This window comes from Mucilaginibacter straminoryzae (genome assembly GCF_022953055.1).
GTDB classification, from domain to species: domain Bacteria; phylum Bacteroidota; class Bacteroidia; order Sphingobacteriales; family Sphingobacteriaceae; genus Mucilaginibacter; species Mucilaginibacter straminoryzae.
In genome coordinates this window covers 115,344-171,774 of record NZ_JALJEJ010000004.1, presented here as the reverse complement: position 1 = coordinate 171,774, position 56,431 = coordinate 115,344, and the positions used below count along the sequence as shown (strand labels likewise).

At 44.8% G+C, this 56,431-nt stretch carries 60 protein-coding genes and 2 tRNA genes (1 of these 62 running past the window's edge); 34 read left to right on the top strand and 28 right to left on the bottom strand.

The features are described from left to right. Positions 1–2,384, top strand: the 3' portion of a protein-coding gene (locus tag MUY27_RS10250) for a valine--tRNA ligase (protein ID WP_245129927.1). The gene continues 286 nt to the left of window position 1, outside the view; only the last 2,384 of its 2,670 coding nucleotides appear in the window; the start codon falls outside the window, past its left edge; it ends in the stop codon at positions 2,382–2,384. A gap of 92 nt (positions 2,385–2,476) precedes the next feature. Further along, positions 2,477–4,318 (top strand): response regulator, encoded by a 1,842-nt coding sequence (locus MUY27_RS10245; RefSeq protein WP_245129926.1) that lies wholly within the window; start codon positions 2,477–2,479, stop codon positions 4,316–4,318. Here MUY27_RS10245 and MUY27_RS10240 read toward each other — a convergent pair whose 3' ends face one another. Next, positions 4,319–4,771, bottom strand: coding sequence for a type I restriction enzyme HsdR N-terminal domain-containing protein (locus MUY27_RS10240; protein ID WP_245129925.1), 453 nt, complete (start codon positions 4,769–4,771; stop codon positions 4,319–4,321). It abuts the gene before it with no gap. Between the two features lie 102 nt (positions 4,772–4,873). Here MUY27_RS10240 and holA point away from each other — a divergent pair, with 102 nt between their 5' ends. After that, a complete protein-coding gene (gene holA / locus MUY27_RS10235; RefSeq protein ID WP_245130242.1) occupies positions 4,874–5,896 on the top strand; it encodes a DNA polymerase III subunit delta in 1,023 nt (340 codons plus the stop codon). Here holA and MUY27_RS10230 read toward each other — a convergent pair whose 3' ends face one another. Next, positions 5,897–6,088, bottom strand: coding sequence for a hypothetical protein (locus MUY27_RS10230; RefSeq protein ID WP_245129924.1), 192 nt, complete (start codon positions 6,086–6,088; stop codon positions 5,897–5,899). A 54-nt stretch (positions 6,089–6,142) separates the two neighbouring features. Next, positions 6,143–7,237 carry a signal peptidase I gene (lepB, locus tag MUY27_RS10225; protein WP_245129923.1) on the bottom strand — a complete coding sequence of 365 codons (1,095 nt, stop codon included), beginning with the start codon at positions 7,235–7,237 and terminating at the stop codon, positions 6,143–6,145. A 212-nt stretch (positions 7,238–7,449) separates the two neighbouring features. On the opposite strand from lepB, the gene MUY27_RS10220 reads away from it, so the two are divergent. The 3 genes from MUY27_RS10220 to MUY27_RS10210 all read left to right on the top strand — a co-directional run bounded on the left by MUY27_RS10220 (position 7,450) and on the right by MUY27_RS10210 (position 12,041). Then, positions 7,450–8,211: an SGNH/GDSL hydrolase family protein gene (locus MUY27_RS10220; RefSeq protein WP_245129922.1), complete on the top strand. Its 762-nt coding sequence runs from the start codon at positions 7,450–7,452 to the stop codon at positions 8,209–8,211. A gap of 205 nt (positions 8,212–8,416) precedes the next feature. Continuing rightward, positions 8,417–10,333 carry an ABC-F family ATP-binding cassette domain-containing protein gene (locus MUY27_RS10215; RefSeq protein WP_245129921.1) on the top strand — a complete coding sequence of 639 codons (1,917 nt, stop codon included), beginning with the start codon at positions 8,417–8,419 and terminating at the stop codon, positions 10,331–10,333. Between the two features lie 397 nt (positions 10,334–10,730). Continuing rightward, positions 10,731–12,041, top strand: a complete 1,311-nt coding sequence (locus MUY27_RS10210; RefSeq protein WP_245129920.1) for a type IX secretion system plug protein — start codon at positions 10,731–10,733, stop codon at positions 12,039–12,041. 143 nt (positions 12,042–12,184) lie between these two features. Here the strand turns inward: MUY27_RS10210 and MUY27_RS10205 are convergent, their stop codons facing one another. The 3 genes from MUY27_RS10205 to MUY27_RS10195 are packed head-to-tail and all read right to left on the bottom strand — an operon-like array spanning position 12,185 to position 13,711. Next, a complete protein-coding gene (locus MUY27_RS10205; protein WP_245129919.1) occupies positions 12,185–12,880 on the bottom strand; it encodes a ClpP family protease in 696 nt (231 codons plus the stop codon). Between the two features lie 44 nt (positions 12,881–12,924). Beyond that, positions 12,925–13,194, bottom strand: coding sequence for a hypothetical protein (locus MUY27_RS10200; RefSeq protein WP_245129918.1), 270 nt, complete (start codon positions 13,192–13,194; stop codon positions 12,925–12,927). Continuing rightward, positions 13,175–13,711: an RNA polymerase sigma factor gene (locus MUY27_RS10195; protein ID WP_245129917.1), complete on the bottom strand. Its 537-nt coding sequence runs from the start codon at positions 13,709–13,711 to the stop codon at positions 13,175–13,177. The genes MUY27_RS10200 and MUY27_RS10195 overlap by 20 nt, the downstream gene beginning before the upstream one ends. A 136-nt stretch (positions 13,712–13,847) precedes the next feature. Between MUY27_RS10195 and MUY27_RS10190 the strand changes: the two genes are divergently transcribed. Both MUY27_RS10190 and MUY27_RS10185 read left to right on the top strand, forming a co-directional pair. Beyond that, positions 13,848–14,366: an acyl-CoA thioesterase gene (locus MUY27_RS10190; RefSeq protein ID WP_245129916.1), complete on the top strand. Its 519-nt coding sequence runs from the start codon at positions 13,848–13,850 to the stop codon at positions 14,364–14,366. Between the two features lie 46 nt (positions 14,367–14,412). Beyond that, positions 14,413–14,937 carry an O-acetyl-ADP-ribose deacetylase gene (locus MUY27_RS10185; RefSeq protein ID WP_245129915.1) on the top strand — a complete coding sequence of 175 codons (525 nt, stop codon included), beginning with the start codon at positions 14,413–14,415 and terminating at the stop codon, positions 14,935–14,937. Between the two features lie 17 nt (positions 14,938–14,954). On the opposite strand, the gene MUY27_RS10180 is transcribed toward MUY27_RS10185, so the two are convergent. The 4 genes from MUY27_RS10180 to MUY27_RS10165 form a co-directional block, all read right to left on the bottom strand. Beyond that, entirely contained in the window at positions 14,955–15,938 is a 984-nt protein-coding gene (locus MUY27_RS10180; protein WP_245129914.1) for an aldo/keto reductase, read from the bottom strand. A gap of 43 nt (positions 15,939–15,981) precedes the next feature. Further along, a complete protein-coding gene (locus MUY27_RS10175) occupies positions 15,982–17,106 on the bottom strand; it encodes a carbohydrate-binding family 9-like protein (RefSeq protein WP_245129913.1) in 1,125 nt (374 codons plus the stop codon). A gap of 109 nt (positions 17,107–17,215) precedes the next feature. After that, complete coding sequence (locus MUY27_RS10170; protein ID WP_245129912.1) at positions 17,216–17,383, bottom strand: hypothetical protein; 168 nt, start codon at positions 17,381–17,383, stop codon at positions 17,216–17,218. Between the two features lie 80 nt (positions 17,384–17,463). After that, a complete protein-coding gene (locus MUY27_RS10165) occupies positions 17,464–17,868 on the bottom strand; it encodes an EVE domain-containing protein (RefSeq protein ID WP_245129911.1) in 405 nt (134 codons plus the stop codon). 167 nt (positions 17,869–18,035) lie between these two features. Between MUY27_RS10165 and MUY27_RS10160 the strand changes: the two genes are divergently transcribed. Both MUY27_RS10160 and MUY27_RS10155 read left to right on the top strand, forming a co-directional pair. Then, positions 18,036–18,728 carry a DUF4844 domain-containing protein gene (locus tag MUY27_RS10160; RefSeq protein WP_245129910.1) on the top strand — a complete coding sequence of 231 codons (693 nt, stop codon included), beginning with the start codon at positions 18,036–18,038 and terminating at the stop codon, positions 18,726–18,728. A gap of 205 nt (positions 18,729–18,933) precedes the next feature. Continuing rightward, positions 18,934–19,983 carry a quinone-dependent dihydroorotate dehydrogenase gene (locus MUY27_RS10155; protein ID WP_245129909.1) on the top strand — a complete coding sequence of 350 codons (1,050 nt, stop codon included), beginning with the start codon at positions 18,934–18,936 and terminating at the stop codon, positions 19,981–19,983. A gap of 52 nt (positions 19,984–20,035) precedes the next feature. On the opposite strand, the gene MUY27_RS10150 is transcribed toward MUY27_RS10155, so the two are convergent. From MUY27_RS10150 to MUY27_RS10135, 4 genes are all read right to left on the bottom strand, one after another. Beyond that, positions 20,036–20,926: an IS1595 family transposase gene (locus tag MUY27_RS10150; protein ID WP_245129908.1), complete on the bottom strand. Its 891-nt coding sequence runs from the start codon at positions 20,924–20,926 to the stop codon at positions 20,036–20,038. 163 nt (positions 20,927–21,089) lie between these two features. Then, on the bottom strand, positions 21,090–21,263 hold the full coding sequence (locus MUY27_RS10145) for a spore protein (protein ID WP_245129907.1): 174 nt from the start codon (positions 21,261–21,263) through the stop codon (positions 21,090–21,092). A 38-nt stretch (positions 21,264–21,301) separates the two neighbouring features. Further along, positions 21,302–21,375: transfer RNA gene (locus MUY27_RS10140), tRNA-Cys, on the bottom strand. 45 nt (positions 21,376–21,420) lie between these two features. Further along, positions 21,421–22,170 (bottom strand): TrmH family RNA methyltransferase, encoded by a 750-nt coding sequence (locus MUY27_RS10135; protein WP_245129906.1) that lies wholly within the window; start codon positions 22,168–22,170, stop codon positions 21,421–21,423. Between MUY27_RS10135 and tamL the strand changes: the two genes are divergently transcribed. Further along, entirely contained in the window at positions 22,161–24,527 is a 2,367-nt protein-coding gene (tamL, locus tag MUY27_RS10130; protein ID WP_245129905.1) for a translocation and assembly module lipoprotein TamL, read from the top strand. The two genes, MUY27_RS10135 and tamL, sit on opposite strands and share 10 nt — an antisense overlap. On the opposite strand, the gene MUY27_RS10125 is transcribed toward tamL, so the two are convergent. The 4 genes from MUY27_RS10125 to MUY27_RS10110 all read right to left on the bottom strand — a co-directional run bounded on the left by MUY27_RS10125 (position 24,524) and on the right by MUY27_RS10110 (position 27,370). Continuing rightward, positions 24,524–24,976: a hypothetical protein gene (locus MUY27_RS10125; RefSeq protein ID WP_245129904.1), complete on the bottom strand. Its 453-nt coding sequence runs from the start codon at positions 24,974–24,976 to the stop codon at positions 24,524–24,526. The genes tamL and MUY27_RS10125 overlap by 4 nt on opposite strands. Positions 24,977–25,101: 125 nt before the next feature. After that, positions 25,102–25,590, bottom strand: a complete 489-nt coding sequence (locus tag MUY27_RS10120; protein WP_245129903.1) for a TspO/MBR family protein — start codon at positions 25,588–25,590, stop codon at positions 25,102–25,104. Between the two features lie 62 nt (positions 25,591–25,652). Continuing rightward, a complete protein-coding gene (locus tag MUY27_RS10115; protein ID WP_245129902.1) occupies positions 25,653–26,105 on the bottom strand; it encodes a ferritin-like domain-containing protein in 453 nt (150 codons plus the stop codon). Positions 26,106–26,155: 50 nt separating this feature from the next. Next, the gene (locus MUY27_RS10110) at positions 26,156–27,370 is read right to left on the bottom strand and encodes a DEAD/DEAH box helicase (protein WP_245129901.1); all 1,215 of its coding nucleotides are present in this window, start codon (positions 27,368–27,370) and stop codon (positions 26,156–26,158) included. Between the two features lie 323 nt (positions 27,371–27,693). Between MUY27_RS10110 and MUY27_RS10105 the strand changes: the two genes are divergently transcribed. Together MUY27_RS10105 and ligD are read left to right on the top strand one after the other, a co-directional pair. Beyond that, positions 27,694–28,068 carry a response regulator transcription factor gene (locus tag MUY27_RS10105; RefSeq protein WP_245129900.1) on the top strand — a complete coding sequence of 125 codons (375 nt, stop codon included), beginning with the start codon at positions 27,694–27,696 and terminating at the stop codon, positions 28,066–28,068. Positions 28,069–28,168: 100 nt separating this feature from the next. After that, positions 28,169–30,208, top strand: coding sequence for a DNA ligase D (gene ligD / locus MUY27_RS10100; protein WP_245129899.1), 2,040 nt, complete (start codon positions 28,169–28,171; stop codon positions 30,206–30,208). 1 nt (position 30,209) lies between these two features. Here ligD and MUY27_RS10095 read toward each other — a convergent pair whose 3' ends face one another. Further along, complete coding sequence (locus MUY27_RS10095) at positions 30,210–30,995, bottom strand: MerR family transcriptional regulator (protein WP_245129898.1); 786 nt, start codon at positions 30,993–30,995, stop codon at positions 30,210–30,212. Positions 30,996–31,139: 144 nt separating this feature from the next. Here MUY27_RS10095 and MUY27_RS10090 point away from each other — a divergent pair, with 144 nt between their 5' ends. The 13 genes from MUY27_RS10090 (at position 31,140) to MUY27_RS10030 (ending at position 40,820) form a co-directional block, all read left to right on the top strand. Then, positions 31,140–31,619, top strand: a complete 480-nt coding sequence (locus MUY27_RS10090) for a molybdopterin-dependent oxidoreductase (RefSeq protein WP_245129897.1) — start codon at positions 31,140–31,142, stop codon at positions 31,617–31,619. A gap of 2 nt (positions 31,620–31,621) precedes the next feature. Continuing rightward, complete coding sequence (modA, locus tag MUY27_RS10085; RefSeq protein WP_245129896.1) at positions 31,622–32,365, top strand: molybdate ABC transporter substrate-binding protein; 744 nt, start codon at positions 31,622–31,624, stop codon at positions 32,363–32,365. Next, the gene (gene modB / locus MUY27_RS10080) at positions 32,366–33,046 is read left to right on the top strand and encodes a molybdate ABC transporter permease subunit (protein WP_245129895.1); all 681 of its coding nucleotides are present in this window, start codon (positions 32,366–32,368) and stop codon (positions 33,044–33,046) included. Further along, on the top strand, positions 33,043–33,882 hold the full coding sequence (locus MUY27_RS10075; protein ID WP_245129894.1) for an ATP-binding cassette domain-containing protein: 840 nt from the start codon (positions 33,043–33,045) through the stop codon (positions 33,880–33,882). Before modB ends, MUY27_RS10075 begins: the two co-directional genes overlap by 4 nt. 63 nt (positions 33,883–33,945) lie before the next feature. Further along, on the top strand, positions 33,946–34,185 hold the full coding sequence (gene moaD / locus MUY27_RS10070; protein ID WP_245129893.1) for a molybdopterin converting factor subunit 1: 240 nt from the start codon (positions 33,946–33,948) through the stop codon (positions 34,183–34,185). A gap of 1 nt (position 34,186) precedes the next feature. Then, positions 34,187–34,597: a molybdenum cofactor biosynthesis protein MoaE gene (locus MUY27_RS10065; RefSeq protein WP_245129892.1), complete on the top strand. Its 411-nt coding sequence runs from the start codon at positions 34,187–34,189 to the stop codon at positions 34,595–34,597. Then, complete coding sequence (gene moaA, locus MUY27_RS10060; protein ID WP_245129891.1) at positions 34,594–35,586, top strand: GTP 3',8-cyclase MoaA; 993 nt, start codon at positions 34,594–34,596, stop codon at positions 35,584–35,586. Before MUY27_RS10065 ends, moaA begins: the two co-directional genes overlap by 4 nt. A 2-nt stretch (positions 35,587–35,588) precedes the next feature. Next, positions 35,589–36,701, top strand: coding sequence for a HesA/MoeB/ThiF family protein (locus MUY27_RS10055; RefSeq protein WP_245129890.1), 1,113 nt, complete (start codon positions 35,589–35,591; stop codon positions 36,699–36,701). Next, positions 36,698–37,885 (top strand): molybdopterin molybdotransferase MoeA, encoded by a 1,188-nt coding sequence (locus tag MUY27_RS10050; RefSeq protein ID WP_245129889.1) that lies wholly within the window; start codon positions 36,698–36,700, stop codon positions 37,883–37,885. The genes MUY27_RS10055 and MUY27_RS10050 overlap by 4 nt, the downstream gene beginning before the upstream one ends. Positions 37,886–37,943: 58 nt before the next feature. Beyond that, positions 37,944–38,738: a HipA family kinase gene (locus MUY27_RS10045; RefSeq protein WP_245129888.1), complete on the top strand. Its 795-nt coding sequence runs from the start codon at positions 37,944–37,946 to the stop codon at positions 38,736–38,738. After that, entirely contained in the window at positions 38,716–39,099 is a 384-nt protein-coding gene (locus tag MUY27_RS10040) for a DUF3037 domain-containing protein (protein ID WP_245129887.1), read from the top strand. Before MUY27_RS10045 ends, MUY27_RS10040 begins: the two co-directional genes overlap by 23 nt. Before the next feature lie 9 nt (positions 39,100–39,108). Next, positions 39,109–39,963 (top strand): class I SAM-dependent methyltransferase, encoded by an 855-nt coding sequence (locus MUY27_RS10035; RefSeq protein WP_245129886.1) that lies wholly within the window; start codon positions 39,109–39,111, stop codon positions 39,961–39,963. Between the two features lie 113 nt (positions 39,964–40,076). Further along, positions 40,077–40,820 carry a hypothetical protein gene (locus MUY27_RS10030; RefSeq protein WP_245129885.1) on the top strand — a complete coding sequence of 248 codons (744 nt, stop codon included), beginning with the start codon at positions 40,077–40,079 and terminating at the stop codon, positions 40,818–40,820. A gap of 3 nt (positions 40,821–40,823) precedes the next feature. On the opposite strand, the gene MUY27_RS10025 is transcribed toward MUY27_RS10030, so the two are convergent. Continuing rightward, complete coding sequence (locus MUY27_RS10025) at positions 40,824–41,225, bottom strand: iron chaperone (protein ID WP_245129884.1); 402 nt, start codon at positions 41,223–41,225, stop codon at positions 40,824–40,826. 71 nt (positions 41,226–41,296) lie between these two features. Between MUY27_RS10025 and MUY27_RS10020 the strand changes: the two genes are divergently transcribed. Together MUY27_RS10020 and MUY27_RS10015 are read left to right on the top strand one after the other, a co-directional pair. Then, complete coding sequence (locus MUY27_RS10020) at positions 41,297–41,869, top strand: Crp/Fnr family transcriptional regulator (protein WP_245129882.1); 573 nt, start codon at positions 41,297–41,299, stop codon at positions 41,867–41,869. 69 nt (positions 41,870–41,938) lie between these two features. After that, positions 41,939–42,382 (top strand): carboxymuconolactone decarboxylase family protein, encoded by a 444-nt coding sequence (locus tag MUY27_RS10015; protein WP_245129881.1) that lies wholly within the window; start codon positions 41,939–41,941, stop codon positions 42,380–42,382. A 197-nt stretch (positions 42,383–42,579) separates the two neighbouring features. Here the strand turns inward: MUY27_RS10015 and MUY27_RS10010 are convergent, their stop codons facing one another. From MUY27_RS10010 to MUY27_RS09985, 6 genes are all read right to left on the bottom strand, one after another. Further along, a complete protein-coding gene (locus MUY27_RS10010) occupies positions 42,580–43,374 on the bottom strand; it encodes an NIPSNAP family protein (protein ID WP_245129879.1) in 795 nt (264 codons plus the stop codon). A 142-nt stretch (positions 43,375–43,516) separates the two neighbouring features. Next, positions 43,517–43,978: a hypothetical protein gene (locus MUY27_RS10005; RefSeq protein ID WP_245129878.1), complete on the bottom strand. Its 462-nt coding sequence runs from the start codon at positions 43,976–43,978 to the stop codon at positions 43,517–43,519. Between the two features lie 15 nt (positions 43,979–43,993). Next, positions 43,994–45,151: a SprT family zinc-dependent metalloprotease gene (locus MUY27_RS10000; RefSeq protein ID WP_245129877.1), complete on the bottom strand. Its 1,158-nt coding sequence runs from the start codon at positions 45,149–45,151 to the stop codon at positions 43,994–43,996. Beyond that, positions 45,151–45,627, bottom strand: coding sequence for a hypothetical protein (locus MUY27_RS09995; protein WP_245129876.1), 477 nt, complete (start codon positions 45,625–45,627; stop codon positions 45,151–45,153). Before MUY27_RS09995 ends, MUY27_RS10000 begins: the two co-directional genes overlap by 1 nt. A gap of 249 nt (positions 45,628–45,876) precedes the next feature. Then, a tRNA-Arg gene (locus tag MUY27_RS09990) sits at positions 45,877–45,948 on the bottom strand. A 71-nt stretch (positions 45,949–46,019) separates the two neighbouring features. Beyond that, positions 46,020–46,781: a PI-PLC domain-containing protein gene (locus MUY27_RS09985; RefSeq protein ID WP_245129874.1), complete on the bottom strand. Its 762-nt coding sequence runs from the start codon at positions 46,779–46,781 to the stop codon at positions 46,020–46,022. A gap of 522 nt (positions 46,782–47,303) precedes the next feature. Here MUY27_RS09985 and MUY27_RS09980 point away from each other — a divergent pair. Both MUY27_RS09980 and MUY27_RS09975 read left to right on the top strand, forming a co-directional pair. Next, positions 47,304–48,032: a 3'-5' exonuclease gene (locus MUY27_RS09980; RefSeq protein ID WP_245129872.1), complete on the top strand. Its 729-nt coding sequence runs from the start codon at positions 47,304–47,306 to the stop codon at positions 48,030–48,032. Further along, complete coding sequence (locus MUY27_RS09975; RefSeq protein ID WP_245129871.1) at positions 48,029–49,933, top strand: DUF294 nucleotidyltransferase-like domain-containing protein; 1,905 nt, start codon at positions 48,029–48,031, stop codon at positions 49,931–49,933. Before MUY27_RS09980 ends, MUY27_RS09975 begins: the two co-directional genes overlap by 4 nt. Positions 49,934–50,026: 93 nt before the next feature. Here MUY27_RS09975 and MUY27_RS09970 read toward each other — a convergent pair whose 3' ends face one another. Beyond that, the gene (locus MUY27_RS09970) at positions 50,027–51,667 is read right to left on the bottom strand and encodes a pectate lyase family protein (RefSeq protein WP_245129870.1); all 1,641 of its coding nucleotides are present in this window, start codon (positions 51,665–51,667) and stop codon (positions 50,027–50,029) included. A gap of 211 nt (positions 51,668–51,878) precedes the next feature. Continuing rightward, positions 51,879–52,160, bottom strand: coding sequence for a hypothetical protein (locus tag MUY27_RS09965; protein ID WP_245129869.1), 282 nt, complete (start codon positions 52,158–52,160; stop codon positions 51,879–51,881). Here MUY27_RS09965 and MUY27_RS09960 point away from each other — a divergent pair. The 4 genes from MUY27_RS09960 to MUY27_RS09945 are packed head-to-tail and all read left to right on the top strand — an operon-like array spanning position 52,143 to position 56,404. After that, a complete protein-coding gene (locus tag MUY27_RS09960) occupies positions 52,143–53,288 on the top strand; it encodes an iron-containing alcohol dehydrogenase (RefSeq protein WP_245129867.1) in 1,146 nt (381 codons plus the stop codon). The genes MUY27_RS09965 and MUY27_RS09960 overlap by 18 nt on opposite strands. A gap of 5 nt (positions 53,289–53,293) precedes the next feature. Continuing rightward, the gene (locus tag MUY27_RS09955) at positions 53,294–54,205 is read left to right on the top strand and encodes a dihydrodipicolinate synthase family protein (protein ID WP_245129866.1); all 912 of its coding nucleotides are present in this window, start codon (positions 53,294–53,296) and stop codon (positions 54,203–54,205) included. A 9-nt stretch (positions 54,206–54,214) separates the two neighbouring features. Beyond that, on the top strand, positions 54,215–55,249 hold the full coding sequence (pdxA, locus tag MUY27_RS09950; protein ID WP_245129865.1) for a 4-hydroxythreonine-4-phosphate dehydrogenase PdxA: 1,035 nt from the start codon (positions 54,215–54,217) through the stop codon (positions 55,247–55,249). A 12-nt stretch (positions 55,250–55,261) separates the two neighbouring features. Further along, positions 55,262–56,404, top strand: a complete 1,143-nt coding sequence (locus tag MUY27_RS09945; RefSeq protein WP_245129864.1) for a four-carbon acid sugar kinase family protein — start codon at positions 55,262–55,264, stop codon at positions 56,402–56,404. The last annotated feature ends 27 nt before the right edge of the window (positions 56,405–56,431 follow it).

Below are 56,431 nucleotides of genomic sequence, written 5' to 3'. Positions count from 1 at the left end.
AAGAGCAAGGTATCAGCAAGAAAGACCTTACCCGAGAAGAATTCTTGAAGTATGCCTGGGAGTGGAAAGAGAAGTATGGCGGTATCATCCTTGATCAGCTGAAAAAACTGGGTGCTTCCTGCGATTGGGACCGTACCCGCTTTACCATGGAGGATGATCTGTCTGAAGCGGTAATTGATACCTTTATCCACCTGTATAAAAAAGGATGGATCTACCGTGGTGTGCGGATGGTAAACTGGGACCCGCAGGGGAAAACTGCGGTTTCTGACGAAGAAGTAATCCGCAAAGAGGTAAATCAGAAACTTTATTATATAAGGTATGAGATTGCGGGTGACCAGTTGCCAGCTACCAGTGATGAAAATACTGACAACTCGCAACTTGTAACTCGCAACTACCTCATCATCGCCACCACCCGTCCGGAAACGATCATGGCGGACTCGGCTATTTGTATCAACCCGAACGATCCGCGTTATACGCATTTGAAAGGTAGGAAAGCGATGATCCCGCTGATCAACCGCGAAATACCGATCATTGAAGACGAATACGTAGAGATGGAATTTGGTACCGGTTGTTTGAAAGTTACACCGGCGCACGATCTGAACGATTATCAGCTCGGCCAGAAACATCACCTGGAAGTGATCGATATCCTGAATGATGACGGTACCCTGAATGAGAAGGCGCAGATACTGGTAGGCGAAGACCGCTTTGCGGCGCGTAAGAAAATAGCCGTATTGCTGGAAGAAGCCGGTTCGCTGGAGAAAGTAGAAGATTATAAATCGCAGATCGGTTTTTCTGAACGTACTGACGCTGTTATCGAGCCGCGACTTTCTATGCAGTGGTTTTGTAAAATGGGCGAAATGGCTAAGCCAGCGCTGGGTTATGTGTTAGATGGCGAGGTAAAACTGATCCCCGATAAGTTTGTGAATACCTATCGCCACTGGATGGAAAACGTTCAGGACTGGTGTATCAGCCGCCAGCTATGGTGGGGGCAGCGCATACCGGCCTGGTATAACGAGAAAGGCCAATGGGTGGTAGCCAAAACCGAAGCAGAGGCGAAAACCGAATTTGAGAAAGCAGGTATTGCTTATCAATCCATCAGCCAGGAAGAAGACGTGGTAGATACCTGGTTCTCTTCATGGTTGTGGCCAATATCTGTATTTGATGGCTTTAAAAACCCGGACGGTGCAGACATCAACTATTACTATCCGACAAATGACCTGGTAACCGCGCCGGAGATTTTATTCTTCTGGGTGGCCCGGATGATTATGGCCGGGCACGAATTCCGCGGAAAGAAACCTTTTACAAACGTGTACCTGACCGGTATTGTACGGGATAAGTTGGGCCGTAAAATGTCTAAATCTTTAGGCAACTCGCCCGACCCGCTTGGACTGATAGAAAAGTATGGTGCAGACGGCGTTCGTGTAGGTATCCTACTTTCTTCACCGGCAGGTAACGACCTGATGTTCGACGAAAGCTATTGCGAACAGGGCCGTAACTTCGCTAACAAAGTGTGGAACGCGTTCAGGCTGGTAAAGGGATGGTCTGTAGATGAAAGCCTTCCTTTTGTAAATGATAAAGCGGTGAACTGGTTTAGCAGCCGGTTCAGCGAAGCACTGCAGGAAATTAACGATAACTTCGGCCAGTACCGCCTATCAGAAGCGCTGATGGCCACTTATAAACTTGTATGGGACGATTTTTGCGCATGGTACCTGGAGATGGTGAAGCCGGGTTACCAGCAGCCCATCGATCAGCAAACGTATAAAGCTACCGTATCCTTTTTTGAAGATATTTTAAAGCTGTTGCATCCATTTATGCCTTTCCTTACCGAGGAGCTATGGCACGACGAGATCTTCGGAACCCGTGCGGAAATGGACTGTTGTATTGTGGCGAAAATGCCCGTTTTTGTAGAAATTAATCCACAGGTTTTACAAGAGGTTGAAGCAATTAAGCAGGTAATCTCGGGTATCAGAAATATCAGGAACACCAAACAGATCTCTCCGAAAGATGCGCTGGAATTAAATATCCGTCATAATTCGGTTGTCGACTATCCGGCTTATAAAGAAATGATCTGCAAGCTCGGAAACATCAGCGAGGTAAGCATGGTGTCAGAACAGGTTGCCGGGGCGGCAGGCTTTATGGTACTTACAGACGAGTTCTACGTGCCGCTGAACGAAAATATAGATGTAGATGCCGAACGTGAACGTTTGCAAAAAGAACTGGAATACCTGCATGGCTTCCTTAAATCTGTAAACGCCAAGTTAAGCAACGAGCGTTTTGTGCAGAATGCCAAACCAGAGATTGTAGAGAATGAGCAGCGCAAACGCGCCGATGCAGAAGCCAAAATAAAAGCCATCGAAGAAAATCTGAACGTTTTGGCAGGCTAATTGCAAATAGTTAATGCTTAAAAATAGTGGACCTTGTTATCGTAACATTATTCCGCTATTTTTAAGGTTAGCTCCCTTTTGCATCGGCCAATATGTCGCATAAACCAGGTTTTTTAAATTTATCGTTAAAGCAGATCATACGCAAGGATCATTCGATTCTCGACGTTGCCCGTATTCGCCTGCTTTATTATGGCTTATGGCTGGCTTTTATTGCGGTAATTGCGTTGATGATTACTTTCGGTGCACAGGGAAGCAATCTTTCTTTATATATGGCACAGGGGGCTTCACTTATCCTGTTAGCCCTTTTTAAATACTTAACCTGGCGTGCAGATTGGCGGCGTATTGCGCATGTACTGCTCATCCTGATCACCGTTGCTAACCTGGCAAATGTGTACGTGGTGTTGCAGACCGTAAACCTGGTTACCCTACAGCTCATCCTGATCATCGTACTGTTTAGCTTTTACATGTTGGGCCAAAGTTTCGGCTTGTTTTACTCACTGGTAAATATCATCCCGGTGCTGGCCTTTATGGTGCTGGAATACCACAGCGGTTACATCATCAACTTCAAGCCAGAAAAGGTAGATGATTCTGTGACCATCATTGCCGTATTGGCCAATTTCATCCTGATCATTTTCATCCACAGCCATTTTTACGGCGCTTTTTTAAAGAACATCAGGCAGCTGAAGCAAACCAGCGAGAAGCAATCGCAATTGAACGCGCAGATGGAAAGTGCGATCAATAAAGCAGAGAAATCATCGCAGGCGAAGTCTGAATTCCTGTCGACCATGTCGCACGAGATTCGTACCCCGCTGAACGCAGTGATTGGTATGTCCAACTTGCTGATGATGAACAACCCACGCCATGATCAGAAAGAGAACCTGGAAATATTGAAGTTTTCTGCCAGCAACTTGTTGGCTATTGTGAATGACGTGCTCGACTTTAACAAGATCGAGTCGGGTAAGTTAGAGTTCGAGAATATCCGTTTTAACCTGGCCGAATTGCTGCACAACATCTGCGGAAGCCAGAATATCAAAGCAAATGAGAAAGGCTTGAATTTTCATTTGCAGATAGACGAATCGCTAAAACATAGGACCATCATTGGTGACCCTACGCGGTTAACGCAGGTAATCTTTAACCTGGTGAGCAATGCCATTAAGTTTACCGATAAGGGTAACATTTGGGTGAAGGCAGCCTGTATAGAAGATCGTCACAATACCATCACCATTAGTTTTTCGATTAAGGATACCGGTATTGGTATTAAGAAAGAAAACCTGGCGAACATCTTCCAGCCTTTTGCGCAGGAATCCATGACCATTACCCGGCAGTATGGCGGCACCGGTTTAGGACTGGCTATTGTAAAACAATTGCTGGAACTGCAGGGCGTAAATATGTATGTGGATACCAAGGTGAACGTGGGGTCTGAATTCTCATTCAATATGCAATTCCCGGTGCCCACAGATCAGGAGGTTAAAAAGCCGGTGGTACAGCAAATACAAGCAAAGCAGCAGGTGGAACCCGCTCCTGTACCTACGGCAGAACAGTCAGCAGGTGTGTTAAGTGAAATTAAGGTGCTTATTGCAGAGGATAACCCGGTGAACGTGATGCTGATGAAGAAGCTGCTTTCTAAGTGGGATATTACGCCTACGTTTGCAGAGAACGGTGCACGGGCAGTTGAACTGGTGCAATATGGTAATTTCGATATTATACTGATGGACCTTCAAATGCCGGTAATGAATGGCTTTGATGCTTCAAAAGAAATAAGGAAGCTGCCGGACAGCCGCAAATCTAACGTGCCAATAGTCGCGCTTACCGCATCTGCGCTGGTAGACATCCGCGAACAGATTTTTAGCGCGGGTATGAATGATTATATCTCTAAACCATTTAAGCCGGAAGACCTGCGCGATAAGATGCTGGAACTAACCACCGTAGCCTAATTACCGGTAAGCGGGCAGTTCGGGCAAAAAAGCATAGCGTTCTTCACTAAAATCAATCCGGCAATAATAATGACTGAGGCCATTGGTTACGGCAAGCAGCGGCAACCGGTGTACCATGTTATATCTTGCCGCCTGGTCGAAAACCTGCTGGTCTATCTTCACCCCAGGGGCTTTGCATTCTACCAGTAGAATTTTCTCACCAAGCGAATTGTAAACCACAATGTCCGACCGTTTGGCCAGTCCGTTCAGTTTCAATCCGCCTTCTAATTTGATCAGCGTTTTGGGGTAGCCTTTTTGATTGATCAGGTACTGTACGAAATGTTGACGTACCCATTCTTCTGGTGTTAAAACCAGTTCTTTCTTCCTGATCTCGTCAAACAGCAGCAGACGGCTTCCGTCATCCCTTATTTTAAAAGGATAGGGTGGTAAATTAAGGGGCTGCAATACGCTCACGAAGGCAAAGTTAAGCTAAAAACCAGCACCCGGACGGGGATGTTAAAATTTAGGAAAGCTGCACAACCTACCTGCATTATTTGTAATTTGCACCAGATTGGTATGACTGCTGCAGATATCCTTAAAGATCTTAAAAACCGTAAATATAAGCCCGTTTACCTGTTACACGGCGAGGAGCCGTATTTCATTGACGTGGTAAGCGATTACATAGAGCACCAGCTGCTGCCCGAACATGAAAAGGGCTTTAACCAAACGGTGCTGTATGGTAAGGATACCGAGATGATGACGGTGCTGAACGCGGCCAAACGCTACCCCATGATGGCCGACTACCAGGTGGTATTGGTTAAGGAAGCGCAGGATTTGAAATGGGGTAAGGATGATGACGATAAGAAAAGCATTAATCCTTTACAGAGCTATCTGGAAAGCCCACTGCCAAGTACCATCCTTGTTTTCTGCTACAAGTACGGCAAATTCGATAAACGTAAGAAGGCTTATAAAGCGATTGAAAAGACGGGACTGATCTTTGAATCGGCAACGTTGTATGATAATAAGATTCCCGGCTGGATAGAAGGTTACGTGGTTGATAAGAAATACAAGATAAGTTCGCAGGCCGCAAATATGCTTGCCGAGTATCTGGGGAACGATCTTTCTAAAATTGCCAACGAACTGGATAAACTGATGCTGAACATTGCAGAAGGGCAGGAGATCACCCTTAAGCAGATTCAGGATAATATCGGCATCAGCAAAGAGTACAACGTTTTTGAGTTGCAAGCGGCGCTTGCACGTAAAGACGTGGTGAAGGCAAACCAGATCATCAATTACTTCGAGGCTAATCCAAAATCAAACCCCATTGTAGTGATACTGGCCAACCTGTACAGCTACTTCAGTAAAATTTTACAGTGGCACTATCTTAAAGACCGCTCGCAGCAGAATGTGGCGCGCGAGTTGGGTGTTAGCCCGTACTTTGTAAAGGATTATGAACAAGCCGCCCGCAGCTACGATTACGGGAAAAGCATGCAGGTGATCAGTTTACTGCGTGAGTACGATCTGAAAACAAAAGGTCTCGATTCAGCTGCTACGCATGGCGAGCTAATGAAAGAGCTGCTTTTCAAGATTCTGCACTGATCATTCGCCGGTATCGGGCTGATAATCCAGGTCGAACTCCAGATCGTCTGTATTAAACTGCTGTATCACGCCAGATTGCAGTTTTACTTCTACCGCATCATCGTCGTTAAACTGTTGTGCGTTCACAATTCCCTTTTCATCTGTAGCGGTTATAATTACCGCATCGCCATATTCAAATAAGCCGTTCTTCATCTTCTCGGGTTTATTTAGCTGTAACACCAAGAAGATGAAGAATGTTTATGCCAATTAATGTATCGGCCTTAATATGCGGTTCCAGCGAATTTTATCGAGGAAGCTTCCTGTGCTATCGATACTCATCCAGGTGATCATCGCTTTACCTACGATGTGATCTTCGGGCACAAAACCCCATACGCGGGAGTCTTCTGAATTATGGCGGTTATCGCCCATCATCCAGTAATAGTTTTGCGAGAAAGTATAATCTGTAGCCGGTTTTTGGTCTACAAAATATTGGCTTCCTTTCTTTGTAATATGATGATGTTCGTACGCGCTGATGGTAGTTGCGTAAAGCGTAGCGGTAGAATCCGTCAGGCGGATTTTCCAGCCTTTTTTAGGAACAGTAAGCGGACCGAAGTTATCCTGGTTCCATTTGTAAAGCGCCTGGTGTGGGAATATTCCCGGATCATACAAGCCTTTTGGTTCCACCACGGCTTCCATCGATTTAACGTTAGATATCTTTTTCACCGCCTGTAAGGACTCATTAGGGATGATCATCTCGTAACTATCTTCTGTTGGCTGGCGAAATATTTCTACGTGCAGTTGCTGCAATAATTCGGGATTAAGCGGTCGGCCGTCGGTTACCACCAGGTAAGAGGTTTGTGCTTTTGGCGCATTTTTAACGGCAACGCCGTTGGCATATACCTGGGAGTTGACAATGGTGAGCACGTCGCCGGGCAAGGCCTGGCAACGCTTAATATAATGCACGCGCATATCAACCGGTTTAGCCGTATCTGGCGGGTAGTTGAATACCACTACATCGCCCCGTTTTACTTCTGAAAGGCCCGGTAAACGGTAGTAGGGGAGCTGCAGCTTGTCCCAATAAGTTTTTATGCTGTTGTTGAAAACGGTTGACTCGGTAAAAGGAATAGCTATTGGCGTAATAGGCATCCTGGGGCCGTAGTTAAGTTTGCTAACAAACAGGTAATCGCCGGTAAGCAGCGAACTTTCCATAGAGCCGGAGGGAATAGCATACGCAGAAAATAATAATCCGCGAATGATAGAAGAGGCCACCACGGCGAATAAAAGGGCATCGGCCCATTCACGTGCTTTACTCTTTTTAGGCTTGCTAACTACTGTCTGCTTCTTAAAAAAGTTCCATTTCATCAGTCCGGTTGTTTATTAGGTTTAAAAATTAGAGTGTGCGAAAGCTGCTTTGTTACAGTAAATGAAAGTTTTAGCATCAGGGTATGTAGTATGAACAAGGGAGGCTGTAACAATAAGGCGAGATTATTCACTTTTTGCTTTTAGCGCCTACGTGTTCACAAACAATATTTATATTAGACGCTCTTAAAAACCATGTTAAATCTACAATTATCATGAAACTGGATAGTCGCCGCGATTTCCTTACCAAAGCTGTTACTGCGGGCTTAGCGGCAGTTACCGTGCCTGCCATTATTACCTCTGCTTTTGCAGAAAGCAGCCTGAAAAAGAAGGTAGAACTGAACGAAAAGGATGTGATCCTGCTGCAGGGAGATTCTATTACCGATTGGGGCCGCGACAAAAAGCAGACAGTGCCTAACAGTTCCGGCGCTTTAGGTAATGGTTATGCTGCTGTAGTAGGCGGTGGGTTGCTTTACAAATATCCGACTAAAGCCTTACAGGTTTATAACAAAGGCATCAGCGGGAACAAGGTTTACCAGTTGGCAGATCGCTGGAATGACGACTGCCTGGCGCTGAAGCCAAACGTGCTGAGTATTTTAATTGGTGTTAATGATTTCTGGCATACCTTAACCGGCGGCTACAAAGGCACCATAGATACTTATCGAAAAGATTATGCGGCCTTGCTTGACAGAACCAAACAAGCGCTGCCGGACGTTAAACTGATTATTGGCGAACCGTTCGCGTTAAAAGACGTAAAAGCCGTTGACGATAAATGGTACCCCACTTTTGACGAATACCGGGTAGCAGCAAAGGAAATTGCACAACAATATAATGCCGTGTTTATTCCTTATCAATCTATCTTTAATAAGGCTCTTGAACTGGCCCCCGGCAGTTACTGGACTACAGACGGCGTACACCCAAGCGTGGCAGGTGCTAACCTGATGGGCCACGCCTGGCTGGAAACAATTAAGGGTTAGTTTTTAGAAGCAAGATATTAGAGACAAGAAGCAGGACCTTGTTTCCTTTGTCTTATTTTATCGCGTTAGAAAATAGAGAGCCAGGGAGCGAGAAATTTGCTTACTGGCTTTTTTAGTTGCCATTAACTCTATGTAAATCTTGTCTCTTGTTTCTTGATTCCTGTCTCTTGCCTCTTGACGCTCAAAAGGGTATCTTTGTATGTAAATGATTGCTATAAATAACCTTACGTTCGAGATTGGTGCGAGAGCTCTTTATGACGAAGCCAACTGGCATATTAAACCCGGGGAAAAAATAGGCCTGATCGGTGCTAACGGTACCGGTAAAACTACCTTACTGAAGTTGATCGTTGGTGACTATACGCCCACCTCTGGTTCTATTTCAAAGTCTAAAGACCTGACCATTGGTTATTTAAATCAGGATCTGCTGTCTTATGCTTCAGAAAAATCTATCCTGCATGTGGCAATGGAAGCATTCGAACGCCAAAACCAGCTGCATACCGAGATTGAAAACCTGCTAAAAAAGCTGGAAACCGACTATAGCGAAGATTTACTGAATAAACTGAGCGATAAACAGCACGAGTTTGAATCGCTCGATGGTTATAATATCGAATACAAAGCGCATGAGATTTTAGCAGGTCTGGGTTTTACCGAAGAAGATACACATCGTAAGCTCAGCACCTTTTCTGGTGGATGGCGTATGCGTGTAATGCTGGCTAAAATTCTGTTACAGGCACCGGACATCCTGCTGCTCGATGAGCCTACCAACCACTTAGACTTACCATCGATCCAGTGGCTGGAAGAATACCTGCGTAACTTTGAAGGTGCCATCGTCATCGTATCACACGACCGCTGGTTCCTCGACAAGGTAATTAACCGCACGGTGGAATCTCGCAAAGGGAAGTTAACTGTTTACGCTGGTAACTATACCTTCTACCTGGAAGAGAAAGCCCTGCGTGAAGAAATCCAGCGCGGGGAGTATAAAAACCAGCAGGCCAAAATCAAGCAGGAAGAAAGACTGATCGAACGTTTCCGGGCGAAGGCTTCTAAAGCTAAAATGGCGCAGTCGCGCATCAAGATGCTGGAAAAGATGGACCGTGTGGATGATGTGGATGATGATAACCCAACGGTAAACTTCACTTTCAAGTTCAGCAAGCAATCCGGTCGAAATGTAGTAAACATTGAAGATCTGAGTAAAAGCTACCCTAATCTTCAGATCTTAAGCCACTCAGATGCTGTAATTGAAAAAGGCGACAAAATTGCGCTGATCGGTGCGAACGGACGTGGTAAGTCAACCTTATTGAGAATTATTGCAGGGACAGACCACGAGTTTACCGGTAAAGCGGATACTGGTTATAACGTAACCAAAACCTTCTTTGCGCAGCACCAGTTGGAATCGCTGCATCTGGATAACGAAATCCTGGCAGAGTTGCAGGCTTTTGCGCCACGACATACCGAAACTGAATTGCGTTCAATTTTGGGTAGCTTCCTGTTTACAGGCGATGATGTGTTCAAAAAGATCAGGGTGTTATCCGGTGGCGAGAAGTCGCGTGTGGCATTGGCTAAGGCATTGACTGCTGACGCTAACTTCCTGATTCTGGATGAGCCTACCAACCACCTGGATATGCAATCGGTAAATATCCTGATCCAGGCCCTACAGCAGTATGAAGGAACGGTGATTGCCGTATCGCACGACCGTCACTTTCTGGCAAATATTGCCAATAAGATATGGTTTATTGAAGACCAGAAGATCAAGGAATATCCGGGTACGTATGTAGAGTACGAAGAATGGATGGCTAAAAGGAAAGTTCAGCCTAAAGCCGCTGCATCTGCGCCAAAGAAGGAAGAAAAGAAAGAAGCGCCTAAGCAGCAACAACCCTCTGAAGACAAAAGCAAGCAGCTGAAAAAACTGAACAGCGATCTGCAAAAAATGGAAGACCAAATCGCTGCCCTCGAAAAGGAAGTGAAGCAGTATGAAGAAAAGCTGGCAGATCCTGCCGTATTTAATGATCAGGCAAAGCTTGCGGATACCAACAGCGGGTATCAGCAAAAGCAGAATCAGCTAAAACTACTACAGCAGCAGTGGGAGACACTGGCCGAGCAGATTATGGAACTGGAAGCGTAGCTTTGCTTTGATGTCATTGCGAGGAGGAACGACGAAGCAATCTTAACAGATAAGTACAATCGGCCCAGATTGCCACGACCTTTTCAAGGTCTCGCAATGACAGCTGTTTTAAAATAAAGAACAAAAGAAATTAAAGTAGAAATGTCATTGCGAGAAGGAACGACGAAGCAATCTCAACGAATAATCACAATTGGCCCAGATTGCCACGACCTTTTCAAGGTCTCGCAATGACAGCTGTTTTAAAATAAAGAACAAAAGAAATTAAAGTAGAAATGTCATTGCGAGAAGGAACGACGAAGCAATCTCAACGGATAATCACAATCGACCAGATTGCCACGGCCTTTTAAAGGTCTTGCAATGACAATATTTAGTTAAACACATTTAAACCGTCATTGCGATGAGCAAATGCGAAGAAGCAATCACCAATAATACCTTTCTTTCAAAAAGAATTAAGATTGCTTCGTTCCTCGCAATGACGATGTTGGGATTAATTTCTCTTTCCTCTACAGCCCAACCCTATACCGATCAAACTTTTCAGCCGCAAATAAAAACCGTTCAGTTTTACAATGCGGCAAAAGAAAATTCTTTACCGGTAATTACGCTGAATAGCGCGGAACAACTCTTGCTTAGCTTTGATGATCTGAGCACCAATAGCCGGAACTTTAGCTATACCATCGAGCATTGTGATGCCGCGTGGAATTCGTCGCGCATATCGCCAACAGAATACCTGCAAAGTTTTACGGAAGACCGGATCATGGATTACCGCTACTCTGTAACTACGCTGAAGAAGTACATCCATTACGAACTGACGCTACCCAACAGGAACATTGCGCCAAAGCTTCCGGGTAATTATGTGCTAAAAGTTTACGAGGATGGCGACCCGAATAAAATAGTGCTAACACAACATTTTTACGTGGTCAGTTCGCGGGCAAGTATCCAGGCAGAAGTAGTACCATCGGCCAATGTGGCCCTACGGCAAACTAACCAGAAGGTAAACTTCCAGGTAGATTTTGCGGGTATGGCGGTACAGAATCCTTATAGTGATATCCGAGTGTTGGTGATGCAAAATGGGCGGTATGAGTTGGGGCAAATGAATACCCGGCCCACTTTTATTCGCGGGTCTTCGCTGGTATATAACGACATCGCGATTAATGATTTCCCTGGCGGTAACGAATTCCGGCATTTCGATATCCGTTCGCTCCGGCTTAACTCCGAGCAGATAGGCCGTATCTTTCGCGATACCGCCAACACCGTTTTACTGCTGACAGACCAAAAGCGCGGGCAGGATAATTACCTGTTCCAGTATGATAATGATGGCGGCTTTTTCATCCTTAACCAGGAAGGCCGCGACCCTAAAACGGATGCCGATTATGCACGGGTTTATTTTAATCTGGCAGCTTCCGGTTCTTCTGCTGATCAGGAGGTGTACCTGGTTGGTAAATTCAACAATTACCGCACCGATGCCCAAAGCAAAATGGAGTACGATGCTACCCGCGGACGATACTACTATAACGCATTATTTAAGCAAGGCGTTTACGATTACGAATACGTGATGCTGAACAGTAACCATCAGCCGGATATTTCTACAACAGAAGGTAATCATTTCGAAACCCAGAATACGTACCAAATATTGGTTTACTACCGTCCGCCTGGCGCACGTTGGGAAGAGCTGATCGGTTTCAGGCAGATCAGCACAGTGGGAAGGTAAATAGGGCTTGGGTTAGTGCGATTCCTTCCCATTGGGAAGGAGGAGGAAGGGGTTGAAGAAATAAACCCCTCCCTGACCCTCCCGAGGGAGTGATATCTAACTTTTCATTATTCTGTCATTCACTTCTTCTCCCATTCGCTCATTTAATCATTAGGTCCTCCCAAAACCTCGTCTATCGCGCCAAATACCTTTGCTTCTTTAGCGGTTAGCCAGTAGTCACGGTCGGTTATTTCACGAACCTTCTCGTAGTCCTGCCCACAGTGCCTGGCGATAATCTCATTCAGTTCCTGCTTTAGTTTCAGGTACTCGCGGATCTGGATTTCCATATCAGAGGCCTGCCCCTGTGCCCCGCCGTGGGGTTGATGGAACATAATCCGCGAATGTGGGAGTGCAGCCCGCTTACCTGCCGCACCTGCGCAAAGCAGTACGGCGCCAAAGCTGAGGGCTACACCTGTGCAAATCGTCGCTACATCGGGGCCGATGAATTGCATGGTGTCATGGATACCGAGCCCTGCGTATACAGATCCGCCGGGCGAATTAATATACATCTGGATATCTTTTTTGCTATCCACAGATTGCAGAAAGAGCAGTTGCGCCTGGATAATATTTGCTACGTTATCATCGACCGCACTGCCCAGAAAGACAATACGGTCCATCATCAGGCGCGAGAATACATCCATCTGCGCTACGTTTAACTGTCGCTCTTCGGTGATGTAGGGTGTCATGGCACGGGGTTGAATGGCCGCTTCTATAGTGCCGATAAACTTTTCGACATGGGTGCTGTTAATACGGCGATGCTTTACCGCATAGGCATAGAATTCCTGTTTGTTAATTTGCATAACAAGATGAGTTTTTAAGTAAGAAATAAGTGGATTACGCTTGTTTAGCGGCGAAACAGCTGTTTGATCATCTGCGCAAATGACCGGTGTTGCGGTTCGCTGAACAGCTTTTGATGAACGGCTTTCAGTTCGGCCTTTAACTGCTGCCGACCGTATTGTTTTATAATGGAATAAGTATGTTGCTGTGCATCTGTGTTCTCGCGCAGCGTTTCGTTTAAAAGCAATTTCGCTTCAAAAAGTAAACGGTCTTGCGGCTGGTTTTTGTGGTGAAGATAGTTTTCTATCTCGGCTACCTCATTCAACAAAGTCCTCATACTGCAATGCTTTTTGTTTAACGGTTGCTCTTACTTTCTCCAGGCACTTGTACTTCTGCACTGTTGCGGAACGTTCGCCCGAGTACCCCAATAACGCTGCAATGTCTTTCAAAGGCAACTGGTCATAATAGAATGCCCGAAGCAGGTTCATACACTTCTGGCCGGCATTTTCCAGGTAGTGCATCAGTTTTTCGACCGCGGGTTGTACCGGCTTGTCTTCAGCAATTAAATCGTCAAACTGCTCGTTAAACGGCAAATTCTTTCCGTTATTAAACCTTTTTAACCACAGGTTCTTGCAGATACCCATCAGGTAGGCTTGTTCGTCTTTACAGTCCATATCGCCTGATACCACTTTTTCATAGTAGATCACTACGCTGTCCTGGAAAATATCTGCCGCGTCGTCTTCGTTTCCGCCGCGCCTGCTAACGTATCTGGCTACTACCGGAAACACCTTTTTATAGAGCGCCATAAAAAAGGCTTCACGTTCTTTTATCGTTGTTAAAGCAATCGCTCTCATAAACAGTGCTTTTATACAGATGTACCAAAAAACGGTTAAATATCACCCTGAAAATTTAAATTTTTTTGAAGCGGATACAAAAGGATGAAATCTACCCTCCACAACCCGTGGTATTAATAATTATCTTTGCCCGAGTATGACAAATAAAACACCTGCCGGAAGCTATACTGTGATGAACGAATTGGTTCTGCCGAACGATACCAATACCCTGGGTAATTTAATGGGCGGTCGCCTGCTTTACTGGATGGATATTGCTGCGGCAATGTCTGCACAAAAGCATTGTAACCGTATGGTGGTGACAGCTTCGGTAGATAACGTTTCATTTAAGCAACCCATAAAACTGGGCGATGCCGTGATGATTGAAGCCGTGGTAACCCGTGCTTTTAACACCTCTGTAGAGGTGCGGCTGGATGTTTGGGCGCAAAATATCCCCTCCAATACCAAAATTAAGAGTAACGAAGCCTACTATACCTTTGTGGCTTTAGACCAAAATAATGTGACTGTACCGGTACCAGAACTTCACCCTGAAACCGAGCACGAAAAGCAATTGTATGATGGTGCTTTACGTCGCCGCCAATTACGCTTGATATTGGCCGGCCGTATGCAGCCTGACGATGCCACGGAACTGAAAGCGTTCTTTGTGGACAGAGAATAAGCGGCAGGCTTATTGCGTATCCCGTATTGGATCAATACAAATAGCTATGAAAACTGCAGGCGCCATCAGGCTTTTAAAGGGTGATATTACCAAACTGGAGGTAGACGCAATCGTTAATGCCGCTAACAGCAGTCTGATGGGCGGGGGAGGAGTAGATGGTGCCATCCACCGGGCAGGCGGTCCGCAGATTCTGGAAGAATGCCGTGCCATTGTAGCAAGGCAGGGAGGCTGCAAAACGGGTGAAGCCGTAATTACAAGTGGCGGTAGGTTGCCGGCAAAGAATGTGATCCATACCGTTGGCCCGGTATGGAACGGAGGGAACCGAAACGAGCCTGAACTGTTGGCGTCTTGTTATTTAAACAGTGTGCAATTAGCATTCCGGAATAGGATCAGTACTATTGCATTTCCAAATATCAGTACCGGTATTTATGGCTTTCCGAAGCCGGAGGCCGCCGAAATAGCTGTTACTACCGTGAAAAACTATCTTGAACAGCAGCAGCTTCTGCAGCAGGTAATCTTCATCTGTTATGATGATGAAAACTTTTCCATCTACGAAAAGCTTCTGGTGTAGCTGCTGCTGATATCCACCTAAAAATGCCCGCGGATTTTCTGTTTAATCTCTTCGTTGTAAAACGTTCGTAACTTATTATGGATATGCAGCGATAACGGCGGCATGGCAGAAGCCTGTACGTTGTTATGAACCTGCGTTACCTTGCTAGCGCCCGGGATAACGGTAGTTACCTCGGGGTGATCCAATATCCAGCGTATCGCCCATTGCGCCATACGGTGGTCTGGCAGCATACGGTTTATTCGCGCCGCGAGTTGGATACCCTCGTTAAACTCTATACCCGAAAATGTTTCCCCTGCATTAAAGGCATCTCCGTTGGCGTTGAAGTTGCGGTGATCGGTAGGGGCGAAAGACGTGCTTTCATTAAATTTACCCGTTAACAATCCACTAGCCAGCGGAACACGGACAATCAGCGCGACACCCTTTTCTTTGGCTTTGGCAAAAATTTCATCCGCCACGTGCTGACGGAACATGTTGAAGATGATCTGAAGCGACGCCAAACCTTCCTGCTCGAGGCAGATCAAAGCCTCTTCGCTGGTTTCCACACTCGCACCGAAATAACGGATCAAACCCTCTTGCTGCAGCTTACGCAGGTGATCGAACACCTTACCAGCCCGCATTTCTTCTGTCGGGATACAGTGCAGCTGTTCCAGAAATAACTGGGACAGGTCGAGGTTCTTTAAGGAATCCTCCGCTTGGCGTTTCATGGCATCGTAGGTGAAGTTTTGCGGCCAGCCGTTCCCATCGTCGCCTCTGCGGCCCAATTTTGTTGCCACAAAGATTTCCTTATCGGTAGTTTTTAAAAAGCTGCCGATCGTGCGTTCGCTCACACCCATGCCGTAAACATCGGCCGTATCAATAAAATTACCGCCCGCATCTACATAAGCCTGTAAGATCTGGTGTGCTTCATGCTCATTCACATTGCCCCAGTCGGCGCTGCCGAGTTGCCAGGTGCCCAGCCCGACTTCGGCTATTTTAACTTCTTTAAACTGTCTGTAATTCACGCTTTAAATAAGAAACCTTTAATATAAATAGTTTTAATAAAACTTATCTTTTCGATGATCCGATTTTCTGGATTAAGCCTTCCTGATTGATCGCGACAACCGTTGCTGCACCTATCGTTGAAATCGTTGCCATGAACAGGTTCGGCGTAGCCTCAAGGTTGACTTTATTGTCGCTGCTACCCACGTTAATCGTCTCAGGGAAATTCAGTTCCGCCAAGGTAGTCGCATATCGGTGATGAGCCTCTTGATATTGTTTTTGCTTGTAATAAAGCAGCCACAGGTACTTGCGTTGCTCTTCTTCATAAGGTAATTGAAAAGCAGGTGGGGTTTGTTGTTTGGTAAACTGCAGGTAGCCCCATCTTTCGGGAAAGTGCATGTTAATGACCGCTTGCGGCGACCATACCCAATTATGCTCGGGGTGGCTTTTAGTGCTGTCTATTACCTTGACATATTTGCCGTTTACCACTTTGGTATCCCACTCTACGCGCGAAAAATTGATGCGCCACAAGGTGCCTTCGGTCACCCCGTTGCGTTCGTTATCACCGATACCTAACGCTTTAAATGGAATGGCCATCTCTACCGTCCATCCGCGGTCAGTATCGTTCGACTTATTCAACGTGCCCTGAATTTGTACCGCCGAACGCAATCCGGGCGTATCCCAACTGATTAAGGGAGTGCCGCCATTACGGTAGGGCTTGTTCAGAAACAGGTCGAAAATGGTATTAAGCGGATTGATTTCAATCTCGAAGTATCGATGGCTGGTATTCGCCGGGTCGATGAAGACTTCAAAATCATTATCCCAATAAACTATAGCGTCATGTTGTTTGATGGAAGCCCATACCTGCGGGTCTTTCAGCTCTGCAGCAATATAGAGGTAGTGATCGTCCCAAAGCATTTTTACCCTAGTGGGATATGACGGCTTGGGCTGCGTATTGCCTTCAATGTCTTGAAATTCTGCCGTCCAGGATGCCTTTTGCCAAACGGCGTCATTGATATCACCATCAATTTTCGGTGCAAGGCTGGTGTAACCTACCATATAATTTAAAGGCGAAGTAAATAGCTCTTCAAATCCCTTGAACAGATCCTGCGCGAAAGCGCCTTGAAAAGAAAGCAGGAGGACGGTAGAAAAAAGAAGTTTAACCAGTTTTTGGTTAGGGTAATTATTCATGAATACTTATAGGCGATGAATGGAAAAGCATGTGCTTTACACATTGAGAAATTAGGCTTAAGGCAGGATTACCGTTGAATCAAAAGCGTCAACAGAAATTCCTGAAGGCTTATAATTTATCGTCTTTTGTAGCGCGTCGTCCAAAGCATTTTTGAAGTTCGCCGCTAAAAAGTAACGCCAATGCAGCTCCGATGCCAGTACCTACGGCAAAGTTCTTAAGGGCAACACCTATCGCCACACCAACACCTATACCTATGATAAAACCTTTCTTGTTCATTTAGTAAAGCTAACTAATCGCGGGCAGAAGTCATAGTGTACTCACCAGGGTTTTACTGCTTACGAAATAAAAAGTGAATGTTAACTCCCCAGTTCAATAATACGATCGAACTCTTCACGCTTTAGACCCATTACGGATAACCTTCCCTGGCGCACCAGGCCGATATCTTTCAACTGTTCATCAGCTTTAATCTGCTCCAGTGTGACAGGTTTTTTCAGGCTTTCTACTGGCGACAAATCTACCACTACCCAGTTCGGATCTTCGGTTGTTGGGTCCTGGTAGGCTTCTTTTACTACTTTAGCTATCCCGACAATCTCTTTACCCTCGTTACTATGGTAGAACAACACCAGGTCGCCCTCCTGCATGGCGCGCAGGTTATTGCGCGCCTGAAAATTGCGCACACCGTCCCAAAAGGTGCGCCCATCCTGATTAAACTTTTCCCAGCTGTATTTAAAAGGTTCTGATTTAACTAACCAATAGTTCATTTTCTAAGTGTTTAAAAGCCGTTTTTTCGATTTGGTGGTAAAATAAGTGGCATTTGCATCAAGAAAAAGCATGATGAAAACACCTAAAAAACCTTCTATACCATTCAAATCTGTAACGGGTACGAATTTAAGTTATTTGTTCCTGAACAAACAACTCGAACTTTGGAATGAATAAGGAGAAGAACTGGCGTCTTAACCAAAAAGGGTTTATTGCCCTATCACTCCAGCTATTTCTTCGATTGGAGCGTTCTAACATGAAACTTTCTTGTTGGATGAATACAGACGGATATTACAAGGTGCTTAGGGCCAAGGAAGTGGCTCAATGTAGCTTCGAGTATATCCCTCTTGCAATGTTCAATGAGTTTATTTCTTTTGTGGTGATTAATGGTGTTGCTATTCCTTTAGTTATTATTTTTAACTCCATTATGAAGTCCATACTAACCTTATTGCTATCCGTATTTACAAGCGTTGCCTTTTTTCAAACCTCTATGAAAGGTGGTGCGGAAGCTAAACAGAAGCTTACAGCCTTTATTAAGAAACCTAAATTTGAAGGAGAGGCAGGAACGGCGTTTAACGGACTATCCAATCCTAAAATTAAATCAGAACTTACTTTAATTATAAACCAAGCAGCTAAGGACTTTCTCAAAACAGCTTCTAATCGTCCAACAGAGGAACAGTACGAGCGAAACATCGGAGCCGGATTAAAACGATTTGATAGGTACCGTCTGCAACTTGATTCGGAGGACGAAGATAAGGTTTGTCATTATTTCGAGGAGTTAATGGATTGTGTTGGGCTGGCAAGCTCTAACGGACAATTGAATAAATGGAGATATGGATTCGATCCTGCAAAGAAGCCGTAATAGATGCTCTTTCTAAAGTTAACTTCCAATGGAAAATTCATTTTTGTCGAACTAAATAGATTGTCAATACCATAAAAGGAAGTTTGTACATAAGTTTTCGGAGCTTTGGAAGCAACATTATCGCCTTACAAATCAGACGTAGGGAAATGCTGATACGTCTTATAGTACCCATTAAAGTACTTTCGGAAAATCCTACCTTTGCAGCATGTATTCACTGCTAAAACCTATACTATTTCAGTTCGACCCGGAACAGGTTCACCACTTCGTAACAAAAAATCTGAAACGGTTTAACCGGTTCCCTGGTGGGGCAGGTCTTAGTCGCGCGTTGTGGAAGGTAGAAGATGCCCGGTTAGAGAGGGAAGTATTTGGATTGAAGTTTAAAAATCCCGTCGGGTTGGCAGCAGGGTTTGATAAAAATGCAGAGTACATCAGCGAGATGGCTAACCTCGGATTCGGTTTTGTTGAAATTGGTACCGTTACGCCATTGCCGCAGCCGGGTAATGATCAGCCGCGGATGTTCCGTTTACCTGCGGATGAAGCGTTGATCAACCGCATGGGCTTTAATAATAAGGGTGTGGATATGGCGGCAGCACGGATCGAGGCTTATCGTAAAAATCAGCCCAAATCGCAACAGGGGCTGTTGATTGGCGGAAACATCGGCAAGAACAAGAATACGGCGAATGAAGATGCAGTTAGCGATTATATCAAATGCTTCGACAGGCTGTTTGATGTGGTTGATTATTTCGTAGTGAATGTGAGTTCCCCTAATACGCCTGGATTACGGGCTTTGCAGGATAAGAAACCGCTGACGGAGATTCTTAGCGCCCTACAGGAAAGAAACCATAAAAATGGTATCAGCAGGCCTGTACTGTTGAAGATTGCGCCGGATCTGACCGATGAGCAACTGGATGATATTATTGACATTGTTGCAGAGACTAAAATAGCCGGTGTTATCGCTACCAATACTACCATCAGCAGAGCAGGGCTGGTATCGCCGGAAAAGATCACTAAAGAAGCGGGCGGGTTGAGTGGTAAACCTTTAACAAAACGTTCTACAGAAGTGATCAGGTACCTGGCAGAGAAGTCGGGCCGCGCTTTTCCGATCATTGGCGCAGGGGGGATTCATTCTGCCGAAGATGCGCTGGAGAAACTAAATGCAGGTGCATCGCTCATCCAGTTATACACCGGGTTTATCTACGAAGGCCCGGCGTTGATCAGCCGGATTAATAAGAAGCTATTGAACCCGTCTAATTAATGAGCTTTCTGCTCTGCTTTCAAAGTCCTCTCCTTTGGAGAGTAATAGCCCATTAAGTGACAGCGGCGATTTTATTGATTAGCACATCAAAAATGAGCCTGTTGTCACGATGATTGTATTTAAAAGTGAATTCATCAAGATAGGACTGTAGATAGCGGGCTGATATTTTATGGTATTGACCATAAATACCACGCTTAAGTAATGTCCAAAAGCCCTCAATGGTATTGGTATGGTATTTACCCCTTGCGTATTGTTCCTTGTCCTTATTTAACACCTGATGCTCCCGGAAGATTTTGCTTAGACCGGCATAGCCGCCAAAGCCATCAGTAACAATGGTGGCGTCCTTACTGACCGTTTTTTCAATAATCGGTTTGATCGTTACACCATGCGCTTTATCGACTACCTGAAGCCTTATTCTACCATCCCGCTCTAATAAGCCGATCACTGGCTGTTTATCCTGGTAACCTGTGATTTGCAATTTATTATCACGCCTGGCCTGACGTTTTTTCTTTGAATGGTTTGCTTTCTTGCCTCCTATGTATGTTTCATCAATCTCAACAATCCCTTTAAACAGACTAACATCTTCGCCTTCTTGCATCGCCTTACGAATACGCATCTGTAAATACCAGCCTGTTTTACGATTAACACCCAGATCGCGACTCAACTGCCGTGCAGATAAGCCTTTTTTCGCATTTAAGATCAGTGATATGGCTAAAAACCACTGGGTAAGCGGCAGTTTAGTACTTTCAAAAATCGTTCCCACCAAAACGCTATAGCTTCGGTTACAGCCATGGCATTGATGACGATAAGTTTCGTGTCGCTTACTACTTCGTTTACTCTTGCAATAAGGGCACTCCGGCTCGTTTTGCCATCTTAATCCTTCCAGATAAGCTATGCAGCTTGACTGATCCGGAAAACGATTGATCGTTTCTATGATGTTCATTTCCATAAATATACATATTTTTTATGTCTTTTTATGGGCTATTACTCTTTGGAGAGGATTCAGGAGAGGTTCTTTCGCAAATTCAAACGAGATAAAAAAAGACATAAAAAAATCCTGCTGATTTTTACATCAACAGGATTTTGAAATATCTTTTAAGGTAAAATTATTTACCTGCAAGCTGAGCTAAAACCTCGTTGTTTTTAGCAATCTGGCTTTTCTTAGGTTCAGCAGAACGGTCGCCTAACTCTAAGTTAGTCGCATTTTTAAGAAATTGAACCTCTAAGCGAGATACAGTTTTATTTCTTCTGTCTTTTCTTTTTAAACGTGTAACACCCATGGTATTAAAAATTTCTAAATCCTTTATAATCCCTTTATTGGAGGTCGGAAGCGGATTCGAACCGCTGTACGAGGTTTTGCAGACCTCTGCCTAGCCACTCGGCCATCCGACCATTTTAAGGACTGCAAAGATATTAATTATTTATTCGCAGACAATATTATTTCAATGTATTTCTGGAAATTTCTGAACAAAATATAGCGGTTGCTATCGCCACGTTCAATGATTCGGCCTTTCCGGCCTGCGGAATAGTTACTGAAGTGCTGATCAGCGGTAAAATTTCCGGTCTGATACCATTCCCCTCATTGCCCATCAGCACTAATCCTTCGGTACCAAATGAGGTCTGATAAATGTTTGTCCCATCTAATAAGGCGCCAAAAACAGGCAGCTTTAAAGCTGGTAATAGCTTGTTCAAATCAGTATAGTGGATATTTACTCGCGATAGCGAACCCATGGTGGCTTGTACCACCTTTGGGTTATAAACATCAACGGTATCTTCAGAGCAAATGATGTGCTGTATGCCAAACCAGTCGGCCGTACGGATGATGGTACCCATATTGCCGGGGTCCTGCACGCCATCAAGTACAATAGAAAACTTATTTCGCAACAAATTGTAATTAATGTCCTGCGTTGCAGGTATGCGAATAAGCGCCAGAACGCCGGACGGTGTTTTTAATGCAGTTATGCGCTTAAGTTCTGCTTCTGAGATTTCCTGGGTGTTTATTTTCTTGGATAAATTCAGCAATTTTGGGGCAAACTGCGGCGTGTAGTAAATCGCTTCTGTATCATAGCCAGATTGTGTAAATTCAACAACTGATTTTAGCCCTTCTGCAATGAACAGATGATGTTGCCGACGAAATTTTTTATGTTGTAAGGAAGAAACTAAACTGATCTGAGATTTTGAAAGCATATATACAGCCGGCCGGTTACCGCCTTACAATATTAACCATTTTACTTTTGTTTTTGCTTTCGGCCTGTAGCCTTACCCGCAAGCTTAAGGATGACCAGGCGCTGGTTCGTAAGGTGACCATTACCGGTGTAGATAAAGAATTTAACGAAGCCTCTTACCTTTATGTAGATAAAGCCCAGCAGCCTAACAATTGGCTTAACTTGCAGTTCTACCTTACTTTTAGCCGTAATGGGAAGAAGGATATTGGCGAAGCGCCATCCATTTTAGATAGCGGCCTGGTTGAATTTTCAAGGACACAGATAGAAAAATTCCTGCACAACAAAGGGTATCTGAAAGCCAAGGTGACGGATTCTATCACCGTGAAAAAGAAGCGGGCGCATCTGTACTTTATGGCAAATGAAGGGCCGCTGTTTAAAGTCCGCAAGTTCCAGGATAGTATTACGGATCCACGGGTAAGGGCTTTATACCGACAAAACCGCATCACTTTTTCGCACATTCAACCCGGCGGGCGTTTTGATACCGACAGCCTGGCTTATGACCGCGACGAGTTCTACCAGATCATGAAACGTAACGGTTACTATGATTTTTATCGTCAGTACATCACTTTTAATTACGATTCTACTTTTAATAAAAGTGTGGTAGACGTGAAAATGCTAATCGATAACCCAGACGGTAAGTCGGCCCATCCAGTTTATACCATTAACAATACCTTAATCGTGATTAACAACAGTAACGGGCGCGCCACGGGTAAGGCGGACACGGTGCAGGTTGATTCGCAGTTCAGGTTTGTTGATTTCTCTAAACGGTTTAAACCCAGGGGTATCACTACTTACATTTTTCAAAAGAAAGGCGAGCTTTACGATGCCGATAAACAGAATTTAACCACTTCACGGTTATCAGAACTAAATGTGTTTCGGAACGTGCCCAACCCGAGCTACGAGAAGTTGCCCGATAGTACGCACAAGCTGAATACCCGGATTGAAATGATCCCGCTTAAACGGATGTCGGATAGGGTGGAGGGTGAGTTCCTGTTCAATGGCGGCAGATACGGGTATAACCTGGGTAACACCTTCACGCATCGTAACCTGTTTGGTAAGGCCGAAGTGCTGGAGATAAAAACCAACTGGAGCGTTTTGTTTGACAATGGACGTAATTCCGGTAGTTCAAACGCAATCCAGAACCAGGATTTCAAGATTGGAGGTAACCTGATCTATCCGCGTATTATTTCCCCGTTTGATCTGCCGATATTAGGTAAGTATGGCGTGCCGCACACCACGTTTTCTTCCAACTACCAGTTGTTCTACCAGAAAGACCTGGTAAAGCGACAAAGCTTCATCAATTCGTTAACTTACGATTGGGCCGAGACTACCCGGAAGCTGCATAGCTTAACACCTATCAATATCGAATTTTCGCGGGGAAGTATAGATCCGGCCGCACGGGATACCCTGATTAAACAAGGGCGTTATTCATACATCTACCTCATCGGCCGTACCGTTTATACGGTGGGTAGCCAGTATACTTACCAGCAGAATGCCAACAAGCTGAATAGCCTGGAAAACTTTATTTATTTCCGCGGATTTATAGACGTTGGCGGTAACACACTCGGTTTACTAACTAATTTGCTGAATACTCCGCGGGATGGTGAGGGGCAGCGCAAGTTTTTAGGTTATACCTATGCACAGTACAGTAAGTTCGAGACAGACGTAAGATGGTACCGTCACCTCGGCGGCGAGCGGCAAATCGTTTTCAGGCTGAACCCGGGTATTGGCATTCCGTACGGTAACAGCAACCAACTGGTGTTTGAAAAGAACTTCTATACCGGTGGAGCTAATGATATTCGCGCCTGGTTGCCGCGTACGCTCGGCCCGGGCCAGTTTAACCGGGCAGATTATTACGGTACTGACGGGCTTAGTCGCGCACGTTTCAAATACCTGGATCAGTACGGCGAGATCAAGATCGTCGGTAATACAGAATATCGCTACACCCTTGCAAATAACTTTTTCGGAACGAAACTGAAGGGTGCTTTCTTTGCAGATTTTGGTAACGTATGGCGTTTGCCGGATTCTATCGGACGTGCACAAAACCCGGGTGGCGAATTCAAGTTCAACCGTATCCTTAAATCTTCGGCCATCGGTATAGGTACAGGCTTCCGGTTTGACCTTACGTTCTTTATCTTCAGATTTGATGCGGCCTTTAAATTCAAAGATCCGCAGTTTGAGGGTTCAGACCAATGGGTATTCGTCAAGCACTTTAACAACCTGTTCCATACCGGCAAATTCAAAGCAGATTATTCTGACAAGAATGGTGAAGGCTATCACTTTATGCAGCTGAACTTTGGGATAGGTCTGCCGTTTTAGAACATATGCCTTAAGCCGTCAAAAATGCTCTCAAAGAAAGTTGGGATGCTTAGCCCGTTCTTATAGTTGAAAAACAGGAACACAATAAGGGCGATAGCGGCAATAATGATAAAACGTTTGAACAGGTAGCCAAGGAAGATCAGCGCTAACGGGATAATCACCAAAAGCATCCAACTAATATGGATCAGGGTAAGATCGTGCCCGTGTTTGTAAACGTAATATAACATCCCGCGCGAGCCGTTATCCTCATCGACGTGTTTTACGTATAAGAAGCTCGATTTCTGGATCTTGTGATGATAAAAGGCAGTACCCTTGTCGAAATGGAGCGTATCTTCAAATCCATTCACCGTAAATATGAAACTGCCGTTCACGGTTTCGTCGATGTTCTTAGCCGTGTCAATCGCTACTACGGCAATCTCATCAACCGCAAACGGATTCGATTTTGCCATAAATTGATTAAGCGTTATCTTATCCGCATAGCTGAATTTTACGGCAAATAATAAGAAAAAGACAAGAGTATGTTTTAGTCTCATAAGTACTTTAAAAGCTGCCGTTAAATTAAGTAAAAATTGCCCTACTTGTTCAGCAAATAAATAGCCGTGTTAAGGGCGGTAGCATAGCTTACCCAAAGCAGGTAGGGTACTAAAAGCCAGGCCGCAGTTTTACTGATTTTAGCGAACGTAATGATGTTTAGTAAGATCAATACCCATAAGGTGACGATGATCGTCAGGGCGCCTAAAATTTCGTGATTACCAAAGAAGATGATCGACCATGAAAAATTAAACACCAGTTGGGCAATGTATACCCAGGCTGCCTTTTTAAACGCAGGGTTGTTACGGTTCTTCCATACCATATAGGCCGCAATACCCATTAGAATGTATAACGATGTCCATACCGGGGCGAATAGCCAGGACGGCGGCGTAAATGAAGGTTTATGAAGCTGGCGGTACCACCCGGGTATTTCTGGCCGGGTGTACAAAGACGCCACAAAACCAATGGCTAAAGGGATCAGCAGGTTAAGTACAAGCGGAAGGATCTGAATTTTATTTTTTGGGGATGACATCGGTTGAAAAAGGTTAATAAGCCGCAGATAAACTAATCTTCACCTGCGGCTTACAAATTTAGCTATTCCAGTTGGCGCAATTCACTTTCTACGGTGAACAGTGCGTCTTTTATTATTTTTAACTGACGTTCTAAGACAGCACGATGTTCGACCGGAAGGTAAGTATCCTTCAGCTCGGTTTCATAAGCGTTTACTGCCGCTTTATCCCCGGTGATGCATTCGTTCAGGATTGCCTTATCATCATCGCTGCTTAGCGCAGTTTTAATATCTATCCATGCCCGGTGCAGTGCGCCAACTGGTCCACCGCCGGTATCAGGGTCGCCGCCGTTAAGACGTACTAATCCTTTTAATTCTACCGCAAATTCGGCACGCTCTACAGCCATACGTAGAAACGCTGCTTTTAGTATGGGGTTGTGCGCTTGTTCTGCTGCAGTGTTGTAGCCTTTTTCGCCATCGTTGGCTATCGTTACCAGGTGGTTTAAACCTTCAACATTTATTTCGTGGTTAGTTGCCATAAACAGTTTGTTTAAGGGAACTACAAAAACACGCTAAGATAGTTTTGCGATTATGAAGCGTTGTTTTTACCAGCCGATTTTTGCTTTGGCTTTCTTCCCCCGCGGCGCCGTTTGTTAAACTTCGGTTTGGTTTTAGGCCCTTCGCCAAGTTCGGCAGGGAGGGTGCTTTCCGGTATTTGTTTATCAATCAACTTCTGGATGTTGGCCAGCTTGCGTAAATCGCGGTCATTCACCAGGGTAATCGCCGTACCGGTTGTAGCAGCACGGGCTGTACGGCCAATGCGGTGAATGTAATCTTCCGGGTCTGCGGGTACATCATAATTCACCACCAGGTCTATGCCTTCCACATCGATACCGCGTGAAAGGGCATCGGTGCCGATAATCACGGGTAGCTTGCGGTTTTTGAAGTCAAGCAGGATCTGCTCGCGCTCGGTCTGTTCGATATCTGAGTGAAAAGCTTCCACTTTCACCCCGGCCGATTTCAGCGCCTTTGCTAATGATTTTACCTTCTCTTTGGTTGACGCAAATACGATAGAGCTGTTAAACCCGCTTTTAAGAATAATTTGCATCAAGTGGTTCTTCTGCTCGTCATGCACGCGGTAAACCTGCTGATTAATGCCTTCTGCAGGTTTGGATATCGCAATGTTGATCTGCTCCGGGTCTTTCAGGATAGAACGAGCCAGCGTACGGATCTTAGGCGGCATGGTGGCAGAGAACATTAACGTCTGCCGTTCTTTTGGCAGATAGGTAATAATCTTCATAATGTCGCTGAAGAAACCCATATCCAGCATACGGTCGGCTTCGTCCAGTACAAAATGGGTAAGGTGGTCGAGCTTTAGTGCGCCCGAACTCAAAAAAGAGATCAATCTTCCCGGCGTTGCTATTACAATATCAACCTTATTTAAAATGCCTTTTCTTTGCTGTTCATAGGCAATGCCATCGCCACCGCCAAAAACGGCAAGCGAACTGACGTCGGTAAAATAGGCGAGGCCCTCTACCTGCTGGTCTATCTGCTGAACCAGTTCCCGTGTAGGGCCAAGGATCAGCGCACTGATCTGGTCTTTATCGCTATGACTGATGCTGTTAAGCACCGGCAGCAGGTAAGATGCGGTTTTTCCTGTACCCGTCTGTGCGCAGGCAATAATATCCTTACCTTGCAATATAACAGGAATAGCTTGCGCCTGAATGGCGGTAGGGGTATTATACCCCATGCTCATAATCCCTTCTGTTAGCTGTTCGTTAAAATTAAAATCCTTAAAAGTCACTCTTCTGTATCAAAAATTCGTGTACAAGTTAAGGATTTTTGCAGACTATGTGTTTTTCGTACATTATATTATAAATCAGCTAATATTAGTTCCATTATACAGGGCTACAGGAATTTTCGATCATTTTTGCTACTGTTCTCGCTAATAGACTTTCAAGTATGATTGTCGGTAAATGAAAATTTAAGCATCCGGGATAAACTTTGGCGAAAATTAAGTATATTGCTAAAAGTGTTAAAACAGAATAAAATGTGTTTTTTGAGATAATAACACCATTTTTTATTCCGTTTAATTAGTACATGGTTTAACATTTGCTTCTGAGAGTTATGCAGTCCGGACACAAAACGATATTGATAGCAGACGATGACGTAGCGATAGTAGATTCTATGGCCGCCATACTTGATTTTGCAGGTTACGAGGTTTTGCAGGTTTTCGATGGTACCTCTGTTATCGAGTCCGTAAAGGCAAAGCCAGATCTGGTGATACTGGATATTGCCATGGGCGGGCATAACGGGCTGATGGTGTGTCGGCAATTGAAGCGGCAGGTACGCACGCAGCATATCCCGGTACTGATCATGTCGGCCGGGCATAATGTGGAAGAGAAAGCATTTGAGGCCGGTGCCGATGATTTCCTTGCCAAGCCCTTTGATATGGACATGCTGCAGCAACGCGTATCTAACCTGCTGCTGAAAACGGCGTAAAGACTTCTCTGCGTATTTTATTCGGGGCAATTTTTCTTTCCATTCGGGTGCTTAAAACCCTGAAGAATGTTTGGCTGTTATCCTGAAAAGAGGATGAACCATGGCCGCCCGGAAAAACAAAGCATCAGCTGATATTGATAATCTGTTAAAAGAAGCACCAGAGGCGGTTTTTCCTGCCGGGCTAAAGCCCATGCTGGCAACGCTGGTAGATCAGCCGTTTGACGACCCTGATTGGGTGTATGAGGTGAAGTGGGACGGTTACCGCGCACTCTGTTTTGTGAACGGCGGGCAGGTAGAAATCCAGTCCAGAAACAGTAAATCTTTCAACGAAAAATTTTATCCCATTTACCAGGCCCTGCAAAAATGGCCGGACGACATGATGGTAGATGGGGAAATTATTGTAGTTAACAATAAGGGTATTTCGGATTTCAGCGGTTTGCAGGGCTGGCGAAGTGAAGCCGATGGTGAATTGATCTACTATGTGTTCGATCTGCTTTATTACAAGGGACACGAACTGACTTCACTCACTTACCTGGAACGCCGGGAATTACTGGAAACTGTATTACCTAAAGGAGACGACCGTATTCGCCTCAGCCAGGTATTTAAGGCTGGGGGTAAAGAGTTTTTTGCCGCAGCTGATAAATTGGGTCTGGAAGGTATTATTGCTAAAAAAGCCAACAGTTTTTATCAGCCGGATGTGCGCTCTAAAGACTGGCTGAAGATTAAGACGCAGAAACGCCAGGAAGCGGTGATTGGCGGATACACCCATAACGAAGGCAGCCCGAAGAAGTTCAACGCGTTGTTAATGGGCGTTTTTCATGGCGAAGAATTTCAATATATAGGCCCCGTAGGGACTGGTTTTAGCGATAAGTTGCAGAAAGAAATTGTAGAAAAGCTGCAGCCGCTGGTTACCGATGAATGCCCTTTTCCGGTGGTGCCCGATTTTAATAAGCCATCGCGTTTCCGGCCTAACCCGCCAAAGGCTACGGTTACATGGGTGCGACCTGAAATGGTGGGAGAGGTAGCCTTTCGTCAGATGACGCCCGATAATATTATGCGCCACGCTTCTTTCCAGGGGCTGCGTGAAGATAAAAATGCCAGGGAGGTCACCCTGGAGATGCCCGGCCATACCGACAACCTGGTTGACGAAGAACACCCGTTTGCTAAGGAGAAGATGCTGGAAGCCCCTAAAGCGAAAACACGCAAAACCTTGTTGAACCCCAAGGAGCAATCACAAATGCGAAACATCAACGGGCACGATTTGAAGTTTAACAACCTGAACAAATTATACTGGCCGGAGGATGGGGTGACGAAACGGGATATGCTGAATTATTATTATCAGATAGCGCCCTACATTCTTCCTTACCTGAAAGATCGCCCGCAGTCTTTGAACCGCTTCCCGAATGGCATTCATGGCATGCATTTCTACCAGAAGAATGTGAAGGATAAAGCACCCGACTGGATCAAAACTTTCCCTTATACCACCAGCGATGGCGAACATAAAGAGTTTTTAGTTGCTACAGATGAATATAGTTTGCTCTATATGGCTTCGTTAGGGGCTATCGAAATGAATCCCTGGTTTAGTCGTGTCGATTCACCAGATAACCCGGATTATTGTGTGATCGACCTTGACCCCGACCAAAATACCTTCGAACAGGTAATTCAGGCGGCGCTGGAAGTAAAAAAGGTGCTTGATGCAATTGGTGTGCCTTCGTACTGCAAAACATCCGGATCAACAGGCATGCATATTTACATCCCCCTGGCAGCTAAGTATACCTACGACCAATCGCAGCTATTTGGCCGGCTGCTGGTGAATATCGTGCACAAACAAATACCGGATTTCACCAGCGTCGAGCGTATGATCGCCAACCGGCACGGCAAAATGTATCTGGATTTTCTGCAAAACCGCCCGGGTGCTACCCTGGCCTGCCCGTATTCGCTGCGGCCTAAACCGGGTGCCACCGTTTCCATGCCTGTACATTGGGATGAGGTAAAACCCGGCCTGAAGATGAGCCGGTTTAATATACATAATGCCGTTGACCGCGTTAGGGACGAAGGCGATTTGTTTAACGGAGTTTTAGGTAAGGGGATAGATCTGGAGATAACGTTGGCCAAGGCTAAAAGCATATTTGAAAAATAAACTACCGTAGCTTGGTATTGGTATAATAGCTAATAGCCTTTTGTAAGAACAGTACGAACTGTTCGCCGTTTTCGTATTTATTCTGGTAGAAGCGCTCGTCCGCAACGTACAATTTTCCTAAGCCTTCATAAGCGTCTGCCTGTTTATCGGCGAAGTTCTCCGTTCCCCAAAATCTGCGGATGTTCTGATAATGCCTTGCAATTTCGAACTGAACAGCCGGGCATTCGGGTGCTTCGCTCATTAATTCAAAAAGCGCGTTCATGATTTGCTGTTGTTCGTCCTTTAATCCCTGCAAATCTGCTTTACTCAATTTCATCAACGACTGCTCGGCATATGCTATATTTTCCTCGCCGTATTTTTCCGCGGCCTCATTTCTAATGGCCTTTGCTTCTTCTTTTGATAGGCCTTTGTAAAGTGATTCTGGTTCCATGGTGTCTCCTTTTTTTAAATGTTCAATGGTTGTTTTTATGGTTCTTAGTGCAGCTTTAAGCCGGTCAACTTCTGCCTCCAGATAATGTTGGTGTGCTTCTAACGCGCTGATCGTTTCAAAGTCGGGGCTTTGAAGTATGGTGCCGATTTTTTCTAATGGCAGATCCATGGCTTTGTAAAGTAAGATCTGCTGTAACCGCAAAAGTTCTTTATCGCCATATACCCTATATCCGGACGATGTTCGCGTTAAAGGTTTCAATAAACCTTTCTGATCATATACGTGCAGTGTTCTTACACTGATCCTGGCCATTGCCGAAAGTTGTTGAACGGTATATAACTGCTGATTATCCTTTATCATGATACAAAGCTAAACCATGACCGTAGGTGAGGGTCAAGTAATTTTTTCAAATCGTGTAAATCAGTGTCAGGAATATTACAAAATCAGCATAATAGTGTATGCGTTTTAACTTTATTTTAGCCCCTCAAACTATGTAAAAGCAATATGATCAAGATACTTTTTGCAGCTATTATGGTTGTTACTATGATGTCCGCGTCGGCGCAAACCGTTAATATCAGCGGCGACGTTGGCAAACCCTATACGCTTACCACTGCTTTTTATCAGCGGCTTAAGCAGGTGTCGGTTAAGGCGGTAGGCCATGATGGCAAAGAGCATGAATATACCGGAGTTAAGCTGGCGGATATTTTAAGCGAAGCAAATGCAATCCCCGACAATAAACTCAGCGGCAAAATGTTGGCAAAATACATACTGGTAAAAGCTGCGGACAACTACCAGGCCGTTATTGCATTGCCGGAGATCAACGAACAGTTTACCGATAAGGTGATCATACTGGCAAACAAAGAAGACGGAAAACCGCTGGCCGCCAACGCTGCACCTTACCAGGTCATCATCCCTGGGGAAAAGAAATATGGCCGGTGGGTAAGGCAGGTAACAGCTATTTCTGTTCTTACCGCAAAAGAGTAACGATGAAAAGGTTTTTATTAGCAGTTGGCCTGCTTGTTTTCTCGACGTTCGTTCAGGCGCAGAAAGTGCGGGTAGCTGTTGCGGCTAACGCACAATTCGTGGCTCAAAAAATTGCTGAAGCATTTAAAAAGCAAACCGGTATCGAGGCTGAATTGATCGTCAGTTCTTCAGGCAAGCTCACCACCCAGATTGAGCAAGGCGCGCCATTCGATGTTTTTCTTTCGGCTGATATGAAGTACCCGGAAGAACTGTACAGTAAAGGTTTCGGTTTGGAGAAGCCACGGATTTATGGCTACGGTCAACTGGTTATATGGACTTTGCATCAAGATGTACCGTTAAAACAGGTGGCCGATCTTCAGCAAAAAGCATTTCAAAAGATAGCTATTGGTAACCCGGCGCTGGCACCTTATGGCGAGGCGGCTATGCAAGCAATAAAAGCGCTTCGGCTTGAAGCCACGCTGAAAGATAAGTTCGTATACGGCGAAAGTATCGCCCAGGTAAACCAGTACCTGCTTACCGGGGCAGTTGATGCTGCATTTACGGCAAAGTCCATCGTGCTTGATCCTTCGTTGCAGGTTCGCGGCAAATGGATTGCGGTTCCCCAAAGGTTTTATCTGCCGATAGCGCAAGGCATGCTGATAATTAAGCAATTAGATCAAAAAAATTTGAATAATTCCTATAAGTTTTATAATTTTCTCGTCAGCTCTTCGGCTAAGCAAATTTTCAAACTTTACGGGTACAAATAAATGGGCATAGACTTGCAGCCATTGTGGCTTACGTTTAAACTGGCGTTCATCACTACACTTTGTTTGTTGGTGCTGGGGATACCCGTTGCGGCCCTTTTGGCAAAAAGTAAATCGCGTTTAAAGCCCTTTGCAGAAGCGCTGATCGGTTTGCCGTTGGTGCTGCCGCCTTCCGTGCTAGGTTTTTACCTGCTGTTAATATTAAGCCCGACGGGTTGGCTGGGTAGCTTTTTGCAGCAATATTTTAATCTTCGCCTGGTATTTACCTTTCCCGGGCTGGTGGTGGGCTCGGTTATTTATAGCCTGCCGTTTATGATCCACCCCATACAGGGCGGATTACAAAATTTACCTAAAAGCCTAAAAGAAGCTTCATGGACCATGGGGCATTCAAAACTGGTCACCTTCTTTAAGGTTCAGCTTCCTAATATACAGTCGGCCTTGCTTACCGGTATCGTACTGACTTTTGCGCATACGCTGGGTGAATTTGGCCTGGTGCTGATGATCGGTGGCAGTATACCTAAAGTGACCAAGGTTGCTTCTATTGCCATCTATAACGAAACGGAAGCGCTTAACTTTTCTGCCGCGCATACTTATTCGGGTATACTACTTGTCATATCTTTTACCATATTGCTGCTTGTTTACTTAATGAACAGGCGTGTGGGCCGCGGCAGGCTGGCGATATGATCGGGATAAGAATTCAAAAAAAACTTCAATTAGCAGACCAGGCAACTGAATTACAGGTCGATATCAACCTGCCCAAGGGGAAGATAACAGCCTTGTCCGGGAAATCCGGTGCAGGCAAAACTTCTCTGCTGAAGATGATTGCCGGGTTAATGAAGCCGGATGAAGGCCTGATTACAAGCGGCGATGAAACCTGGTTGGATACGTCTGCAGGTATAGATATGCCCCCGCAAAAGCGAAAGCTGGCCTTTGTTTTCCAGGATTACGCGCTGTTCCCTAACATGACGGTGGAAGGCAATCTGCGTTATGCAGCTGGCAAGTCAGTCGATGAAAAGTTAATCAGGCATTTGCTGGAAATAACACAGTTGTCTGGCTTTAAAAAAGTAAAACCTTTACAACTCTCCGGCGGGCAACAGCAGCGTTTGGCGCTGGCCCGTGCCCTTGCGCAGCAACCCGATCTGCTGCTGATGGATGAACCACTCTCGGCACTCGATCTGGAAGCAAGACAGCAATTGCAGCAGGAGCTACTGTTGCTGCACCGCGAATTTAAGTTTACGGCGATTTTGGTTAGCCATGACATCTCAGAGATTTCAATCCTGGCCTCGAAAGTCATTCAACTGGCAAACGGACGGGTAGCAGCTTTTGGAACTATCGAAGAGCTATTTGGATCGCCTGATAGGAATACGTTAAAGTTAACCGGGCGGGTAATTGGTGTAGAGGAGCAATGGTTAATCGTATTAGTAAACCAGCAGGTTGTCCGGTTGAAAAAGCAAAATCAAAATTACCAGTTGGGGGAATCCATATCCGTTCAGATCAATCCGGATCTATTGCAATATTAACGTCCTATTGCATCGATGCGGGTTCTCCGTCTCGTAATTTTTTTAACTTTGGTTTTATCAGTTATGGAAATATTGCTTTTTGGTATTACGCGCGATATTACGGGCCAGCAAAGGTTAAATGTTCCTGCAGACCAAAATATTGTTACCGTTAAAGGTTTAAAGCAGTGGTTGGTTGAACAATATCCGGCGATTGGGAAGTTAAGCTCGTTAGCGGTTGCTGTTAATAATACCTATGCCGAAGATGAGGATAACCTTACACCGGAAAGCGAAATTGCGCTGATTCCACCTGTAAGCGGAGGTTGATATGCTGGTAAAACTGACGGATTGTATCGACATTAATGAGGTTTACGAATACCTCTACAGCGATGAAGCAGGTGCCGTGAATACCTTTTTAGGAACGGTGCGTAATCATAGTAAGGGAAAAACAGTTATTAAGCTGGAGTTTGAAGCTTACGAACCCATGGCTTTAAAAGAACTGAACCTGATAGCAGAACGCGCCAAACAGCAATGGCCCATATACAAAGTTGCCATTATACATGTAGTTGGCAGTAAACAACCCGGCGAAGCCGTGGTTATAACAGGGGTATCGTCTGCACACCGGGAAGCCTCTTTTGAAGCCTGCCGGTTTTTAATTGACGAACTGAAGAAGACAGTGCCCATCTGGAAAAAAGAATATTACGAAGACAGCAGCGTTTGGGTTAACGCACATCCATGAAAGAGCAATTATTGGTTGATCAGTATGGCAGGCAGTTAAATTACCTGCGTCTTTCTGTTACAGACCGCTGTAACTTCAGGTGCTATTACTGCATGCCCGAAGAGGGGATTAATTTTGCATCGAGAACGGAATTGTTGTCTTTTGATGAGCTTTATACGCTTTCTTCGTTGTTCTGTAACCTTGGCGTAGATAAGATTAGAATCACAGGGGGGGAACCTTTTATCCGCGTTGGGATTGATGATTTTCTTTACCGCCTCAGCGCTATTCCGGCACTCAAAGAAATTACGGTTACCACCAATGGTACGCTGACATATAAGCAGCAGCAGGTGCTAAAGGATACCGGCGTGCGAAAGATCAATATCAGCCTGGACTCACTTAATGCGGAACGCTTTCGCCAGATCACCCGCCGGGATAGCTTTAAAAAAGTTTACGAGGGAATCTTTAATTTACTTGCCGATGGTTTCGAGATTAAGCTGAACTGCGTGGTGGCTGAAGGAAAGAATATTGAGGATATTATCCCTTTTATTGAACTGACCAAAGCTCATGCGCTGGCAGTCCGCTTCCTGGAAGAAATGCCTTTTAATGGTAGTCTGGTTGCGGGTAATTCGGGCTGGGATCATCAGCAGATTTATAACTACATCGCGTCAGCTTACGCTCATATCAATCGTTTGCCTGCCGCGCCGTCATCAACATCGGTAAACTACCAGGTAGAAGGCTATCGCGGAAGTTTTGGCATTATACCCTCATTCAGTCGCACGTTTTGCGGCGCTTGTAACCGTATCAGGCTTTCTGCAACCGGCGATCTGCGCACCTGTTTATATGGGCCTCCTGCCGCCAATTTAAGGGATGCCACGCGAAGCGGAACATCTATGGACGGTTTGATGGAGATGATCCTTGATGCCGTGGCGAAACGTAAAAGAGATGGTTTCGAAGCCGAGGAGGCTGGCCGGATGTCTATTCATACTTCCATGTCTGTTTTAGGGGGATAAGCATGAGTAACAGATATATCCGGCAGGAACAACTGGCAGGCTTTGGCAAGGCCGCACAACACAAGCTTCGCGAAGCTAAAGTATTGGTAGTTGGTGCGGGTGGTTTGGGTGTGCCGGTTTTGCAGTATCTGACAGGAATGGGTATAGGGACTATCGGTATCATGGATGGTGACCAGATCAGCCTGACTAATTTGCACAGGCAGGTGCTGTACGCAGAAAACGAAGTAGGCCAATTGAAGGCCATCGTAGCCGTTAATAAACTCTGTAAACTAAATTCGGAAGTAAAATTTAATACCCACACCAACTTCTTAGACGTTTCAAATGCTTTGGAAATTATTGTCGGGTATGACCTGGTGATTGATGCCAGCGATAATTTCGGTACCCGTTACCTGATAAATGATACTTGTGTTATCCTGAATAAGCCGTTCGTTTATGGTGCGGTGCAACAGTTTGAAGGGCATGTAGGGGTATTTAATTATCAGGGTAGTAGTACTTATCGTTGCCTTTACCCCAATCCGCCTATTGCCACTGAAATACCCGATTGTAATACGGCAGGGGTGTTGGGGATCACGCCATCTATTGTGGGCAGCTATCAGGCCTTACAGGCCGTTAAAGTGATCTGCGGACTTGAAGGGATATTAGCAGGGCAAGTGCAAATCTTCGATTTTCTAAGCAATCAGCAATACATACTAAAAGTAAAAACCAAACCAGAAAATCTGGCGATAAAATCTTTGCAGCGACAATATGATACACCCGTGTGCGAACCCGCAGGAGGGGAGTTGACGGTTACCGAATTGTTGAAGTGGCAGGAAGAAGGTAAGCCTTTTTTGCTGTTAGATGTACGCGAACAGAAAGAATTCGCTAAAGAACGTTTGGCATTCGCGCAGTCTTATCCACTATCTGCGTTAGGTCAGCAACTCGATAATCTGCAAGCTCATTTGCCGATGGTCGCCATTTGCGAGATAGGAGGCAGAAGCTCGACTGCGGTTAAGATGATCAGGAAAGTGTACCCATCTGCAATTATTTATCATGTAATAGGCGGCATGGAAGCCTGGCTGGATGAAATTGGCGACCAATATATCATAGAACCGCACTTAAACTCGCCTGAAAGATGATTTCTGTAGAAGAAGCCAGGCAATTAATAGCAGCAACTACGGTAGATTTCGGGATTGAGGAAGTCGGCTTGCTTCAATGTCTCGGGCGAGTGTTGGCGCAGGTTGTTTTGGCCGACCGTGATTATCCACCCTTTAACCGCGTCACCATGGACGGTGTGGCCATCCTTTCTTCCAGATTCGGGAGTGGGCAATGCGTATTTCCTGTTGAAGGCATACAGGCGGCAGGCAGTGCGCAGTTAACATTACATGATGCCAATAATTGCCTGGAGGTGATGACCGGTGCAATGCTGCCAAAGGGTTGTGACGCTGTAATACCTTATGAACAGATAGAGATAAAGGACGGCATCGCAAAACTGCTTACAGAGGAAGTAAAGCCTTTACAAAACGTACATCTGCAGGGGACAGATAGCAAAGCCGGGCAAAAATTATTATCGCCGGGAGCAATCATCACACCGGCTGTGGTCGGTTTGCTGGCGGCATCGGGTTTAAATAAAGTGCAGGTGAAGCGCCTTCCAAAGGTAGCTGTTTGTGCTACCGGCGACGAACTGGTCGAAATTGACGAAACGCCGTTACCGCACCAGATCAGGCAGTCTAACAGTTATATGTTGTTGAGTACGCTGCAAGCGGAAAATATAAGTGCAAGTCGCCATCATTTAACAGATGACCCTGCTGCGATGAAGGATCAGCTAAGGGAAATTATTGCGTCGAATAATGTTGTTCTGCTATCGGGCGCGGTTTCAAAAGGCAAGTTTGATTACTTGCCGCAAGTGCTGAACGGATTAGGTTTTGAAACCATTTTTCATGGTATTGCACAACGGCCTGGTAAACCATTCCTTTTCGGTAAAATTAAAAACGGACCGGTGGTTTTTGGCTTCCCGGGCAACCCGGTATCCACCTTTGTTTGCTATCATTTGTATTTCAAACCTTGGCTTCATCAAAGCATAGGGAAAGAACATCAGCCTTTAAAGGCCTTTTTGGGTCGTCCTGTTACTTTTAAACCAAACCTTGCTTATCATGCCCTGGTTCAGCTTTCTTATCCTGAAGGTCGCGTGATTGCGTCGCCTGTGGATACCTCTACTTCAGGTGATATGGTGATGCTCGCCCAGGCGCAGGGTATACTTACGTTACCAGCGGGGAGAGATGAGTTTGGCACCGACGAAGCCTTCGAACTCACCCTGGTCTGATGCCTGCTTTTTCTGCCAACGGCAGATAATTTATAACTTGCCTTAAATTTAAGATTGAATGGATTTTGTTAAACCAGATCTTCGTACGGTCAACGTAATAAGGTATGTAACGCCCCTGCGTGAAGGTGGCTCGCTGCCTGCGATTGCCGAAGCCGACGACGACTTTTTATATGTGCTGAAATTCAGGGGGGCCGGTCAGGGCGTAAAGGCGCTAATTGCTGAACTGATCGGCGGTGAACTGGCAAGGGCAGCAGGTTTACGCATGCCCGAAATTGTTTTCGCTAATTTAGATACTGCCTTTGGCCGTACCGAACCAGACGAGGAAATACAGGACTTGTTAAAGGCCAGCGTGGGGCTGAACCTTGCAGTGCATTACTTATCCGGGGCGATCACATTCGATCCGGTGGTGAATGATATTGATCCGCTGCTGGCTTCTAAAATTGTTTGGCTGGATGGTTTATTGATGAACGTGGATCGTACCCCTCGAAACACCAATATGTTGATGTGGCATAAAGAATTGTGGGTGATCGATCATGGCGCATCATTATACTTCCACCACTCGTGGACTAACTGGCAGGAGCAGGCGGTGAAGCCTTTCGTGCAGATTAAAGATCATGTACTGTTGCGCAGCGCAAGCGAATTAGTCGCGGCAGATGAATTTCTGAAAAGCAAAATAACGCCGGAGGTGATCCGCGCTATTGTTAGTTTAATACCCGAAGACTGGTTACTGACCATGCGCGAGGGGACACCGGACGAGATCAGGGAGGTGTACGCCAGCTTCCTGGAAATGCGGCTACAATCGTCAGATATATTTTTAAAACAAGCGCAAGATGCCCGAGAGACACTTATTTGAGTACGCCGTTATTCGCGTAGTGCCAAGGGTAGAGCGCGAAGAGTTTTTAAACGTCGGTGTGATTTTGTACTGTAAGCAACGCAAGTTTTTGCAGTTGCGCTGCAACGTTGATGAGAACCGCTTGCAGGCTTTGTGCTGCGACCTGGATTTGGACGAGCTGAAATCGCACCTGAATGCCTTCGAGCAAATATGTATTGGCAGTAAAACCGGCGGGCCCATCGCGCAGCTGGAACCGGCAGAACGCTTTCGCTGGCTGACAGCCTATCGCAGTACCATTGTACAGGCTTCACGGGTTCACCCTGGTCTGTGCATCGAACCAGAGGCCACGCTTGAAAAACTTTATGCACAATTAGTATTATAGTTAAAACCTATGGAAACACCACGCGATTTTTCAACCATTAGTCCTTCGGCAAAATCATTGCTGTTTTTAAAAGGCCATACCCAAATACCTTACGCCTTGCAAGCGGCGAAGTTAATGGCGGCCCCGGAAAACTTCGAGCCGGATTTTGCCAAAAAGGACACGCTTTTCTGGAGCCGGGTTTATCACTTCGAAAGTCGCTACCGCAGCATAGATTACCTGCTGGAAGGGATAGATGCGCAAAATATCCTCGAACTGTCGTCTGGTTTTTCTTTCCGAGGTTTAGAAGCGGTTAAAACGCCCGGTGTCAACTATATTGATACGGACTTGCCAAATGTGATTGAACATAAAAAGCATCTGATACTACAACTGGAAACTTTTATCAGCGACAGGTTGCAGCTTTTGCCGCTGAATGCTTTAAACAGGGAAGAATTTGCAGCTGCCGTAAACCAGTTCCCGATGGGAAAATTGACTATTGTGAACGAAGGTTTGCTGATGTACCTGAACATGGAGGAAAAGCGAACATTGTGCCGTAATATACGTGCAGCCTTAGAAGAGCGGGGTGGTTATTGGATTACAGCCGATGCCTACGTTAAAACCCCCGAATTTAATGCGGCCATTAGCAAAAGTGATAAGCTGAACCAGTTCTTCGAGAAGCATAATATCGAAGAAAATAAATTTGACAGCTTTGAACAGGCAGAAGCTTTCTTTTTGGAAAGCGGCTTAGCAATCGACAAAGAAGCTGAAGTTGCTCCCGGACAAATTTCTTCCTTACCGTATTTGTTAGCATGCTTAGACCCGGAGCAATTGGCCAAATTAAGGCAAGTGCCTAAAATGCAGAAAACCTGGCGTTTAAAGCTGGCTTAGCCTTGTTTAAAATCTGCGAGTGTGATTTAGTCGTATATCATCAGAACAAAACCTTTACTATATGGTCTTTCTAAAGATTCTTATTGAAGGATAATAAAAACGATATGATGACTATGAAAAAGCTATTTTACACAATTTGTATGGGTGCTGCCCTATTTTCGGCAGACCGGGCGGCCGCGCAAAGCAGCGGCAAAGGATGGATGGGTAGTGCGGCGGGTACGGCACAAATACAGGTTACCTACAGGAACACTAACCTGGATCAGTTGAACGGTGTGCTTAACCGTAATGGCATCCCGTCTTTAGGCGGTAACGATGTTTGGTTGAATCTTTCTATGAACCATATCCATAACAAATTTATTATGGAAGATGGTTTAGGTTTCACGCCGACCTCTACAGCAGAGAACAATGGTTTAAAGGCAAAGCTAAATCAGTACCAGGCGTATCTTCGTGCGGGTTATGATATTGGTAATAGCCCGGTAGCAAGGTTTTTCCCATTCGTGGGTGTTAATTTTTCTGCGGCAATGCTGCGTTTGCAAGATGATAGAAGAATGAACGCCGTGAATGATTTTTCGCAGGAACTGCTGAACAGTACTTCGAGCAAAAACTTATACCAGGGTAATTTTGGCGTGGAATTGGGTATGGGATTCGATTACCTGATTAAGATGAAGCCAAAATCAGTGGACTGTTTTACTATTCAACGCAGCATCCCCATCGGTGTAAGAGGTGGCTATTATATCAACGCCGCGCGCAGCGACTGGCATGTAGATGGCCATTCTTTAGATAACGGGCCAGATAAAAACCAAAGCGCGGTATTCCTTTCTGTGAATATTGGTTTAGGATACGCGATCAGTAAGTAAGGGCTAAGCCTTTTTGCTTACTTTCTTTGAAACTTTTTTTAAAGCCGCTTTCTCCAGGTTTTGCTGAACGCGATATTTTACGATATCCGTCACCAGATCAAGAGGGAGCGGCTTATTTATGGGGAAACGGATAGTACCTTTAGATAGCTCGTAATCTTTCAATTGACCCTCGAACTGCTTTACACCCGAAGCACCGGGATAAAGGCCGATGTGGTTTTTGAAAGCGGCAAAATGTACCAGGTTGCCCTTAAGTTTAAAAGTAGGTATCTGGTAACTAATGGCCTCTTCAGCCTCCGGTGCAGCTTGTTTAATGGTTGCTCTTACCTGTTGCAACAATTTCTGAATCTCTTCCGGGTATTGATCGATGTATTCATCGATGGTCGTATAAGTAAGGTTCTTATCCATAGTGGTTAATCGGTGATACAATATCGCTTAAATGGAAGTAATCATCAACTAATTATTGCCTAAATTCGGGTATGTATCCGCAGCTAATAAGCCATATCGGGAAATACGTGCAGCTTACTCACGATGAGGAGCAACTGCTTTGCGAATATGTTGAACTACGGCAGTATAAGAAGAAGGCATATTTGCTTGAAGCGGGGAAACATTGTCCCGGTAACTTCTTTACCCTAAAGGGCGTTACGCGAATGTACCTGATCAATGATGACCTGAACGAGCAGATTGTACAGTTTAGCATTGAAAACTGGTGGATAGCCGACTATGATAGCTTGCTGAACAAACAACCTGCGCGATATTACATTCAGGCATTGGAACCTACTGAGGTATTGCTATTGCCGGATAAAAACGTAGAACACCTCTTTGACCAAATTCCTAAGCTTGAGCGCTACTTCCGCATCATGATGCAGCGGGCTTACGTAGCTTCGCAACGGCGCATCGGTTTTATTTACGGCATGTCTGACGAGGAGCGTTACCGCCATTTCCTTAAACTTAATCCCGAGTTTGTGCAGCGTGTGCCGCAATATATGCTTGCTTCTTACTTGGGGTTTACGCCGCAGTTTATGAGCCGTATCCGGGCAAAAAAGGTTTAATTTCTTAAACTGGTTCATTTTTTAGGGGACTGCTGTTGCTCAACTTTGTCTCAACAAAAAACAAATATCATGAGCAACAGAATTAAAATCGACAAGGTAGAAGCAGCGGGTTATAAAGCAATGCTGCAAATGGAAAGCTATGTACAAAGCAGCGGCATAGCTCCGCGCCATAAAGAGCTGATAAAAATACGTGCCTCGCAGATTAATGGTTGTGCTTTTTGTATTGACATGCACACCCGCGATGCGCGTAAACAAGGCGAAACAGAGCAACGCATTTACGCATTGAATGCATGGCGGGAAACCCCTTTCTTTGACGAGCAGGAGCGTGCTATCCTGGCGCTGACCGAGCAGGTGACGCTCATCCCTAATGGCGTATCGGATGAAGTTTATGCAGAGGCGGAAGCCGTGTTGGAGCCAGATTATCTTGCCAAGGTAATTATGGCAATTATCACCATCAACGGTTGGAACCGTATTGCCATATCAACAGGTATGAAGCCGGCTAAACAAGCTTAATCGAAATGGGGTGATGCTGCTTTATGCAGAAACAGTAAAAGATCGCAAAAGGGCCTTTTACTGTTTTATTTCTTAATTACAGGATCGTAACATCTGAAAAAAGAAGTAAGCGAAAACAGCAAATGTTGCCAGCAATAAGTACTTCAGCAACGGAGGCGTTTTCGGTTCTTCGGGGTATTTATTATCGCTCATCATGCTCAGACTTGGGAAAAAGCAGTTGGTGTAATAAATGTAGAAGTTATTTTAGACACCAGCAATTTGTCGGCATATTCCGGTACGGAACTGATCTTTTTCCACTCTGGGTCGCCGCCGAAAGATTTCCATAACCGACCGTGCGCATCCATATCATCAAAGGTGATCATATAAGTGAGGTTAGGGCGTAGCGGCCCGATCACGGTTTCGCCAAAAAATACCGGGCGAAAACCTAATCGTTTAAAAATGTCTATTTCGCCTTTATCGTTAAACATTTCTATCTTTTTTTTGCCCGCTGCTTCCGATGCGCTTTGATATTGCCGTAGTTCAAAAAAGCGGGCTTTCGCTTCAGGAACGCTGATCATAGGCATATGCGCAAAAGCTTTCATCAACGAGCTTTCTATACGTTCATAAGCAGGGCTATCTGAGGGGGCATTTAGATACGTTGTACCGGCTTGCTGAAAAGCAGCGTCCTTACTTAACTGCTCCCCAATTTGGGCCACCTGTGCAATGCTTTTGTAAGGTATGATCACGTAGATGCGGGTTTGTCCGGCAGGTTTCAATTCTGTAAAAACCCCTACGTTTTTTATACCGAGTTTATTCAACGCAGGTATCGCGGCAGACTCATAAAAGTTCTCTACCAGTTTTTGTTGATGGTCATCTTTCAAGGTGTAAACCCTCAATTCATAGTATTGCTGTTCTCCGCTTTTTATTCTCGAAGCTTTTGCTGCTACTGTTTTTCCCAATGTAGCAGCCGCACCAGCCATTACAGATGCTTTAACAAATGAACGTCTTCTCATGAGGTTAAAGATAGTCTTTGATTACCGGGAAATAAATTATTAATTAAAGAACGTATGTTTCTTTAGAGTTGGTTTGATCATTGCTAATAGAAGGAAATTTAAGAAAGACAGCCACTGACTAACTGGTAAATGGCAATATGAATTACTTTCTTTGAATCTTCACAGAATCATTTATTTTCATTTGCAATAATTCATTTAAAAACACCTGATATTTCACGTATTGATTATTAATGGCCTCTATGAAATAAAAAACATGATTTGCTGGTTTTTTTTCGCTGTGCTGTGTAGCTATTTGTATTAACGACCTTAGTGTTGCTGAATTTTTTACTCTCGTATCATTTGGATTTATTAATTCACCAGGTTTAGATACATGACGGGTAAATGTATAATCGCCATGCCATGAGTTGCACGAACACATTAACCGGTAACTAAAGTACTGTCCTTCTTTTCCACCTATTAAAATCACTCTATCTTTTAATGGTATTTTGCTAGTATCAACCACGTAATAAATAGTGTCCTTTTTTAATTTAATATGAGCCGCGTTGCACGGCAGTACAAATAGTAAGTGTATAGTTATAAGTTTAAAACCTATGGTTTTTTTCATATCGTTTATCTTGAGTTAACAACCGGATTTTGGGAGGCGATCACTGTTTTTAGCATTCAAATTATCTCGCCAAAATTTATTTAATTCTGAATCTGTGATACCATTATTAATTTTCATATCGTTGAATACCTGCGTAATTATAGCTTTCATATCAGCAGAAACTCCACTGCTATCAATCGTATCTAGTCCGTAAAGCATAGTCATCACATATTCTTTTTGAGTATGTCTGTTTTGGTCCCATGATGATAATATTCCGACGGCTTTATTAAAATAGTCAGTCAACATTTCGTAGTGATCAGCGTAATTGGACGGAAGGCCTTTAATTGTATAAAATGCATCTAAAGCCGAAAACCAATCAGGATAATTATTATAACCGTTATTAGCATTGTAGTAAGCTAAGTTGATATTATATCGTAAATATGCGTGTAGTGACTCATGAATCATGGTTGACGCGATAAATAGTTGAGAACTATTATCTAACAATGATGTATTTAAAGTAATTATCATTGATGTACCCATACCTGACTGCGGATCCTCTCCCGTAGCACCTTCTTGATATGTGTACTTTCCGGTCTGAGAATCATACTGATTCCAAGGTAATGTGCCGTTTTGCCAAGTCAAAGAAGGGCGTTGGCTGGTTTGGAATTGTGTAATAAGCGAGACATAATCTTGCTGCTGCATTAAATTTTGCAAAATAAGAGCATCAGCACAGGGATAGTTTGTTCTAAGAGGGGTAGTAATAACTTCAACTGTTATAGGAGTTGGTACTGGGCATCCATTAACCTTTTTTCCTTTTTGACTTTGGTCTTGCGGAGTACAGTCAATTCCTGCACTACCTCCGGGCCCTCCACCACCTACAAAGGCATAATCACCGGGGCTTATTCCCACAAATGTACCACCATCTGGCCCTCCTGCACCCATAGGAGGAGAGAAGTAGCAATGCCACTCTGAGTAATCATATGATATATAAGTGGTGTTTACCTCCTTTGGCTTTGAAGAAAAATTAACCGTAACTGATACATAGTAAGTTTGAATGATGCAATTTACGTCATTAACTTTTTTTAGATCATTAGTCCTAATGTTATTTACCGGCGCAGGTGGGCCAATTGTATGTGTTACAGATCCTTTTGAATATTTATAACCTGTAATGTAATTACCCATCCAATCTTCCACTAAGATATCGCCTCTAACTTTTTACTCTTACTTGTGTCAACAAGGTAACTATCACTTGGAAACTTTGTTATTAACTCAACGTGTTTTTTACTTTTTTTATCAAGATAAAATATCAGATAAGTAAATGATGATAGGTTCCAAGTTTTTCCGATAGCTTTACAATACAATTCCTTATTAGGGTATTTTATTGGTATAGTTACATATTTTTGTTTCGAAATACTTTCCTGAACAAATGCGCTATCAAAGTTTGCAATTTTGTCCTGCAATTGTCTATAAGTTTTAAATGACTTATCAGATGTTAAAGTTGAGTTGTTACTTTTGAAAAGAATTTCTTTTTCGAAGTAGTTTTTAGCGTCTAAGATTAAGCTTTTATCGTTTTCGGTACTTTTCGAAACATTTTGAGAAACGTTAGTATCTTTTTTGCAACCAAAAAATAAAACGACGGATAAAAAGAGAAAAAATTTGGTTTTTGTCATATGTGATAAGTATATTCCAATTATAGGAAAAGTTATCTTAATTTTTTGACTTTTTATTAATTCATTTTCATAAAGTATTATCCATTTCTTTTTTGAAATATCTTAAATTTTATTACGTCTTGATAGGATAAATTGATAGTCTTAAGAACTGCTACTAGTCTATCTTAATGGTTTGAAAAAAGCGGCTAACAAAGAAAATAACCGAAAAATAAAAAGCCCTCTAAATTCATTAGAAGGCTTTTGAAAAAGTGCTCCCGAAGGGATTCGAACCCCTATCTTCAGAACCGGAATCTGAAATTCTATCCATTGAACTACGGAAGCAATGCAGCGCAAAGATAGAATTTTTGACGTTACTAATCTGCGTGATTTTAAAGTACTTTAATTTCGAAGTGCTACTTACTGCCATGCAGTAGAAAGTCGCGCAATTGGTCAATATCATCAGTCCCGATCACATCAACCCCAAGGTCTTGCAGCATTTTCCATCCCGCGGTATTATCAAGAGCATCCCAAAAACGAATGGGTTTACCCATCGCATGTACGCGGTCGATCACGTTTTTAAGCCGTTCGCGGTCTTTTTCGGGCAGAGCCCCGTCGCCTTTCCAGGCCGAGTAGTCTGAAAACCGCAGGCTGATCTGCCCAATTTTTGGCAGTTCTTCCGTTGTGTAGTTCTGTTTCAGGTCTTCATCAAACAGGATATATTCTGGGTAGGATTTAAACAGGGCAGGAGGTGGCCTGTTACCGCTGATCAATATCTTTAACCGTGGTTCTTCATCTTGGTTTGTTAAATAAGTAAGTAAAGGCTTCAACTCTTTAATCAGCTCTGGCATAATTGTGCTGTAATCTTCCTTATTATCAATCAGAAGCGTTACCCTACGCGCGGTATCTTTTTTAAGTTCCTTTTTCAGCGGCTCTAGATACAATTTCTCTAACGTACGCCCTGGCGACAGTTTTTCTTTGTCGTGCCCAACCAGTAATGTTCCATTGCGGAAGAACACATCCGCTTCTATAGCGCCAAATCCTGCGTCATAAGCATGGTGAAAAGGGTTTGATTGATTGTAATCATTATGCGAATGTGCATGGGGTAAGTACTGAGCGGTTGTGTTCAACGCATTCAGCAAAGTAGCCCAAAACACAAGTAGGGTAAACAGTTTCATTTCTTTTATTGAGCCTGCAAAATAAATCGGTCGCAGTTAGATAATTATTAAATTCAAGCTATTTTTAAACTTATTAGCGGGATAATTTAAACGAATTGTGTAACTCAGTTTACAACTTATTCGTTTAAGTTTGACTAATAAAGCAACAGTAATTAATGTCCGTTTGGTTGGTGGGGAATTTTTAGTCGGAATACTGCTGCCTTCTTGATCTGTTATCATTATTAATGCCCCTAATAAATTAAATTATATGAATGATTTGCGTGCTGCTTTGCCCAAACAAGTTGAGCAGGCCACCTGTTGTAAAAAATGTAAGAATAAGCTTCATCACCGTGTCCACCGTGGTTTTTTAATCAAGATGCTGTTCCCCAATGCCCCGATCCGCAGGTATATATGTACTAACTGTTTAAAAAAGCAATACGTGTATATAAAATAAGCGGTTGACAGATTATCGCCCTGGATAGTTACTAAATAATTAAAGTTCGTTAAATTAGCCCTTACCATTTATCATAATGGGGCCTATTAATGCCTGCTTTTAATTCTGAAGTTAACAAGTATTACCTTTTTATAGACTCTGAGTCGTCCGGGTTGCCATTAAACTGGCATCAGCCCTTGTCAGAGAGTGGGAACTGGCCCCGTGCGGTGCAGGTATCATGGATCATTTATAATGAAAACCGTGAGGAGGTAAAGCGTGAGAACTTTTATATCCGGGATGATGATTTCGAAATAACAGCGGCTGCAACAAAGGTTCATGGCATCACGTCGGCGTTTCTAAAAACCAATGGCGTTTCCCGTTCCGAGGCGCTGTCTGTTCTGGCAGCAGATCTCCGTGAATACCAGCCGCTGGTGATCGGTCATTTTATTAAGCTGGATTATTATGTACTCTCTGCCGATTTTCTGCGGATGGGTACAACAAGTGCTTTAGATAACTCGCCGCTGTTCTGTACCATGGTTGCTTCCGGGCAATTGAGGCGTAGTGTGGTTGACCGACAGTTGCATCTCGAAGAGTTGTATTACCTGCTTTTTAACCGGGACTTGCAGCAGCAGCATAACGCCCTTGCGGATGCCGCCGCTACCGCTGAATGCTTTTTTAAGTTGTGGGACGAAGGTGAGTTGGGGCATGAGGTGCTACGCCGGCAAAGTATGGAGGCGCAACGTTGGCGCGACCCTTCTAAAACTAGTAAAAACGGGTGCTTTCCCGTAATTTTGATTATTCTGATTGCTGTACTGATCATTTATATTGCCGGGTTATGAATGAATATGTGGTGTTTCTAAAGCAAATAGCTCCGTTTAACCTGTTGCCTGAAGAGGTTTTAGAGGAAGTCTCTGGCCATTTGGAGGAAGTAAGGTATCAGAAGGATACCATTATTTATCAGCAGGAAACTACCAAGCTTCGCGGCGTAGACATAATTGTTGAGGGGCACTACGAATCTTTTTTCTATGATAGTACACAGCAAAAGCGACTGCTGGAGGTTCATGAGCCTGGCTTTTGTTACGGCGGCGTTTCTATTCTGCTTAACCAACGGCAATCCTTAAGAACAGTAATGGCTGTAAAAGGTACGGTAGTTTACTTTTTGCACCGAAAATACTTCAGGGAGCTTTGTAAATCGCACGAGTCGTTTTTTCAATACTTCTCAATGGAGTTCGGCAAGCGGATGCAGAATGAAGAGTTTGCCCATTTCTTTAAACGCCCGGCTGCCTTTGAAGACAGCTTTATTGCCGCAGACGAGGTTTATTCAAAACGGATTGAGAGTGTTGAGTACCGGCCGATTGTGCAATGTGACGGTGATACCTCTATTGCGGACGCCGCTAAAGTAATGGCAGCAAATAAGGTAAGCTGCCTGTTTGTGACTGATAAAACGGGGCAGATCACCGGTTACGTAACAGATATTACGCTTAGGGATAAAGTAATCGCAACGATGAAAAGTCCGCTGGATCCGGTGATGACAGTCATCGACCAGCCCGTAGTGAGCGTTAATGCAGAAGCTTTTGTTTATGAAGCAGTGTTAATGATGTTCAGCACTAAAACGCGTTATCTGTTAGTAGAAAGAAATGGGGAATATTTAGGTTTTCTAAGCCGCAATAAATTATTGAGCGAACAGGCGCAGTCGCCGCTGGTCTTTATCCAGTCGGTAAAGTCGGCTATATCAGATGATGAATTAAGGCGTAAGTGGGAGGCCGTTCCGCAATTTGTCAACCAGTTGTTACAGCGTGGCGTTAACGCGCAAATTGCCAACCAAGTAATTACTACTGTTACCGATACTATCACGCAGAAGATAATAGAAACGGCGATTGAGCAGTTCGGTGCGCCACCTGCAAAATTTGTATACATGGTGTTGGGCAGCGAAGGCCGGAAAGAGCAGACCTTTAAGACCGACCAGGATAACGCTATTATTTACGAAGATAAAGCCAACGAACATCGCGAAGAGGTGAGGGCTTATTTTCTGCAATTAGCCACTCAGGTTTCTGAACGGTTAAATGCGATTGGCCTCAGTTTTTGTACCGGCGGTTTCATGGCCTCAAATCCTAAATGGACTCATTCGCTCTCGCACTGGAAACGTAATTACCAGTACTGGATGGATGAATCTGTCCCTGAAACAGTTATCAACTTTTCTACTTTTTTCGATTGCCGCTGTATTTATGGCGAAGTAGCCATAATGGACGAATTGAAGACGTTCCTGAACGAACAACTACAGCAACCGCTGGAAAAATTGTTTTTCCACATGGCGAAGAATGCGCTACAGTACGAGCCGCCGCTTACGTTTTTCCGCACCATTCGCACGTTTAAAAAAGGAACACGCGAGGTATTCGATATTAAAAAAACAATGGCGCCTATTGTCGACCTGATACGCGTATACGCCCTCAGACATCGCATATTCGAGGTGAATACCGGCGAGCGTTTCCGTGCATTAAAGCAGCAGGGCGTTTTTTCTGAAGCCGAGTATAACGAATTGAGCCAGGCTTACTATTTCCTGATGACGATGCGGCTGAAGAAACAGGCCTACCAGATTATGCAGGATCATACAGAGCCGGATAATTATATCGATATCAGCCACCTGAGTACCATAGAACGCGTTACATTGAAAGAAGTATTTAGCGTGATCAAGAACTTCCAGACAAAGGTAAGGCTCAGCTTTACGTCCAGTATTTTGTAATACAACCCGTTTAAAAAAGAGGAACGCGCCCTTGCGGCGCGTTGTCTCAAACCAATTAATCAGAAAATGTATTATAAAGAAAACTAAAACTTATTACTGTGCTGGTACCACACTTTTTAAGGGTACCACGCTGTTCAAATAAACCTCTATGTTGGTATAACCACCGCCATTTTTAGCGGGTAAAGAAGCATCATTGTCATTTTTAGGATTTAAGCCGTGCTTAATTTCATATTCGTCCGGCATGCCGTCCTTGTCAGTGTCTTCGTAAGGTGTCCCTTTGTACTCGGGGTAGCCACCTACCTGGTTTACATCAGTAATGATCCCTTTCTTGTAAGAATCGTCCGGTAAGCGATGTTTAACAAACTGGCTGCCGTTGCTGTTGGCGGTATTGTCTACATAGGTGATCTTGCCGGTGCGCACATCGTTGGTAACTCTTACATCAACAGCATCGCGCTTGGGCAGGCTTGCACCGGCATTCGCCAATACATAATCATAAGCCTTCTGCGCATCAATCGTAGTCACTTTTGCCATAGCGAATGGCTTGTCAGATTTAATACTGTCAGTATATCTTCCGGCATCAGGCATATCGGCAATCTGTATACCGCCATCCCAGTTGTTTTTGGTTACGCGTTCGTTGCCATCCATTACATTGCCGTTGGCGTAAACCCTGCCAAACAGGTTCTTGCTTTCCTTAGAGCGGCCAGATTCCGGCTTAAGGATACGGTGCCCCACCGGCTGGTCTTTCGGGGTGATCGGCCCCGGTTTGTAATAGTTATTGATAAAGTTGAAGAACGAGTTGTTATCACCTCCGTCAGCACTGCGGTTCCACCAGTTGAACACCACGTTATTTACAAAACCAAAGTCGCCGTACATGCCAACAGAGGGGTTACGTGCAATATTATTCGCCCAAAGGTTACGCATAAAAGTGCTATTCAACCCGCCGATGGTACTTCCAAAAGCATGGTTATAGGTATCCAGTGCTTCAGAAAAAATAGAATTCTGAATGGTAACGTTCACCGTCGGCATTTTTTCCTGTTTCGATCCACCCCTGTCATAAACGTGGCGATAGATGGACATGTTTTCGTCCAAACCCCAACTGGCAGAAACATGGTCGATGATGATGTTTCCAACCGGGTTACCGCCTAAGGCATCGTCCCTGCGGGCCACATCTGTAGCGCCACGCCGGAAGCGCATATAACGGATCACTACATCGTGGGTATTGATCCAGGTTGATTCACCAGCGATACAAACCCCATCGCCGGGCGCTGTTTGCCCTTCAATTGTAATATACGGTGCGCGAATGATCACCGGGGTTTTCAAACGGATAATTCCGGATACATTAAACACGATAATTCGTGCACCGCCTTGTTCGCAAGCCTCCCTAAAGGTACCCGGCCCACGGTCGGCCAGGCTGGTAACCACATAAACCTTACCGCCCCGGCCCCCGAAGGAATAGGCACCGCCGCCTTCAGCGCCGGGAAATGCCGGTATCTTCGCTTGTGGCAAATCTGATGGTTTTGCTGCCCAGGGAACAAATGGTTTGCCGTTTTGCTCGTCACGCTGAATAATAGGCAGGGCTTTGTTCCAGGCCTCATCAGAATGCTTCTGCTCGGTAGCCAGCATTGAATCTGCTACGGCTTGCACCTGGGGCGGAATAGTAGGGTACTGCGCAAAAGCTTTCTCCACACCTGCGGCGGCAATAGCAGCTAATACTATAAAAGCATATTTATTCATTGTAAGCAATTTACCGGGGCAAAACCCGGCCGGTTTTTATAATTGGTGACGGTTTCAAATATCCGTGCTGATGAAACAGCGTTTTTGTAATATTTTTTCAAGATGTTATATCATATTGTCTTTAAAAGCGGGCCGCTTTTTGCAAAAGGTATTTGAAGATAAAAAAGGCTCAAAACTGCCTTTATTGTACATCTCAATGGATTGTTTGCTGTCAACCTAAAATGCCTGATTGTAATGCCGCTGCTGCAAAATGATAATATTGTACAGGAAAAGGATAATGTTCGGGTATAAATGAACCTTGTACCGATACATCTTTGTTACAGACAGCCAATTGTATAAACGCTTGTATTAACTGTACTGTAAATAGCTTTAAACGGAAGCCTTCTGTTTGAAATTCTTTGCTTTTCTCCGTGTGATAAGAAGCGTTAATACAGCTCTGAAATTGGCTTTGATAATTTACTTGAGAAACTAACACGTGAGCGGTATACTTCATATTACATTTCCGCGCAAACTGCTTTTTGGTAAAGGTTGTTTGCAAAGCCTTGCTGCAGATCTGAACGCGGCAGGATGCAAGCGGCTGTTTGTACTTTCCATTGAACCCCTGTTGGATGCTTTAAGCGAAACGCTAAGCCAGATAGAAAGCTACGGAATTTTAACTGAAAGCTATACCGGTATATTACAGGAACCCTCATTTGCAGATTTTGAGACGGTATTCGAAAAAGCAAGAGCTTTTAATCCGGATACCGTTGTTGGCATAGGCGGGGGCAGTGTGCTGGATGTAGCGAAGGTAATTGCTGCCCAGTTGGGGAATACCCAAACGCTGGCAGAAATAGCAGGTATTAATCTGCTAAAAGGCCGCAGCCGTCAGTTGATTTGTGTGCCGGCTACTGCAGGCACGGGCAGCGAAGTTTCGCCTAATTCTATCCTGATCAATCCCGAAGGGCAAAAGGTAGGCATTATTAGCCCCTACCTGGTACCTGATGCTGTTTATGCCGATCCGCTGCTGACGCTGAGCGTACCGAAAGCCATCACTGCCGCAACGGGTATAGATGCGCTTACCCATTGTATAGAAGCTTACACCAACAAATTTGCACATCCGTTTATTGATGCCCTGGCTATAGAAGGCATAAGGCTGATAGCACAAAGCCTTGCAGAGGCGGTTAATAACGGAGCTAATGAAGAGGCACGTACCGATGTAGCGCTTGGTAGTCTGCTTGGTGGCTTTTGCCTGGGGCCGGTTAATACTGCAGCTGTACATGCACTGGCTTATCCGCTGGGAACAACCTACCACATGCCGCACGGCTTATCCAATGCCATTATGCTCCCCTTTGTGATGCGTTTTAACGTAAGCGCTTCGCCCGAAAAATATGCAAAGGTGGCATTGGCAGTTGGGGCTGAACCTAAAGCAACAGACCTGGAAACAGCTTTGGAAGGAATCCGGGTGATTGAGCAGATCATCGCTAAATGTGACGTGCAATTAGGTTTGCAGCATGCCGGTGTAAAACAGGAGGATATTGCTGCCCTGGCTGCAGACGCATTAAAAATACAACGACTTTTAAAAAATAATCCACGTCCGGTTAGCCTGGAAGATGCGGTGGAGATTTATAACGACGCTTACTGATTCAAATGACCAATAAAAAATATAATGGCATTATTATTCCGGCGGTTACGCCGCTCACCCAAACTTACCAGTTGGATGTGGCGGCCGTGGACAGGATGATGGCCTATTTTAGGGAGAACAATGCTTCTCCGTTTATTCTGGGTACCACAGGCGAAGCCCCCTCTTTGTCTTTCAAATTAAGAGAAGAATACATCAAAGCAGCATCAGGTTTTAAACAGGATGGCGAAATGCTTTATGCGGGAATTGCAGGGAACTGTTTTGAAGAAACCTTAGACATTGCTGTAGTAGCCGCTGAATACAATGTTGATGCCGTTGTTGCTACTTTGCCATCTTACTACCAGCTAACAGAGCCGCAGATGAAACGTTACTTTGAACGTTTGGCGGATGCCTGCACCGTTCCATTAATTGTTTATAATATCCCGGCTACAGTTCACCAGACTTTACCCGTTCACCTCATAGAAGAATTAAGTTATCACCCTAATGTGGTGGCCGTAAAAGATTCTGAACGGAATGACCGCCGCTTATTTGAGTCGTTAAGGTTATGGTCAGACCGGCCCGACTTCAGCTATTTCCTGGGATGGGCGGCAAAATCAGCCGTGGCGTTGATTAACGGTGCGGATGGTATTGTGCCGAGTACAGGTAATATTAATGCAGAGATCTATCACGAAATGTGGCAGGCTGTTGAACAGGGCGACCATGCCCGGGCAAACGCGCTTCAGAACGTTTCTGACGAATTAGGTAACCTGTACCAGCAGGGTCGGACGCTTGGCGAATCGCTTTGGGCGTTGAAGACCCTGATGCAGGAGAAAGGACTCTGCGAGCCCTACGTGATGCCGCCGCTCGAGCCAATGTCTGACGATGAGAAGGTGAGCATCTTGGATAGCCTGAACGAATTTATTAAAGTAGGAACTAAATAACCGAGAGGCGTGGAACTAAAACCAATATTGGGAATTACCATGGGCGATCCGGCGAGTATCGGGCCGGAGATTGCCTTAAAAGCTGTTCTTGATCCTGCTGTGCAAAGCATTTGCCGCCCGTTGATTGTGGGTGATGCAAATGTATTTGAACAGATTGCGGGGATGTTGAACCTGCCTGTTAAAATCAATGCCGTTAGTAAAGTTGCCGATGCCAGGTTTGAACCGGGTATCGCAGATGTTTACGATCTGCGGCAGACGGATCTGTCGCAATTGAAGTTTGGCGAAATATCTGCAATGGCAGGTAACGCGGCTTTCCTGGCTGTAAAAAAAGTAATTGAACTGGCTATGGCCGGCGAAATTAACGGGACAGTAACAGGGCCGATCAATAAGAAGTCGATCAATGATGCCGGCTACCATTATGCCGGGCATACTGAGATATACGCAGATTTTACCGGTACAAAAAAGTATGCGATGCTGCTGGTAGAAGATCATCTGAAGGTGATCCACGTGTCTACACACGTATCGCTGCGGCAGGCTTGCGACCTGGTAAAGAAAGATCGTATTGTAGAAGTAACCGAATTGCTGCATAAAGGGCTGATCAGTCTGGGCGAAGAAAACCTGAAGATTGGTATTGCAGGATTGAACCCGCATGCCGGGGACTCTGGTTTGTTTGGTACAGAAGATGAAGGCGAAATTAAACCCGCGGTTGAAGAAGCCCTCAGCAAAGGTTATGATGTAGAAGGCCCCGTTCCGGCAGATACCTTATTTTCCAAGGCCGCTACCGGTTATTACGGTGGTGTCGTTGCGATGTACCACGATCAGGGGCATATTCCCTTTAAGCTGACCGGTTTTAAATGGAATGCCGAGAAGAAACAGATGGATAGCGTAAAGGGTGTCAACATTACATTAGGTCTGCCCATCATCCGTACATCGGTAGATCATGGTACTGCGTTTGAAATTGCCGGCAAGGGTATTGCCAGTCCGGACGCGATGGTGCTGGCCATAGAAGCTGCAGCTCGGCTGGTGAAGTATCGCCAGCAGTAGTATATTTGGCGCATGATCGTTGTTATTGCGGATGATCTTACCGGGGCTACCGAAATAGGGGGGATTGGCCTGCGCTTTGGCTTGAAAACGGTAGTTTCTATCAAAGCAGAAGTACTTGCTGCTAACACGGAATTATTGGTAATCAATACCAATTCCCGCTCACTTAAATTAGAAGATGCCCTGCAAGTTACGCGCGAGGTAACGGCAAAAGTACGCGCATTAAATCCACAACACATTTTTAAAAAAATAGATTCTGCACTCCGTGGATATATCCCGCAGGAGGTAACGGTTCATTTAGAAGAATTAGGCCTTAATAGTGCGCTGGTCGTTGCGGCAAACCCTGCCCTAAACCGTTTTATTGTTGACGGAATTTACTATGTAAACGGCATACCACTGCACGAAGCGGGGTTCGTGACTGATCCCGAATTTCCTGCATTTACTGCTGATGTAGTACATTTACTATCGGGCAAGGATATTGCGGTAACTGTCCGAAAGCCAGGCGAACTAACCAACGAAAATGGATTAGTGATAGGAGAGGTAGCCCGGGAAGAAGATTTGCACGTTTGGATGAAATACTATCAACCGGAAATATTTCCGGTGGGTTCCGGCGGTTTCTTTGCAGCATTTTTAAAAGGCTTGGGTTATCAACCTCAGCAAGAAAACTTTGCTAAACGGTCAGATTTGCAAACACCATTGCTCTTGGTTTCAGGTACCGCACACCCCGAAAGCGCAGGTTTATATAAGCAGTTGAAAGAACAGGGTAAGCCCGTAGTTTATTTAAATAAAGCGCTGTTTGGCGAACAAACAGGGGAATGGATAGCTGAAGTTGTAGCACTGCTTCAGCAGGAAGGAACGGTAATTATCACCTTAGACCCAGACAATACACCCGCTTTTGTTAATCCGGAATGGCTGCGCGTAAAAACTGCAGAGCTGGTTTATATGCTGATTGCGAAGGCAGGCATAAAAGAACTGATCATTGAAGGTGGTGCAACCGCTGCCGAAATTCTGAAGGAGTTACAAGTAACGCAGCTTACCCCGGTGCAGGAATTTTCCCAGGGTGTTATCCGCATGAGAGATGAAAGCAGCGGCATCTATATCACCACCAAGCCCGGTAGTTACCGATGGGCTGACGAAATACATCCTTCGGTGCTGTAACCAATAAATAATCCCAATTTGGCTTAA

What these genes read in the sequence shown, in the direction of transcription:
- MUY27_RS10245 (WP_245129926.1), top strand. Translation starts at nt 2,477, where the DNA reads ATGTCGCATAAACCAGGTTTTTTAAATTTATCGTTAAAGCAGATCATA.
- holA (WP_245130242.1), top strand. Translation starts at nt 4,874, where the DNA reads ATGACTGCTGCAGATATCCTTAAAGATCTTAAAAACCGTAAATATAAG.
- MUY27_RS10230 (WP_245129924.1), bottom strand. Translation starts at nt 6,088, where the DNA reads ATGAAGAACGGCTTATTTGAATATGGCGATGCGGTAATTATAACCGCT.
- lepB (WP_245129923.1), bottom strand. Translation starts at nt 7,237, where the DNA reads ATGAAATGGAACTTTTTTAAGAAGCAGACAGTAGTTAGCAAGCCTAAA.
- MUY27_RS10220 (WP_245129922.1), top strand. Translation starts at nt 7,450, where the DNA reads ATGAAACTGGATAGTCGCCGCGATTTCCTTACCAAAGCTGTTACTGCG.
- MUY27_RS10215 (WP_245129921.1), top strand. Translation starts at nt 8,417, where the DNA reads ATGATTGCTATAAATAACCTTACGTTCGAGATTGGTGCGAGAGCTCTT.
- MUY27_RS10210 (WP_245129920.1), top strand. Translation starts at nt 10,731, where the DNA reads ATGAGCAAATGCGAAGAAGCAATCACCAATAATACCTTTCTTTCAAAA.
- MUY27_RS10205 (WP_245129919.1), bottom strand. Translation starts at nt 12,880, where the DNA reads ATGCAAATTAACAAACAGGAATTCTATGCCTATGCGGTAAAGCATCGC.
- MUY27_RS10200 (WP_245129918.1), bottom strand. Translation starts at nt 13,194, where the DNA reads ATGAGGACTTTGTTGAATGAGGTAGCCGAGATAGAAAACTATCTTCAC.
- MUY27_RS10195 (WP_245129917.1), bottom strand. Translation starts at nt 13,711, where the DNA reads ATGAGAGCGATTGCTTTAACAACGATAAAAGAACGTGAAGCCTTTTTT.
- MUY27_RS10190 (WP_245129916.1), top strand. Translation starts at nt 13,848, where the DNA reads ATGACAAATAAAACACCTGCCGGAAGCTATACTGTGATGAACGAATTG.
- MUY27_RS10185 (WP_245129915.1), top strand. Translation starts at nt 14,413, where the DNA reads ATGAAAACTGCAGGCGCCATCAGGCTTTTAAAGGGTGATATTACCAAA.
- MUY27_RS10175 (WP_245129913.1), bottom strand. Translation starts at nt 17,106, where the DNA reads ATGAATAATTACCCTAACCAAAAACTGGTTAAACTTCTTTTTTCTACC.
- MUY27_RS10170 (WP_245129912.1), bottom strand. Translation starts at nt 17,383, where the DNA reads ATGAACAAGAAAGGTTTTATCATAGGTATAGGTGTTGGTGTGGCGATA.
- MUY27_RS10165 (WP_245129911.1), bottom strand. Translation starts at nt 17,868, where the DNA reads ATGAACTATTGGTTAGTTAAATCAGAACCTTTTAAATACAGCTGGGAA.
- MUY27_RS10160 (WP_245129910.1), top strand. Translation starts at nt 18,036, where the DNA reads ATGAATAAGGAGAAGAACTGGCGTCTTAACCAAAAAGGGTTTATTGCC.
- MUY27_RS10155 (WP_245129909.1), top strand. Translation starts at nt 18,934, where the DNA reads ATGTATTCACTGCTAAAACCTATACTATTTCAGTTCGACCCGGAACAG.
- MUY27_RS10150 (WP_245129908.1), bottom strand. Translation starts at nt 20,926, where the DNA reads ATGAACATCATAGAAACGATCAATCGTTTTCCGGATCAGTCAAGCTGC.
- MUY27_RS10145 (WP_245129907.1), bottom strand. Translation starts at nt 21,263, where the DNA reads ATGGGTGTTACACGTTTAAAAAGAAAAGACAGAAGAAATAAAACTGTA.
- MUY27_RS10135 (WP_245129906.1), bottom strand. Translation starts at nt 22,170, where the DNA reads ATGCTTTCAAAATCTCAGATCAGTTTAGTTTCTTCCTTACAACATAAA.
- MUY27_RS10125 (WP_245129904.1), bottom strand. Translation starts at nt 24,976, where the DNA reads ATGGCAAAATCGAATCCGTTTGCGGTTGATGAGATTGCCGTAGTAGCG.
- MUY27_RS10120 (WP_245129903.1), bottom strand. Translation starts at nt 25,590, where the DNA reads ATGTCATCCCCAAAAAATAAAATTCAGATCCTTCCGCTTGTACTTAAC.
- MUY27_RS10115 (WP_245129902.1), bottom strand. Translation starts at nt 26,105, where the DNA reads ATGGCAACTAACCACGAAATAAATGTTGAAGGTTTAAACCACCTGGTA.
- MUY27_RS10105 (WP_245129900.1), top strand. Translation starts at nt 27,694, where the DNA reads ATGCAGTCCGGACACAAAACGATATTGATAGCAGACGATGACGTAGCG.
- ligD (WP_245129899.1), top strand. Translation starts at nt 28,169, where the DNA reads ATGGCCGCCCGGAAAAACAAAGCATCAGCTGATATTGATAATCTGTTA.
- MUY27_RS10095 (WP_245129898.1), bottom strand. Translation starts at nt 30,995, where the DNA reads ATGATAAAGGATAATCAGCAGTTATATACCGTTCAACAACTTTCGGCA.
- MUY27_RS10090 (WP_245129897.1), top strand. Translation starts at nt 31,140, where the DNA reads ATGATCAAGATACTTTTTGCAGCTATTATGGTTGTTACTATGATGTCC.
- modA (WP_245129896.1), top strand. Translation starts at nt 31,622, where the DNA reads ATGAAAAGGTTTTTATTAGCAGTTGGCCTGCTTGTTTTCTCGACGTTC.
- modB (WP_245129895.1), top strand. Translation starts at nt 32,366, where the DNA reads ATGGGCATAGACTTGCAGCCATTGTGGCTTACGTTTAAACTGGCGTTC.
- MUY27_RS10075 (WP_245129894.1), top strand. Translation starts at nt 33,043, where the DNA reads ATGATCGGGATAAGAATTCAAAAAAAACTTCAATTAGCAGACCAGGCA.
- moaD (WP_245129893.1), top strand. Translation starts at nt 33,946, where the DNA reads ATGGAAATATTGCTTTTTGGTATTACGCGCGATATTACGGGCCAGCAA.
- MUY27_RS10065 (WP_245129892.1), top strand. Translation starts at nt 34,187, where the DNA reads ATGCTGGTAAAACTGACGGATTGTATCGACATTAATGAGGTTTACGAA.
- moaA (WP_245129891.1), top strand. Translation starts at nt 34,594, where the DNA reads ATGAAAGAGCAATTATTGGTTGATCAGTATGGCAGGCAGTTAAATTAC.
- MUY27_RS10055 (WP_245129890.1), top strand. Translation starts at nt 35,589, where the DNA reads ATGAGTAACAGATATATCCGGCAGGAACAACTGGCAGGCTTTGGCAAG.
- MUY27_RS10050 (WP_245129889.1), top strand. Translation starts at nt 36,698, where the DNA reads ATGATTTCTGTAGAAGAAGCCAGGCAATTAATAGCAGCAACTACGGTA.
- MUY27_RS10045 (WP_245129888.1), top strand. Translation starts at nt 37,944, where the DNA reads ATGGATTTTGTTAAACCAGATCTTCGTACGGTCAACGTAATAAGGTAT.
- MUY27_RS10040 (WP_245129887.1), top strand. Translation starts at nt 38,716, where the DNA reads ATGCCCGAGAGACACTTATTTGAGTACGCCGTTATTCGCGTAGTGCCA.
- MUY27_RS10035 (WP_245129886.1), top strand. Translation starts at nt 39,109, where the DNA reads ATGGAAACACCACGCGATTTTTCAACCATTAGTCCTTCGGCAAAATCA.
- MUY27_RS10030 (WP_245129885.1), top strand. Translation starts at nt 40,077, where the DNA reads ATGAAAAAGCTATTTTACACAATTTGTATGGGTGCTGCCCTATTTTCG.
- MUY27_RS10025 (WP_245129884.1), bottom strand. Translation starts at nt 41,225, where the DNA reads ATGGATAAGAACCTTACTTATACGACCATCGATGAATACATCGATCAA.
- MUY27_RS10020 (WP_245129882.1), top strand. Translation starts at nt 41,297, where the DNA reads ATGTATCCGCAGCTAATAAGCCATATCGGGAAATACGTGCAGCTTACT.
- MUY27_RS10015 (WP_245129881.1), top strand. Translation starts at nt 41,939, where the DNA reads ATGAGCAACAGAATTAAAATCGACAAGGTAGAAGCAGCGGGTTATAAA.
- MUY27_RS10010 (WP_245129879.1), bottom strand. Translation starts at nt 43,374, where the DNA reads ATGAGAAGACGTTCATTTGTTAAAGCATCTGTAATGGCTGGTGCGGCT.
- MUY27_RS10005 (WP_245129878.1), bottom strand. Translation starts at nt 43,978, where the DNA reads ATGAAAAAAACCATAGGTTTTAAACTTATAACTATACACTTACTATTT.
- MUY27_RS09995 (WP_245129876.1), bottom strand. Translation starts at nt 45,627, where the DNA reads ATGACAAAAACCAAATTTTTTCTCTTTTTATCCGTCGTTTTATTTTTT.
- MUY27_RS09985 (WP_245129874.1), bottom strand. Translation starts at nt 46,781, where the DNA reads ATGAAACTGTTTACCCTACTTGTGTTTTGGGCTACTTTGCTGAATGCG.
- MUY27_RS09980 (WP_245129872.1), top strand. Translation starts at nt 47,304, where the DNA reads ATGCCTGCTTTTAATTCTGAAGTTAACAAGTATTACCTTTTTATAGAC.
- MUY27_RS09975 (WP_245129871.1), top strand. Translation starts at nt 48,029, where the DNA reads ATGAATGAATATGTGGTGTTTCTAAAGCAAATAGCTCCGTTTAACCTG.
- MUY27_RS09970 (WP_245129870.1), bottom strand. Translation starts at nt 51,667, where the DNA reads ATGAATAAATATGCTTTTATAGTATTAGCTGCTATTGCCGCCGCAGGT.
- MUY27_RS09965 (WP_245129869.1), bottom strand. Translation starts at nt 52,160, where the DNA reads ATGAAGTATACCGCTCACGTGTTAGTTTCTCAAGTAAATTATCAAAGC.
- MUY27_RS09955 (WP_245129866.1), top strand. Translation starts at nt 53,294, where the DNA reads ATGACCAATAAAAAATATAATGGCATTATTATTCCGGCGGTTACGCCG.
- MUY27_RS09945 (WP_245129864.1), top strand. Translation starts at nt 55,262, where the DNA reads ATGATCGTTGTTATTGCGGATGATCTTACCGGGGCTACCGAAATAGGG.